We start from the raw sequence: 57671 nt of genomic DNA, 5'->3' as shown, positions 1-57671 counted from the left end.
GATTGGTAATGTGTTCCAACAGCTTGATGTCATGCTCCATACCGCCAAAATAACCACCATAGGGGAGCAAGTGGAAGACTTTTTCATCATTACCACCGAAGATGGTCAAGCGCTTGATGAAGAGCAGCAGGAACAACTAAAACAAGCGCTCATTAATGCGCTGGCCAGTAATGCTTATTCATAGTCCTGATTGGCCGCACGGGTTGCGGCCCCGTTATCGCATTATCGCTATCAATTGATTTAAAAACCCGTACACTATGATGAGTTCTATCACTAATACTATATTGCTATGAATCCAGTGTCCGAGCTTGTTCCATTAGGTATTTTTTTTCTTACTTATCAGTTTTATGATATTTACGTTGCCACTGGCTCGCTGATGGCCGCCAGCACGTTAATGCTGATCAGCCAGTGGTTGAAATTTGGCCGGGTCGATAAGGTGAACATTATCACCTTTACGATGATCATTGTGTTTGGCTCATTAACCCTATTGCTTCAAGACGACGCCTTTATCAAATGGAAGGTGACGCTGATTTACGCCTTGTTTGCAGCCATTCTTTGGCTCGGTCATTTCATTTTTGATCACTGTTTACTAAAACAACTACTTGGTTCAGAGCTTAAACTTCCCCCCGCCATTTGGCGAAGATTAACCCATGCCTGGGCTGGATTTTTTCTTTTTTGTGCTCTGCTTAATCTTTATATTGCTTTCTATTTACCTTTATCTATTTGGGTCAACTTTAAGGTGTTTGGCCTACTTCTACTCATGCTGGTATTCATTGCCGTCACGGGTTTATATATTTACAAAAGCTTACCAACTGAAGAAAAGGAATAAAAAATGTGGTACTCAATTTATGCAACCGACGTGACTGATAGCTTAAGCCTGCGAAAACAAGCTCGTCCTGCTCACTTAGCTCGCCTAGAAAAACTAAACAGCGAAGGTCGTTTACTGGTTGCAGGTCCCTCGCCCGCGATAGACAGTGAAGATCCTGGCGATGCTGGATTCACAGGATCAGTCGTGATAGCCAAGTTTGACAGCCTAGCTGCCGCCAAAGAGTGGGCTAAAACTGATCCCTATGTTGACGCAGGTATTTACGCCAACGTAGAAGTTAAACCATTTAAACTAGTACTACCTTAACCGTCTCAAGGTAATCAAACTTAACCCAAGAGGAAGCACTCGGTGAGCCTTCCTCTTAACTCTCTAGCTTCACTCTCCGGCACTTTTTACCTTCCCTTGTTAATGCTCATTTTGTCGCCACTATTGACAACGATCACAATTAAAAACATTAAATATATTATTTCCTCAATCATGACTATGGTTAAAACTCAATTAACAAAAAAGTCAATAGGAAGTAATATAATGAAAATTAAAACACTCATTGCTGCATCTCTGCTTTCTTTATCTGCTATGTCTCAAGTGGTAACGGCAGCTGAAACAGCCGAAACCCAAAAGCAAGTTGAGCAAGTTGAAAGCCAGCAAGTGGTGATAAATATCAATAGCGCTACTGAAGAAGAGCTCACTAAAATAAAAGGGGTTGGCAATAAAAAATCCAAAGCCATCATTGCCTATCGCGAAAAAATAGGCCAATTTGAATCTGTAGAGCAACTGACTGAAGTAGAGGGAATAGGCCAAGGGATATTAGACAATAATAAGGGAATGTTGGCCGTTAAATAATCTACTTAGCCTTATTGCTGGTTAATGGACCAGCCAATCAATATCGGATGAATAAGTAGCAAAACTTCGTTTTCTGAGATGAAAACGCAGAGCGTATAGGGACATATTCACCACGTTTGCGGATTATTCATCCGATATAGCTTATCCAAAGCTCAGGTTAGTTAGCCATGTTGTCACTGATGGTGAGCGTGATACCGTCAGTGACATTATTAGCCGCCGCGGCTTGAAAATGTAGCGTCATTGGCAGATTCAGTGCTTGCTCATACTGCTCATAGCGATGATCGGTTAACAACCCCAACCCTAAATCACTGTGATAATCATAGCTCGCATCTTGCATAGTTAGCTGCTTAACCTTAACCCCTGCGTTGCTGTAAATCATTTTTCTCGATGTTGAATTAATCTGTAGTTGCATTAACTGTAACGGAAATTGTAGCGACATTGCCTGACATTGCTGATTTAAATAGCTAAGCATTTGACTCGGAGATTTTAAACGATACTGTTGCTGACTAAGGTAGTGACGGTAACTGTCGTTGAGCAAACTTTTTAGCATGGCTAAACTCACCACCACATCGGGATCGAGTGGCTCTCCCCCTGCTACAAATAAGCTTAATTCGTGCTCCGATAATTCAAAATAGATCATCATCATAAATGCACTTTCACCCGAGACCATAAACTGCAAATTGCCATTACTGAACTCAGCATCACCCTTTAGCTCTTTTAATAGTAAAGTGGCCGCTTGATCATCGCGACGAAAGTAAGACATATGCGACTTAAGCTCAGCTTCAACACCTAAAGCGTAACTGTGCTGTTCGAACCCACTCTTGCGTGGTTTAAGCTCGGTCAATATGGTTTGTTCAAGTGAATGCCAACTTTGTAATGGCTTAATGAAATAATCTCTTGCGCCATTGGCAAGCGCTTCGGTGATGGCCGCCATATTAGCCGCAGCGGAAATAACAATGATGGGGGTTTGTTTTTGTAACCCTAAGATAGCCTTAATTACTTGCTGGCCATCCATGATCGGCATTTGCAAGTCACAAAGAACCAGATCAGGCGCCAAATCATTGATCAGCTTTAAGCCATCTTCACCGTTATCCGCTTGGCCAACCAAGCCGCCTCGGTGCTGCAAAAATTGTACTAATTGATGGCGAAAGACGGCCTCATCTTCGATCACAACAAAAGTAAAAGCTGCAAAACACGGCTCGCAATTACTCATCCATAAACTCTTCTAGCTCTTCGTCAGAGAGGGCTGGACCTATCGGATCGACATAGCCTTCACCATGAACACGAAAGTTCACATTTTGAATATAGGCATCACGGACAAAAATATAGGGGTCGAGTGATTGCTCAATCAGGCGATCACTGTCTAACAACTTAGAGCGTTTATAAATGGAATCAGCTCCCCACCGCAGCAACACCTCAAAATAACTTAGTTCAGTGTACGGAAAGTACAGTTTATCAACGATGTCTCCCACTAATTCACGGGTGGTGGTTGGGCCATACAAGGGCACCATCAAAAAAGCGCCATGCCCTATCCCCACGTTACTCATTACGGCTTGAAATTCGGCTCTATTGCGCTCTAGTCCACCATAACTGGCCACATCGAATAAACCAGCAAGACCAAAAGTGGAATTCACCGCGAAGCGCACTGCGCTCGCCAAAGATGATTCGAGATCCAACATTAATAAGTGGTTTACAGCGCTGGAAGGCTCGTCAAAATTGAGTACGAAATTATTTACAGCCTCACGGCCGCCATTAGGGATCGTGTTGACGTAGGCTTTGGTGACCGGTAGGTAAATACTTTGATCAACTCGATAGTTAAAGTCCCAAAACGAGCGGTTTAACCCTTCAAACGGATCACTGACGTGAAGCTCTGAGGTAGTTTTAGAAGCATAGGCAGGGTTGGCTAAGCAAAGCAAAGCCAAACCAATTAAGGTCCAAAATTTAGCGAATTTAAGCCCCATTTTTCTACCTTAAGCCATTAACGTATGAATCATATTAAATGTAGCAAAACCAATTTAATATTACATCTTTACATCAATATTGATTGGAATAAGGCTCTGCTCACCCGCTTTCACAACCTGACTTTGCCCTTCCCACTCACCGCTTGCCGCAGACACATTTTCATCGACCGAAACACGCGCTTTGATGATGAATTCACTTTGTTGACTCAGCTTAAGCTCAGGCACCATGGCGTCAGCATCGGATAAAGTTAACGAGACAGGGAAACTGCCAAGGGGTATTTTTTTCGCAGCTAAAGGCATTTTAGGCCCGTTAACCATTTGCGCAAACACAAACAAATAGCCCTTCTCAGGTAACGTTACTTGCTCACCAATGCTCACAGACACTTGATAAACTGCTGTTTGTTCTTCATTTGTTGGTGCTTGGTCATCGCCTCCAGCTAGTTGCTGCTCGGCGTAAGCTATGCTGCTTTGCACCATGTTATAACGCTCAGTATTGGGCTCAAGATGTACTAACATCTTTTGCCAGCGCGTTATCGCAGTGGCAAAGTCATTTTGTTGCAATGCCATAAATGCATAAACCGATAAGGCTTGTAAGTTATTAGGCTCCAATCCCACCGTAGCGACAATCAAGTTTTCTGCTTGTTTAACTTTTAGTGGGTCTTCGGTCTGCAACAAGGCTTGAGCGTAAGCGACTCTCACCGCACTGTCCGTTGGTGCTAAGCCATAAGCTTGACGTAGCGCATCTTCTGCCATCTGCGCATCACGTAAAGCAAAAGACAAGCGACCTAGCATTAACCAACCTTGGCTGTCGCTAGGTTGATTTGCCAAATGGGTGCGCAGAGCTAATACAAAATCATCCACTTCTTGTTTTGACGGTGGCTGACCGTTGGCCATGGTCATCTTTTGCTGTAACTCTTCATAATTGGCCATTACCGATTGCCAATGATTGACCTGCGCACTGGCACCATATTGTAAGTAAAGGCCGAAACACAAAGCAAAAAACAAAATGATGCCCGGGGCGATGATAATAGCTAAGTTGACTTGTTTGGTTTCTTGCTTGGTTTCAACAACATCCTCAAGCAGGTTTTTTTGCAGCTCAGTTAACACTTCATCTTGTTGCTGGATCAAACCTTGGTCTACGTCTTGCTCTATCTCTTTAACCCGACCTTGATATAGGGTTTTGTTTAAGCTATCTCGATCTTCTTCATCTACCTGACGATTCTTTAGCGCAGGTATGATTAAAGATAAGCTAGCTATGGCTAACAACAATATACATAACAGCCAAAATAGCAGCATTAGTCTTTATCTCCATTTAAAATACGCGCTAGCTTCGCTTTTTCAGCCGCATCCATGTCGGCAACTGAATCCGCCTTATTTGCAACTCGGGTTTTATGCCATAACACCACTAAGCCACCAAAAACAAAGAACAAAGGTCCTAACCAAAGAAAAATCGTCGCCGGCGTCATAGGGGGATCATAAGTAACAAAATTGCCAAACCGCGCCGCCATGTAATCGACGACTTGATCACGGTCTTTTCCTTCTTTAACCAGCTCATACGCTTTTTGTCGTAAGTCTTGTGCCAGTGGTGCGTTAGAATCAGCAATATTTTGGTTTTGACACTTAGGGCAGCGCAATTCCTTGGTTAACTGTTTGAATAATACCTCTTGCTCTTTGGTATCGAATTCATACACCTGAATAGCCGCTAAACTGGCGGTGCTCAGCAGTGAAGCGAACAATAAAATGACCAGACGCATTTACTTCAGCTCCTTGAACAGTGGCAATAATGTTTGTTGCCATACTTGATCGTTAACATCACCCACATGGCGATACTGGATCACGCCTTGGCTGTCGATAAGGTAGGTTTCTGGTGCACCATACACCCCCAAATCTAATCCCAACATGCCGTCTTTGTCATATAAACTGACTTGGTAAGGATCGCCAAGCTGCTCTAACCAGCGGATCGCCTTTTCACGATCATCTTTGTAGTTCAGACCTACGATATAAATGCCGTCAGCCGCTAACTTATTTAAATAAGTATGTTCGGCATAACAAGTGGGACACCAAGTTGCCCACACATTTAACAGCATGGGCTTCCCTTTAAATATGGAGGCATCATGCTGAATATCTTGCTGATAGAGATCCTGCAAGGTAAATGTCGGTACCGGTTGACCAATTAGCGCGGACTCTAATTTAGAAGGGTCGGAATAGAGCCCTTTAAACAAAAATACCACAGCAACTAAAAACGCCATTAAGGGTAACAGTAATACCCACAACTTAGACTTTTGCTGCATGTTGCGCTCCTTTTGAAGCAAAGCGATAACGTTTATCCAACATCATCAACACCCCACCAAATGACATAATCAGCGCACCGAACCAAATCCAGCGAATGAAGGGTTTGTAGTAAATGCGTAATGCCCATGCGCCATTATCTAACTGTTCACCTAACGCAGCATACAAATCACGTGTAAAGCCAGCATCAATGGCCGCCTCTGTCATCACATTACGCTGCACGCGATAGAAACGCTTTTCAGCACGCATGGTCGTCACATAACGGTCATCTTGTTCAACACGTAGCACACCGGTATGGCCGTCAAAGTTAGGGCCTTTCAGCTCTTCTACCCCTTCAAAGGTAAAGCGATAGTGCTCAAATTCAATTTGATCGCCCGGCACCATACGCACGTCACGCTCGATGCTGAAATTTTGCGTCATGGTGATACCTATCACCATCACGGCAAAGCCAATGTGACCTAATATCATCGCCCAATGGCTAACACTAAGCTTAACTAATCCAGTGATAAAAGTATTACGGTGAGTTGCTCGCAACCAAGTTTCTTGCAACGAGGTCACAATAACCCAAGCCCCTAAGAAACAGCCCAGTATAGATAACCAAGTTAGCGCGGGGGCAAAACTATATAGGTACAACGCGGTCACGCCGATGGCAACCAACAAGCTTATTAGCAATGGCTGTAGCAAATCACCAGCTTGCTGTTTCTTCCAACGCACAAGAGGCCCAATTCCGAGCAACACCATAAATGGCACGATCAACACGGTAAATATGCGATTAAAGAAAGGCTCTCCAATTGAGATACTGCCTAAACCAATTTCTTTGTGAACCAAAGGCAATAAGGTACCCAATAGCACGACAATCAATGCCGCAACCAACAAGATATTGTTACTGAGAAGGAAAGACTCTCGTGACAATAGTGTATAGGTACCGCGACTTTTAACCGCATTCGCTTTCAAAGCATACAGCAGCAACGAGCCGCCAATCACCATGATCAAAAAGCCAAGAATAAACAGGCCTCGCTCAGGATCACTGGCAAAAGCATGTACCGAAACCAGTACCCCAGAGCGCACCAAGAAAGTACCTAGCAAACTCAGTGAAAAAGCAGAGATAGCGAGTAATACCGTCCAGGCTTTAAATACGCCGCGCTTTTCAGACACCGCCAAGGAATGGATCAACGCCGTGCCCACTAACCAAGGCATAAAAGAAGCATTTTCAACCGGATCCCAAAACCACCAGCCACCCCAGCCAAGCTCGTAGTATGCCCACCAGCTACCCAGCGCAATCCCTGCGGTTAAAAACACCCAAGCGGCCATGGTCCATGGTCTTGACCAACGCGCCCAAGCCGAATCCAAGCGCCCTTGCATGAGTGAGGCAATAGCAAAAGCAAACGCAACCGAGAACCCAACATACCCCATATAAAGCATAGGAGGATGTAAGATTAAGCCAATATCTTGCAGTAATGGATTTAAATCACGACCATCGACGGGGAAATAAGGCAAGGTGCGCTCAAATGGGTTAGAAGTCATGATCACAAAGAGATAGAACCCCATCCCTAACATCCCCATAACTGCAAGAACACGAGCAACCGACTCCAGTGGCAAATTCTTACTCAGTAACGCAACCGCAGCCGTCCAACCCGCTAGGATCAGCATCCAAAGCAACAGCGACCCTTCATGGGAGCCCCACACCGCCGAAATACGATAGTGCAAAGGTAACTCTGAGTTAGAATGAGAGGCCACATAAGCCACGGAGAAATCATTAACTATGAAGGCATAGGTTAGGCAAGCATATGACAGCGCGACAAATAAAAACTGACAAACAGCTAACGTACGTGCACTATTCATTAGCCCCGAATGGCCTGTATGCGCTCCCCACAATGGGTAAAAGCTCAGTAACACCGATAAGCCAAAAGCAATGATTAAAGTAAACTGACCTAATTCAGGGATCATTTGTTACCACCTTGCAACTGAGCTTCAGTGTATTCGGGCTTAAAGTGTTCTATTCCCTTTAAGGATTCCGCAATTTCAGGTGGCATATATTCTTCATCGTGCTTGGCCAAGACTTCAGAGGCGCTAACGGTGTGAGAGTCTTTCAGTACCCCCATGGCGACAATACCTTGTCCTTCACGAAATAGATCCGGCAAAATACCGTCAAACTCTACGGTAACAAAATCACCGCCGGCATCATAAAGCTGAAAGCTCACTTTTAAACTATCTTGATCCCGTTTTACCGAGCCTGGCAGTACCATGCCACCAATTCGCAAACGCTGACCCACTTCAGGTTTGGTTAAGTTCTTACCTTTACCCTGAACTAATTCGGAGGGAGTGTAAAAAAGATCGATGTTTTGCGACAAGGCATAAAGCACTAAGCCCACCGCGCAGCCCAAACCTAAAACAATGGCTAAAATGGCGGCAAGACGTTTCTTGCGTCTCGGGTTCATAACGTATTCTCCATACTACGGGCAGCTTTTATGCGCTGGTTACGTTCAATATTGCTGCGGACTTGCGCCAATATCCGGCGGCGCTTTAATCGGGTATCCAAGATAATCCAAACTAAGCTTACTAAGCTGACACCAAATGCAAGCCACACATAAAAGCCATAGCCACCCATGGCTAGAAAATCACTCAGGCTGGTAAATTCCATTATTTCTCCTGCATTACTAGTGCTTTAACCCAAGGACGGTGGCACTCTCTTTGTAAGATTTCATTGCGAAAACGCATCAACATTAAGGCGCCAAAAAAGGCCTTAAACGCTAATAGCATAATTAGCAGAGGCCACAGCATCGACGGGTCGATAGACGGTTTGGCAAACTTGGTAATAGTGGCGCCTTGGTGCAAGGTGTTCCACCACTCAACCGAATAATGAATAATTGGAATGTTCACAACGCCAACTAAGGTCAAAATACCGGCCGCGCGTCCCGCTAATACTTTATCAGAAAAGGCGTTATATAATGCGATGACACCAAGATATAAAAACAACAGGATAAGTTCTGAGGTCAATCTTGCATCCCATACCCACCAAGCACCCCACATAGGCTTGCCCCATGCCGCTCCGGTAAACAAGGCTATAAACGTAAATACAGCGCCCACTGGCGCCATGGCGGCAACAGCCATATCGGCAAGACGAATTTGCCATACCAAGCCAATAAAGGCGGCAATGGCCATGCTGGTGTATGCCCCCATCGACATAATGGCAGCAGGTACATGAATGTAAATAATGCGAAAGCTATCCCCTTGCTGATAGTCAGCCGGCGCAAACGCCAGTCCCCACACCAAACCAATAGCAAATGAAATTGAACAAACCGCAACAAACCAAGGAACGAGTTTTCCCGCTAACTCATAGCTTGCTTGGGCTTTAGCATAAGGGTGTAACCACTTCCACATATTCAATAGTCTCTTATTATAGTATTGGGCCAACCTTGCCCATTTCTTATTAAAAACAACATACCCAGTTAGTGATATCTGCTTGGGCACTTTCCATGCTTATGATTTATGTCAAAGTATGGATTTAACTCACACTCACCCTTAGCGCAGCAGCCACTGCAAACGGCGCCAAGGTAATCGAGGCAACCGACATCGCAGCCAAAATAGCCAGCGGGCCAACATAGGATTGGTTGAAGCTGGCGGCGTCGATGGCCATCGTTGAAAATATCAATACAGGAATACACAAGGGCAGCATGATCAAACTTAAAATAATGCCCCCTTTACGCAACCCTACCGTCAGCGCCACGCCAATAGCGCCGATAAAACTGAGCACCGGCGTACCGATTAACAAGGTCAGTAACACCGCCCAATAAGTATTCAAATCCAACGACAATAAAACCGCAATTAAAGGCGAAATCAAAATAATGGGTAACCCCGTCAAAAGCCAGTGTGCGATCATTTTGGCCGTCACTAAAAGTGGCAATGGATATGGGCTCAGCATTAATTGCTCTAGCCCTCCATCGCTAAAGTCATCTTTAAATAAGCGCTCTAACGACAGCAAAGAAGCTAATAAAGCCGCCACCCAAATAATGCCCGGTGCAATTCGCATCAGTAGCTGTGGCTCAGGGCCAACTCCTAATGGGAACAAGGTGATCACTATGATGAAAAACCACAACGGATTAAACACATCAGCAATACGACGAAATGCCGTTAACAGTTCACGTCTTAATACCTGATAGAATGCATTACTCATAGCATGTCCCCAGCGTACATACGATCGAGTTCTGGTTTCACCATGGTGAGCTTAGAAAAGGCGGCCGAGCAAAGATTTAAGTCTTGGTGTGTGGTTAATAAGATCATGCCACCTTGCTTTGCATGTTCAACAAACAATTGCTCAAGTACCTTAACCCCACTTTTATCAATTGCGGTAAAAGGTTCATCCAAAATCCATAATTTAGCAGTTGATATCCACAGCCTAGCGAGAGCAACTCGACGCTGTTGCCCCGCAGAAAGCTGTGCAGCGGGAATATCTTCTAAGCCAACGAGACCAACTTGAGTCAAGACCGCGTATAAATCCCCTTGAAAATCGGGCTCAAACATTTGCTGGTAAAAATACAGATTTTCAAAGGCACTTAATTCAGGTTTAACACCACTGTGGTGACCCAGATAGAGCAGATCTTGCTGGTAAGTTTCACGATCATCAGCAATGGCTTGACCCTGCCAAAAAACCTGACCATGATAAGGTGTCATAAGGCCAACTAACAATCGGAATAAACTGGTTTTGCCTACTCCGTTAGGACCTTCTACTTGAATGATTTGGCCTGGCTCAACAGTCAGGTTTAGGCCTTCAAATAATAACCTGTCTTCTCTCACGCAACTGAGGGACTTTGCTTCCAGCATGGGTTACGCACTATGATGATAATTGGTTGCGGATAATAGCATACAATATGCAACGGATTAACCTGTGTTGGTGCTGTTTTCCTTTGGTTTTACCGAGATTTCACTTCAGGATTGATGATGGTTCAAAAAATAAACCACACAAGTAATCAGGTTAACTCCAGCCTGTCGCCATCAGCTAAAGCCGCAACATCAGCGCCTGATAAATTGTCGCTCACTGAATCAGGCCGCCCTAATGAAACCTTGCCCTTAAACCAAGCTGGGATAGCACCAATACGCCCACACTCAAGTTTGGCAGGCCAATTAAGCCATTTAATGCAACGGATTATTTCATTGGATCCCCATTCGGCGCGACAAATACAGCAGCTGTTAAGCCAATTGTTACCGACCACGCCTGCGCAAATGTTAACCTTGCTCAGCCAGCTACTTGTCCATCCTAAGCACAAGTTTCAAGGCGTAGTGCTGCTCTGGCTCAGTCTAAAAAAACAACAAAAGTTAGATCCAGATCTAAGCACTGAGCTGGGTCACTTAGTTGAAAAGATGCAGTTAAAACAAGTTGATCAAAGCAATCAACAGATTTGGCTATTACAGCTGCCTTGGTTGGTTGAGCAGCAATTAAAGCCTTTGCAGCTCAAATTAGTTAAGCCCAAAACCAAACAAGGCAAACGTAAGTGGCAATTGAAACTCAAACTACCGACCAAGCACAGCGAAATCTTAGCCGACTGCTGGCTAGATGACACCGAGATAGATTTAAAAATCTATTGTGATAACGCGCGCGACCTTGAACAAGTTGATCAGCATTCTCCCCTATTGATCAAACAATTGAATCAAGCGGGATTTAATACCTCTTGCCAACATTTTATGGGGCAAGTAACCACGGATTTAGTGGCCGAGTTTGATGATAATTCGCCGCATTTAGACATTCTAGTGTGAAAACACAAGCAAATGATGGAGCCATTGATATGATGAAAAAGTCCATTTCCATTAGCTACCGAGATAGCAAACGTGCCCCCATCATAGACCGAAAAGCATCGGGCTCAGAGGCCGAACAGCTTAATCAAGCAGCCCAAGAAGCGGGGATATTATTACACCAAGATGAACATTTATTAAGTTTGCTAGAAAGCTTAGAAGAAGGGGAAGAAATACCGGAGTCGCTCTACGTATTGATTGCCGAACTGATTAGTTTTTCATATTTGCTACAGGGAAAGTTCCCCGATCACTGGCAGTCGGATACCAAACCTATCAAGCTTGAAATATAGCAGCCCCAAACTTTGGGGCTAAATCGAGTATTATTTTGCCTTACCGTGTAGACGAATCAATAATTCGGCCTCGGCTTTTGGCAACTCACATTCATGCATTAACTCTTCAAGACCCGCACCAAGCGCCACCATTTTAACAGCTCGGCTGTATAGTTTGTTCTCGGGTGCTAAATCAACTATTTCTTGTTGCTTTTCAATTGAGTCTTTAAGTTCACGTTGCAAACCTTGAAAACGTTTGCCGAGGCCAACCGAGCCGGCATGTAATTCTACTATTTGCTTATTTAAGCTTTCTTTTGACTTATCAAGATCTTTAACAACTTTCTGCAAGGCTAAGATTTTTCTCGCTTGTTTTTTAGTTGCCAGAAAAGAGAAGGCTAATGCAATTAAAGATAACAATAAGGCAAGCCCACTAAGGCTTGCCACTACGATAGGGTCTAGCATGTCTTACAGTGCACTCATTTCGTCCCATTCTTCATCGCTTAGCAACTTATTCAGATCAACCAAAATTAATAGCTGACCATCGCGGTTGCTCACGCCTTGAATAAATTTAGCACTCTCTTCTGTGCCAACATTTGGCGCGGTATCAATTTCAGAGGCTCTGAGGTAAACCACTTCAGCCACGCTATCGACCATAATGCCGATCACTTGTTTTTCGGCTTCAATGATCACGATACGCGAGTTGTCACTCACTTCAGAAGGACATAAACCAAAGCGTGAACGTGTATCGATGACGGTAACCACATTACCACGAAGATTAATGATACCCAGTACATAATCAGGAGCGCCCGGAACCGGAGCAATTTCGGTGTAACGTAACACCTCTTGTACCTGCATTACATTAATGCCGTAAGTTTCATTCTCTAACTGAAACGTGACCCATTGTAATACTTCATCTTCAGATACACTTTCAGCTACATTTCGTTGTTCACTCATCCGCTTTCCCTCTAACCTAGAATATCGTTACCTAACATAAAATTAGCACGACACTGATAATAATGATGTAAAAACTCATCCGTTATACAAAATATTTGATAAAAAACCGTTTAGACGCCTTCTATGTTCACACCGCGCGATAATAACTTCACTAATTCACTGACATGCAGCAAAGCGCACATCTTCTTTTTAACCATGCCGGCGAGCCAAGGCCGTTTACCCTCTTGATTGCGCCACTTAACCTGATCTTTGGTTAGTTTTTCTGTGCCTATTAAATTACAGCAACTTAACCCCCACTGAGTATCCCCCAATAAGATAAGATACTTATAATCAACCTCATCCGGAGCGTTGTCGGTCATCACCCATTTTGCTGTGTCGACAACATTCAGCTTTTTCTCGCGCTGGGTCATGATCCCTGAAAACCAAGGCGGCTTACCAAAGATACTGGTGACGTTATCGATTTTGTGGATCCCTCCCAACTCCGTCAACAGCACAGCAAAAGATATGCCTGCAACTTCAAAAAATAGTGCTTGAAACTCATCTTCTGGCTCAATATTTCGCCAACCCGATTGCATGTTGGGCGGTACAGCTTCTTGAGTCGCGACTTGGGTTGCTATCTCTTCCTCTTGTACCTCAATTACCTCAGGCTCAGGCTCAGCAAAGACAAGTTCATCGGGTAATACTGCACCAATAGAAACTAAGCTACCTAGCTGGTCATCCACTTCTTCCAGTAATGAATCAACGGATAATGAAGGCAATGGCTCAGCCTGAATGAGCGGCTGCAGTTCAGGCTCAGCTGGCTTAGCCACATTATCAAGCAATCGCTGAATATGTGCTTCTGAGCGAGCTCCAGGGGCGGCATGCCTAGCAACATCGACCGGGCTAGGCGCTAGATAAGTAGTGGCAACAGTGCTAGTCGGTTCGACTTGGGATGGCAACGCCGAAGACGGAAAACCAGCCTCAGGGGCAGTATCAGAAGCGGAGTTGGATTCTGTTTTAGGCTCATCCAATAGCGCAGCAAAATAGCGCTCCATTGCATCTTCATTGGGCAAACGACTCATCTTTTTAGCCTAGTTCCTTTCATTCATAGAGCATCATCTCAATTGTTATGACAAAACGCCAGTCAAGCACTGCTAGCGCAGCAAATACTCATCCGAACTACTTTGCTTGTTCTTTGTTTTCTAATTGTTGTAAATGGTTAAGTAAGGTTTCATAGGCAAAAACCCCTCGGCAATTACGTGAATAAGCCGATGGCGGTATGTGTTTTAAACTTGCGTCTCTGAATTTAGTATCAATCGGGATCACCGAATTCCAAGCATCGGTTGGATGCTTATCTTTGATTGCTTGTAAGGTGCTTAACGACGCCTTAGTTCGCTTATCAAACATGGTCGGGATAACACAATATTTGAATGGTTTTGGTCTTGAACGCTGCATAATATTAAAGGTACGGATCATGCGTTCAAGCCCTTTCAATGCAAGAAACTCTGTTTGCACCGGCACCAAGATACGACTACACGCGGCAAGCGCATTAACCATCATCACACCTAATACGGGAGGACAATCAATTAACACATAGTCATAATCATTCTTAACCTGATCTAAGGCGCGTTTTAAAAATAACCCCATGCCTTCTCGATTCCCCAGCACCCTGTCTAAGGTAGCTAAGGCCATATTGGCGGGAATAATATCTAAACCTTCAAATGGCGTTTTTAAGGTATAACGTAGTACGGCCTCTCTGCTGGGTGAAGGTGTTTGAAATAATTCATACAGAGTGCCGTCGATTAAATCTGAGTCATAACCGAGATAACTGGTCAATGATGCATGAGGGTCGGTATCAATCAGTAATACCCTATGACCTCGCTCCGCTAGTAAACCAGCAAGTGAGATCACAGTTGTGGTTTTACCTACACCACCCTTTTGATTTGCAACTGTCCAAACGATCAAAGTGCTATTCCTGTCTTGTGGTAATTCGTAAGCCGCCGTTGGGCAGCTCAACCTCGATTATTTTACTCTCTTCGCTGTTATCGGCCGCTTCTTCTGAAAGTATAGGTTCATCAGTCGCTTCAGGAGGAGTTTCGGCTGCAAAAATCACATCTTGTGGCACTGGCTCGTAGGCATATTTTGACAAAGCGATAACCACGCGGCGATTTTTCCGGCGTCCTTCTTCCGTAGTATTGCTGGCAACGGGGTAATACTCGCCATACCCTTCCACAGCTAACCTTGCTGGATTAACCCCATCAGCTTCAAGCAAACGTAATATACTGGTGGCGCGCGATACAGACAGTTCCCAATTTGAAGTAAACACTTCGGTATTAATGCCTTGGTCGTCGGTGTAACCTCTTACTCGAAGGTAATTACTCACCGGTGTTAAGATGGCTGCAATCCGGCTGATTAACTCTCTGGATGCCAATGACACTTGTGCGCTACCACTTGGAAAAATCAAGCCACTGCTAATGTCTATGGTTAACCAATCACCATCTAAGGTGACACTCGCCTGACCATTTTCCAACTCTTTTAACAAACTCTCATTTAATTCCGTTTCAAGCGAGGTTAAAGGAGCCCCCAACTTGTTGCGGTCTAAGTTAGATAAGTCCTGTCCACCATCGACGACCGAGCCGGCATCTTCAAGTAATCCAGCGCCTTGTTCTTGGATTATTTCATCGGCTTCATTATCCAAAATACCTTCGGTATCTGAAACGTCTACATGCTTGGAAAACTCTTTAGTCGCCGTGTAGAAGTTCTCGATAACAACCTTGTACTTATCTTCATTTACCGAGGCCGCTGCATAAAGAACAACAAACAGAGCAAACATTAAGGTCATATAATCTGCATAGGAAACCAACCAACGTTCGGTATGATTGTGCTCTGGAATATGTTTTTTCTTTGCGCGCCTAGCCATGATTAATGGCTCTCAGTAGCAAAAGACTCTAGACGTCGTTCAATGACAAGGGAGTTTTCTCCATTGACGATAGCAACGAGCCCCTCAATCGTCATTTCATAATAAAGGGTTTGTTTGTAGTTAAGTGCACGCAACTTATGGCAAATAGGCAAAAAAACAAAGTTGGCAAAGCCCACACCGTAAATAGTTGCAACAAAGGCAGCGGCAATACCTCGTCCTAATACACTAGGATCATCAATATGAGACATGGCTTGAATCAATCCCAACACCGCCCCTATGATGCCTACCGTTGGGCTATAGCCGCCCATGGCTTCATAAACCTTAGCGCTGCGCTCGTAATATTCTTGTTTTAGATCGACTTCTTGCTCTAGAACACTGCGTAAGGTGATGGCGTCAACGCCATCGACTATCATCGACAATCCCTTACTGGTAAATCGATCCAGCTTTTTATCATCTATAGCAGCTTCGAGCGCCAAAAAGCCTTGGGTACGCGCGGTGCTCGCCCATTGCTTTAACTTCGCCATTTGTCCCTTTACCGGTAATACAGGCGGCGTAATTAGTTGAGGAAGCAGGCGTATCGCATGGCTAAATTGATCCGCCGTTGATTGGAACAAGACGGCGCCAATGGTTCCACCAAAAACGATCACAAAAGCAGCCAAGTTGAGGAGAAATGAAAGTGATCCGCCAGTGATCGACTCTGCGATGATAAGTGAGGCGAATGCCAAAAATAGACCAAACAACCCCAAAATATCCATTAGGTAAATTCCGTCATTATCCTAGCTGCCACCCGATCAAGAGGCAAAGATTCAGATGCAATGCCCTCTTTTGCGACCGCTTGCGGCATACCATAAACAACACAAGACTTTTCGTCCTGAGCCCAAATCGTTGCGCCCATGTTTTTCAACATGCGTCCGCCATCACGCCCGTCGGCCCCCATACCCGTTAACACAATCGCTAGTACTTTGCTTTGGTAAAGTTTTGCTAACGAGGCAAAGGTAATATCAACACAAGGCTTGTAATTCACCTTGTCATTGCCTTCCACAATGCGAATTCGTGCACTAGCACCTCGGCCTTCGACTAACATCTGCTTACCACCAGGGGCTAGATAGGCCTGCCCTTTAACGATGGGATCACCGTCTTGCGCCTCTTTGACTTTGATTTTACAAAGCGAGTTTAATCGAGCCGCAAAAGCCGCGGTAAATGTCGCAGGCATATGTTGGATCAATAAAATGGGCAAAGGGAAGTTTGCCGGTAGCTCAGTCAACACGGTCTGAAGTGCCACTGGGCCACCCGTTGACGTGCCGATAGTAAGGATATCGTAACTTTTACCGGTACGCTTAAAATGACTCGCAGGTGCAGCAGTAGGCTTAACTGGCGCGGTTGACGCTGAGGTGACAGCGCGAGCAGTCGGACTAGGGCGAACTGGAGCTCTTTCCAATGTCGGCCTTGCAGCTGATGTGCTCTGGCCCAAGGGCGCTTTCGCGATGGATGGACGCGGGCTAAAAACACGACGACGCGCAATCGCTTTAACACGTTGCTGCAACGTCTTAGTCGCTTCATCTTTGTCGCGAGCTATGTCTTCAAATTTCTTTGGTAAGAAATCCAATGCTCCCGCCTCAAGGGCTTCTAATGTTGCCGTTGCCCCTTGATGCGTTAACGAAGAGAACATTAAAATTGGCGTTGGCGTCGTAGCCATTATTTCGCGCACAGCTGAAATGCCATCTAAAACAGGCATTTCAATATCCATGGTGATCACATCGGGTCGAAGGCGCTGCGTCATTTCAACAGCTTCTTTGCCATTTTTGGCGGTATCGATTACCTCAAGTAATGGATCTTGGTTAATTATTTCACTTACTCGTCTTCGAAAGAAGCTCGAGTCATCTACCACTAAAACCTTAATTGACATCTACCTTCTCAACTTCGAAGTGTTATGCGTAATGCTTTAATAAGCTTGGAATATCTAAAATCAACGCGATACCACCATCACTGGTGATCGTTGCTCCAGCCATACCCGGTGTGCCTTGCAGTAAATCATCAAGTGCTTTGATAACCACCTCTTCTTGGCCAATTAGACTATCAACGACAAAGCCGACTTGTTTCATACCGAGTTGAACTATAACTACATGCCCCAAACCATCTCGTTTTTGCTTACTTGGCGCACCGCCACGAATCAACCAATCCTGTAGATAAAATAACGGTATCGCTTTGTCTCTGACGATCACGGTTAATTGACCATCAACAACATTAGTTTTTCTTAAATCTAGGTGGAAAATTTCATTAACATTAGTCAAAGGCAGCGCAAATGTTTGCTTGCCCACCAAGACCATCAAGGTTGGTAAAATGGCTAGGGTCAAGGGCACTTTGATCTCTAGTCGAGTACCTGTGCCTAGATTTGAATCAATATGAATAGCCCCATTTAACTGGGTTATACTGGTTTTCACCACATCCATGCCCACGCCACGACCAGAAATATCAGATATTTCGACTTTGGTTGAGAAACCCGGAGCAAAAATCAGGTTGTAGGCTTCGGTATTAGACATTCTGGCGGCAGTATCCGGATCAAGAATACCTTTATTAATGGCGATATTTTTTAACTTTTCAGCATCCATGCCCGCACCATCATCCTGAATAACTAACAGAATATGGTCACCTTCTTGCGATGCTGACAAGACGATTTGGCCAAGACGAGGCTTGCCATTTTGCTCACGCACATCAGGCATTTCAATACCATGGTCAACCGCATTTCGCACTAAGTGAACTAACGGGTCGGCCAAGGCCTCTACTAAGTTTTTATCTAAATCGGTATCTTCACCTTCAAGGGTTAGGTTGATTTCTTTTTTCAAGGTTCGCGCTAAATCACGAACCACTCGAGGGAATCGACCAAACACTTTTTTGATGGGCTGCATGCGGGTTTTCATTACCCCACCTTGCAGATCGGCAGTCACGACATCTAAATTCGCAACCGCTTTAGCCATGGCTTCGTCAGAACTATTAATGCCTAAGCTCACTAAGCGATTTCGCACTAATACCAACTCGCCGACCATATTCATGATTTCGTCTAAGGTTCGCGTATCCACACGTACCGTCGATTCAGCTTGCGCGGGGGCTGGCGCTCTACCGGCCGCGGCTTTTTCAACCGGTGCTTTTGCTGCGGCTGGAGCTGGTGCAGGGGGTGGTGTAACAGGAGTAACAGCTTTAGGCTCAGACACAGGGGCTGGCGGCGTGGGTGCTGCTGGCTTAACTTCCGCAACCGTTGGGCTCTTGCCACTGCCATGTAATTCATCGAGCAAGCGCTCAAATTCATCATCGTCTATCAAGCCATCATCGGCCGCAGGTGCTGGGCTAACCGCTTTGTGTTGCCCCTTACCATGAAGTTCATCGAGTAAAGACTCAAACTCATCATCGGTAATATCACCCGAGCTGACTGCCGGAGCTGGAGCTGCTGCGGCAGTAGGGCTTTTGGCTCCGTGCAACTCATCAAGTAAGCGCTCAAATTCATCTTCTGTAATTTCATCGATGCCCGATTCAACTGAACTTTCTGGCTCGCTAACAGCCGCAGGTTCAATGACAGGAGCAGGTTCAGGAGCGACAACTGGAGCAACAGGCTCTTCAGGAGCAGGCTCAGCACCAGCAGGAAGACTTAATTTATGCAGCGCATGGATTATTTCAGGAGGAGCAGGAGTCAGGGGCTCACGAGCTTGGACTTGAGCAAACATTTCATTAATGCTATCCAAGGCTTGTAGTATAACATCCATTAATTCAGAATCGACTGCTCGTCCACCGTTACGTAACGTGTCAAACACGTTTTCTGCACCATGACAGCAATCAACCAACTCGGTAAGAGAAAGGAAGCCCGCGCCCCCTTTTACGGTGTGGAATCCACGAAAAATCGCATTTAACAGGTTGCTATCATCAGGTTGCTTTTCCAAATCAACCAGCTGCTCAGATAGTAGCTCCAATATTTCGGCTGCTTCTACTAAAAAGTCCTGTAAAATGTCTTCATCGACCTCAAAGCCCATGCGCTACTCCTAGAATCCTAAACTCGATAACAAGTCGTCTACGTCATCTTGACCCGAAACCACATCATCCCTTGTTTCTGGGTTCATAATGGGGCCTTCAGCCTCAATTCCAGATGAACGAGGGGCTTCGGCTTGTTCTTGTTTTGGTTTGCGTTCAATTTCACCAAACATCGTTAGCATTTCGACTAACTTAACTTCCACTTCTTGTACTAGCGCTATTACCCGCCGAATCATTTGACCCGTTAAGTCTTGGAAGTCTTGGGCCATTAGAATTTCGGTTAACAACTGCCTCAACTTATCGGCATCTTGTTCCGAATCCTTAAGGATCTTGTCAAGTTTGTGACACAGCTCCTTAAACTCAACCAACTCTATCTCGCGGTTCATCAAACTATTCCAACCGGGTAGAACTTGTTGAATATTCTCATTTAATCTATCAGCAAGGGGCAAACTCTCATCCACGGCATCCATGGTTCGATTCGCCGCCTTGTCTGTCATTTCGATAACATAGCTGAGCCTGTCTTTCGCATCAGGGATTTCACTATTCGCCAATTCCGATAACCGGTTGTCATTTTGAAACTCAACCAAAGAGTTATGCAATTGACGAGTCAACAGGCCCACTTGTTCAAACAAATCACTGTTAGTAGGATCAGACAACGCACCAGAAATCAAAGAATTTGCTTGCTCAACCTCGCCAAGCTCCAGTAGTTCCACTAAATGCCGTGCTTGCTCAAGCGAAAGCAAAGCTCCGTTGGTGTCTGTCATCACGCCTCCTTATTGAAGCCGTTCAAAAATTTTATCGAGCTTCTCTTTTAAGGTTGCTGCAGTAAAAGGCTTAACGATATAGCCATTAACACCAGCTTGAGCAGCTTCAATGATCTGTTCACGCTTAGCTTCTGCGGTTACCATTAACACAGGCAAATGACGTAGGTTTTCGTCTTTGCGAACCTCTTTTAATAGGTCGATACCTTGCATTCCCGGCATATTCCAGTCAGTAACTAGAAATTCAAAGTCGCCATTTTTAAGCATCGGCAGTGCAGTACTACCATCATCTGCTTCATGGGTATTATTGAAGCCAAGATCGCGTAATAGGTTTTTGATTATTCTTCGCATCGTTGAGAAATCATCAACGATTAGAATTTTCATATTTTTATCCAACTTAATCTCCTTAAATGGCAGTTGGTTTGAACTCAACTCTTTGTGCTGAAATGTTATTTAGGCAACTAAAACCAGTATAGTTACATTTATGCCACAGTGACATGCTATCTTTGCCAATCAGTCATTCTCCCCTTAAGACGGTGGATGGCTTGACTGTGAATTTGGCTGACGCGCGATTCACTGACATCTAACACTTCACCAATTTCGCGTAAATTTAGCTCTTCATCATAATATAAAGATAATACAAGGGCTTCGCGTTCGGGTAAGGATTTTATACAAGTTGCGAGGTGATGCTGAAATTTTTCTTCATAAACACCATCAAGTGGTGAATTATCGAGCAATTCAACCGCTCCTACGCTGTCTTGTCCTGCTCCCAAGTCTTCTATGCCGATTAATTTGCCGCTGTTTACTTCACGTAGCATGGTGTGATACTCATCAAGAGACACCCCTAACCTAGCGGCAATATCGGCGTCTTTGGCGTCAATGCCTAACTCTTTTTCAACTTGATCTATCGCCTGAGCGATCATTCGGCTGTTTTTATGAACGCTACGAGGGACCCAATCTCCACGGCGCATTTCGTCTAACATCGCGCCGCGAATACGAATGCCTGCGAAGGTTTCAAAGCTAGCTCCTTTACTAGCGTCAAAGTTCTTACTGGCTTCAAGTAAACCAATCAAGCCAGCTTGAGTTAAATCTTCTACCAACACGCTAGCAGGTAAACGTGCAAGTAGGTGATGCGCAATCCGTTGCACTAGAGGTCCATAACGTTCAACCAGTTCATTCGGCTGAACTTGACTGGTGTAAGCGTGGACTTTATTCACTTATCTTCTCTCTGCTTTCGGCGCTACTATCTAATAGCTTCTCAATGAAAAACTCTAGGTGGCCACCGGGCTGATTGGGCACAGGCCATGTCACCGCTTTACTCGATAACGCTCTAAAGGCTAACGATGAAGGCGACTTTGGAAACGCTTCTACGACGAGCTTTTGCTTCCGTACCGATTGACGAACGTTGTTGTCAAAAGGAATACAAGCAACTAATTCAAGGGCAGTATCTAAAAATCTATCCGTCACACGCGTTAGTTTAGAAAATAGCTCCTGTCCTTCGCGTAAGCTACGTACCATGTTCGCTACAATTTTGAAATGAAATACGCCGTATTGGGTACTGAGTAACTTGATCAAGGCGTAGGCATCGGTGATTGAGGTTGGCTCATCACACACCACTACCACAATATCTTGCGCGGCACGGGCAAAACTAAGCACCATGTCTGAAATACCGGCTGCGGTATCAACCAACAGCACATCGATGGGAGTTTGCAGTTCACTAAACGCACGGATCAAACCTGCATGCTCGGCTGGGGTTAGCTCCACCATCGACTTAGTTCCGGAGGTAGCAGGGATAATTTTCATCCCTTGCGGCGCATCTATGATGACTTCGTCTAAGGTACATTCTCCGGATAAAACATGGGAAAGGTTTTTGGTGACACGCAAGCCAAGTAACACGTCGACATTGGCCAAACCTAAGTCAGCGTCTAATACCAAAACACGTTTTCCTTGAGCTGCCAGTGATGCGGCCAAGTTTAAGGTCACATTGGTTTTACCCACACCGCCTTTACCGCCGGTCACAGTGATCACTTTTACTTTATTATTTTTCATCATTCGCAGCCCACTCGCCTGATCAGTTAACATGGTTTTATTCATAATACTCCGAGGTGTGGCAGTCATCTGCTTCGCTATACCATTGATGTTGGTCTTTTGCCATTTCTTGTTCCATTAAACGCAAGGCACTGGATACCATGTATTTTGCGTTTGCAATTTTTATATCTTCGGGCACCCGTTGGCCATCCGTTATATATGAGATAGGTAAAGCATGTTTAATTGTAACACTTAGTATTTCCCCCAGACTCAAACTTTCATCTAGTTTCGTGAGAATACAACCAGATAACGGAATTTTTCTAAAATGTTCGATGGCTTCTTGTACAACTCGACGCTGCGATGTCGCTGGGATCACTAAAAAGCTACGGATCCTAACGCGAGAGTTTTTCATTAAGGTTTCTAATTGCTCTGAAAGCCTAACGTCTCGCTGTCCCATACCAGCGGTATCAATCAGCACTAAACGCTTAGTGCGCATTTGATACAAGATTTCTGAAAGCTCATCGGCATCTTTAGCAACGCGCACCGCACAGCCTAATATTTTACCGTAAGTGGCTAGCTGCTCGTGGGCCCCTATTCGATAGGTATCGGTGGTAATCAGACCGACTTGCTCAGCACCATGCTCCATCGCGAAACGCGCCGCTAGTTTGGCAATCGTCGTCGTTTTACCAACGCCAGTCGGACCAAGTAATGCCACCGCGCCGCCCAGTTTTAAAATTTCGTTTTCACCAATGGCGACTTGGTCTTCAAGCAGCTGGGACAAATACTGCTGCGCTTCATATGGTGTACAGCTTTCTGGAATACAGCTCGCTAATTGATCGGCAATATCATCCGAAAAGCCTGACTTATTGAGCCATTTAATTAACATAGCGCGAACCGGCTCTTTACGCTCGAGCTCCTGCCACATTAACCCTGAAACTTGATGCTCCAATAACTTGCGCAGCGAGGCCATTTCTTCACGCATGGCTTCTAACACTTTGTCATCTTTACTAACATGACTCGTGGGTGTGGCTCGCGCTCGAGTAGGCGCGGCTTTAGGTTTCGGTGCTTGCCAATTTTCTTGTTCCATTAACGTCGCTGGCTGATTGGCCTTACGCACGGGCGTTGGCTTACCTTGTTTAGCCAGTAAGGCTGATAAGGAATCCGCTAAGTGTTGACCCGATTTCGCATTAATGGTTTTTGCTTGTTGCTGAGCGGCTTGCGTCGTCGGCTGGGCTGCGCTACGAGCGCGATTTGATAATACAACGCTGTCTTCTTTTAAGTCGCTATGGCTCTTAGCCGCAGGTTTCACTTCAGATGCCGCTTGATAATCAACGGCCGCAACGATTTCAATGCCACCGGTGACTTTTTTATTTGACATAATGACGGCATCTGGCCCTAAGATTTCTTTCACCTCAGCCAGCGCAGCACGCATATCTTTTGCAAAAAAACGTTTAATTTTCATACTGCTGTCTCCTGTCGGTTATTGCCCGACAGAGTTAACTATTCTAATTTGCTTATCTTCCGGTACTTCTTGATAACTCAGTACCTGTAAGCTAGGAATGGTATTTTTAACAAACTTAGCCAAGGTTGTTCGCAACACGCCCGACGTTAGCAAAACAGCAGGTTGACCTGCAAGCTCTTGCTGTTGAGAGGCTTCAAATAATGCGTTCTGGATCCGCTCTGCGAGCCCTGGCTCAATACCTGCCCCATCGCTACCACCTGCCTGTATCGAGTTATGCAAAATTTGCTCCAACTCTGGCGAAAGCGTAATAACTGGGATTTCTGACTCGGCTCCGACAATATTTTGACTGATCATGCGTTTTAGTGCGATACGACATGCAGCGGTTAATACCTCTGCATCTTGGCTCTTCACGCCATAATCCGACAATGTTTGCACTATAGTCCGGATATCCCTGATCGGCACCCCTTCATTTAGTAAGCTTTGTAATACTTTGACCACAACCCCGAGCGGTAAAATATCCGGCACTAGCCCTTCTACTAGTTTAGGATGACTTTTGGCTAGTAAGTCGAGAAGATTTTGCACTTCTTCATGACCGAGTAATTGCGCGGCGTGATTTGTCAGTAACTGACTGAGGTGCGTGGCGACGACCGTCGCAGCATCAACCACGGTATAACCCATGGCTTGAGCATGTTCACGCTGACTTGGTGAAATCCATAAGGCGTCCAATTGGAACGCGGGCTCAATAGTGGGGGTTCCCTCTACTGTACCAAACACTTGCCCAGGATTTATCGCCATTTCCTTGTCATGAAACACTTCGGCTTGACCACTGGTCACACCCATTAACGAAATACTGTAATAGCTAGGTGGTAAGTCTAAGTTGTCGCGAATATGTACAGGTGGCACTAAAAAACCAAGCTCTTGCGATAACTTTTTCCGCACCCCTTTGATCCGCTCAAGTAATTCACCACCTTGGCTTTTATCAACCAAAGGAATAAGGCGATAGCCTACTTCAAGGCCAATGGTATCAACTGGTTGTACATCATCCCAGCCCAGCTCCTTGGTCTGCACCGCGGGATTGCTATTGGCTATATTTTTCTCGGATTCTGCCAGCGCTGTAGCCGCTTGCGATTTTTGCTTCTTCATTATCCAATAGGTGCCACCAGCAGCACATAAGCCCAAGGATAAAAATGCAAAATGAGGCATGCCGGGCACCAACCCCATTACAATTAAAATACCGGAAGTAATCATCAAGGCTTTAGGATTACTAAACATTTGCCCTATCACCTGCTCACCCATATCCTCAGAGCGGTTTTCACGGGTTACGGTGATAGCAGCAGCAATCGATAATAACAGTGATGGAATTTGCGCAACCAAGCCATCACCTATGGTTAATAAGGTATATATTTCCGCAGCGTCTCTAAAGCTCAAACCATGTTGCGCCATGCCTATGATGAAGCCGCCGATGATATTAATAAACAAGATCAATATACCGGCAATTGCATCCCCTTTTACGAACTTACTTGCACCGTCCATGGAGCCGTAAAAGTCTGCTTCACGGGTTACTTCTTCACGTCTTAATCTTGCTTGTTCTTGATCTATCATGCCGGCATTTAAATCGGCATCAATCGCCATTTGTTTACCCGGCATCGCATCTAAGGTAAACCGTGCACTTACTTCAGAAATACGCCCAGCACCCTTAGTGACAACCACGAAGTTAATGATCATTAAGATCAAAAATACAATTAAACCTACCGCATAGTTGCCGCCGATGACTACCGAGCCAAAGGCCGCAATCACATTACCCGCGGCGTCTCCTCCTTGATGGCCTTCAAGTAATACCACGCGCGTTGATGCCACGTTAAGTGCTAAACGTAATAAGGTTGCAATCAGCAACACGGCGGGGAATGAAGCGAAATCTAACGGGCGTTTGGTGTAGATAGCCACCAACAGCACAACCAAAGCAAGGGCAATATTAAACGAAAACAGGATGTCGAGTAAGAAGGCAGGCATAGGCAATACAACCATGCCAAGGGTAGCAAGCACCATGACAGGCGCACCAACCCCTTTGATCAGTTTATCTCGTTGTTGCCAGAAGCCGGCTAAATTGGACTTTAAATTCATTCACATAATTCGACAAAAAAATGACGCTTTAACCCTATGCAATAACCGCGCCTATTGCAATACGCCGTCACGCAAAGTTAGCGGAGCAATCAACGAAACTTGGTCAGCGGTCAAATAATTAGATCAGGCTAGCAATTGAGGCTAGTAATTAAAGCCTTCAGGCATATCAAATTCTTTAGGCAATGCTGTCGGTCGTTTACCGCGTCCTTTACGGTATTGCTCTAATTGGAATATATAAGCCAGAATTTGCGCAACGGCAACAAACAGCTCATGGGGGATTTCTTGTTCCAGTTCCGTGGTGTGGTATATAGCGCGACAAAGCTGCGGCGAGCTCATGACGGGCACTTCATATTCACGGGCGATTTCACGAATTTTCAAGGCTATTTGATCCACCCCTTTAGCAACCACTCGCGGTGCGCCGCCATTGGCAGGATCATATTTTAGCGCAACCGAGAAATGGGTTGGGTTAGTAACAATAACATCGGCGTTAGGCACCTCTCCCATCATACGACGCTGCGCTGCTTCCATTTGTAAACGGCGAATGCGTCCTTTTACTTCAGGTTTACCCTCTTGATCTTTATGCTCGTCCTTCACTTCTTGCTTGGTCATTTTAAGTTGCTCTTTGTGATGCCAAAGTTGATAAGGCACATCAACAACCACGATCACTAATAAGGAAACGCATAAAATCAAGAACATCCAAAGCAACATATCCAATGCAGCTTCAACACTCGAGCCTAAGGGGGTTGAACTGAGTACCAAGATATCAGCAAAGCTATAAGTTAAAATGCCCCAAACACCACAGCCTACCACGCTCACTTTTAAGATAGACTTCAGTAATTCAATCCAACCTTGGCTGCCAAACATGCGTTTAAAGCCTGCAAGGGGGCTCATTTTGCTTAGTTTAGGCAACATTACTTCACTGCTGTAATTTATACCACCAATCGCAATCGTGCCCACCACACCGGCAAGAAATAACGCCACTAGAATAGCTAATGTAGGTAAGATCATTTCGCCAATGCCGTTAGCAAACACCACCATCATCTGACCAGGATCAAACACCACGTCACGCTCAAACGTAAAGGCTTTTGTCATCATGGTCACAAAGGCATGGCCAAGGTGGTCACCTAACATCATCAAAGCAAAAGCAGCCATGATTAAAATAGCCGCCGTGCCAAGCTCTTTAGAGCGCACCACTTGCCCTTTATTGCGGGCGTCACTGAGTTTTTTCCCCGTGGGGTCTTCGGTTTTTTCTTGGCCGTCAGCTTCTGCCATTTAAATTCTCCTGGCGTGCTGTAAAAACTAAGGCTTGCACTAGGTTAAGGTCTGCAAGCGCCATTGAGCAAATCACACATGAGCTCTGCACCTCGCTGCCAATGGCCATCAAAATGCAGTACCACGTTGCCGATAGTGAGCCACAAAATAAATAGACCAAACAACATGCTGATTGAGAAACCTAAGGTAAAAATATTCAGCTGTGGTGCGGCTCGCGTCATAATACCAAAGGAAAAGTTCACTAATAGCATAGCCACAATCGAAGACATAGACATAGCCAGTGCTGCGGTAAACATCACCCCCAGCCAACCAGCAAGCTTTTCATATTGCAACGGGGCTAACCCCTGCATCGAAATCGGTAACGTGGTAAAGCTTTCCACTATCATGTAAATCATCACCAGATGCCCATCCACGGCAAAAAACAGCAAGGTAACCAGCATCAAATAAAATTGACCAACCACAGGGGATGTTTGGCCATTTAAGGGATCGGCCATGGATGCAAACCCTAAACTGGTCTGCATGGCAATTATCTGGCCTGCAATAACAAACGTTTGCATCACAAACACAGAGACAGTGCCCACCGCTGTACCGATTAAAATCTGCTGCAATACAATTAAAAAGCTTTCCCCCGAAAACAAAGGAATTGGAGGCGGATCAGGTAATACAGGCACCACCATAAAGGTAATGGCAAGTGACAACAGTAAACGGATACGTTTTGGCGTGGTTTTCGCGCCAATCCCCGTCATTACCATTAACATGGCAGAAATTCGGCACAGAGCCCAGAGGTAACTGGACAGCCAAGTGATCACAATATCCGCAGGGTAGCTCATCAGCCAATAACGCTTGGGATTTGTTCAATCATGGTATAGAAAAATTCCATCAGCATTCTAAACCCCCAGTGGGCACCAAACATCAATGCCAAAATAGTGATAATCAAACGAGGTAAAAAGCTTAAGGTCTGCTCGTTAATGGATGTAGCAGCTTGAAACACCGCCACCACTAACCCGACAATCAGGCTGGGGATAATACAGGCAGAGACCAGAATAAGCACCAGCCACAAGGCATGCTTAAAAATATCAACAAAGACTTCAGGTGACATATTCGCTCCTTAGTCTGATCACAGACCAAAACTGCTGGCTAAGCTACCTATGATTAAATTCCAACCATCAACCAACACAAACAGCATCAGCTTAAATGGTAGCGACACTATCATTGGCGACAGCATCATCATACCCATGGCCATCAAGATACTGGCAACAACCAAGTCAATGATCAAAAAGGGAATAAAGATCATAAAACCGATTTGAAATGCAGTTTTGAGCTCACTGGTGACAAAAGCTGGTATCAGCACATGAATAGGCACTTCTTGCGGAGAAGCCACTTGAATGTCGGCCATTTCAACAAACGTTTGTAAGTCGGTGACTCGGGTTTGCGCTAGCATAAAATCTTTGAGTGGGCCTTGGCCCTTATTGATGGCTTCGGCAAAGGGAATGTCTTCCGCGAGATACGGTTGAATAGCTTGATCATTAACCCTTTCAAAAACCGGCGCCATAATGAAAAAAGTCATAAACAAGGTAATACCAATGATGACCTGATTCGAGGGAGTTTGCTGTAATCCCAGCGCTTGGCGCAAAATACTCATCACAATCACAATCCGAGTGAAGGACGTCATCATGATAACCATGGCGGGTAAAAAGCTTAATGCCGTCATCAAGCCTAACACTTGCAAGGTTAAGCTGTATTCTTGCGCCCCATCAGGCCCAGTCGTCACCGTTATCGCAGGTAATCCGGTTTGCGCCGCCACAGGCTGACACAAAAACAACAAAACCAGCCAAGCAAAAAACCAATTATTCTTTCTTTTCATCTTTTTTTATTACCTTGGCTAATTGCTCAGCAAAAGCCCCAGCCAAGGGCACAGTTTGTGTTGGCTGAGGTTGTAGTGGCTGTTCCAGCTTATCTATCAGATTAATTTGCTGTGCGGTTGCCGCCAATAAATACTGCTGCTCGCCTAACTGCACCACCATGAGTTTTTCTTTTCTACCTAGCGGCGTAGTGGCAATCACTTTTATGCCATTTTGGCCAAAGTAGCGGCTAAGCTTGGTTTGATGAAATAACCAAGCGAGCCCCACAATTAACAGTAAAACAAACACTAACACCGAAAGGACAGACAAAAAGTCTAAATTGGGCGGCTGCGTAGGCGGCTGCGCTGCCGACCAAGTCGGCAGTGAGATCAGTAAAGCGAAAAACGCCAATCCATGTTTCATTATTTGAGTTTCTTAATCCGCTCGGTCTGGCTAATAACGTCTGTTAGGCGAATACCAAATTTATCGTTCACAACAACCACTTCGCCATGTGCAATCAAGGTGCCATTAACCAGTACGTCAAGCGGCTCACCGGCGACACGATCAAGTTCGACAACCGAGCCTTGGTTTAACTGCAATAAGTTACGAATGCTGATATGGCTGCGCCCTACTTCCATCGAGATGGTCACGGGAATATCCATGATCGCATCTAAACGGCGCTTTTCTTCCGAAGAAATAGACGGGCTATCGTCACTGTCAAATTGCTCTAGCTCAGCAGGTTGTGCCGCTTCTGCCTCTTCAAGTGCAGCAGCCCACTCGTCAGCCATTTGTTGATCATCACTCATCAATTTCGTCCTCTAATACTTCTAAACTAGCTACGTCACTGTTGATGCGCTTGCCTTGTCGAGTCACTAACTCTAATTCGGTTTTAACCGAATCTGGGCGCTTCAATTTCTCAGTGATCTTCACTGCATAATTCTCTTTAGTTCGACCCATCTTACCGCGATAAGTCGGTAAATCTTCGATAAATACGGTCATGGCATCAGGCATATCAACCGGAATAATATCACCCGGTTTCAACTCCATGATTTGCCGTAAACTGAGCTCGGTTTCCAATAATCGAGTGCTAAGCTCAACAGGCACGTCCATAATTTCGTCTTTAAGCGCTTTACTCCAACGAAAATCGGTATCTTCCTTATCACTTTGGACACCCGCATCCAGTAATTCACGGATCGGCTCAAGCATGGAGTAAGGCATCGCGATATGAAAATCGCCGCCACCGCCATCAAGTTCAATATGAAAAGAGTTAACCACTATCACTTCAGTAGGACTCACAATGTTAGCCATTGCCGGGTTAACTTCAGAATCAAGGTATTCAAATTCGGCATCCATCACCGGCGCCCAAGCATCATGGTAATCTTCAAATACAATTTTAAGTAGCATTTGAATAATGCGGCGCTCGGTAGGGGTAAACTCACGGCCTTCTATCTTAGCGTGATAGCGGCCATCACCGCCAAAGAAGTTCTCCACTAAGATAAACACCAAGCGTGCTTCCATGGTGATCAAACCGGTTCCCTTGAGCGGGCGAAAACGCACCATGTTTAGACTGGTCGGTACAAACAGCGTATGTACATATTCGCCAAACTTAAGCATTTGCACACCATTGATGGAAACCTCAGCGGTTCGTCGCATCATGTTGAACAAACTGATCCTTAGATGACGAGCAAAGCGTTCGTTAACCAACTCAAGGGTTGGCATCCGACCGCGAACAATACGATCTTGAGAGGAGAAGTCATAATGCACCGCATTGCTATTATCAACGGGGGAGTCGTCATCTTCCTCGACATCATCAACCCCGTGAAGTAGCGCATCAATTTCGTCTTGTGATAAAAGATCGCTCATTATTAATCCATTACACCTTCAGTGGACTACTGTAAAACAAAGCCGGTAAATAACACGGCCTCAACTACGGGGACTGATGCCACCTCGTTCATGGCTTTTTGTACAGCTTGTAATGACTTTTTACGCAACTCGGTTTTGCCGACTTCGGTGCGCAGTTCATCTTCGGTTGCCGAGCTGAACACACTTAACAGGGTTCCCTCAATCAAGGGCAAATGGGCTTTGGCATGATTTTCGTTATCAGCCCCTCGCACCATAAGCTGTACCTTTATTTGCACTAAACGATCGCGTACATCGCCTGCAACATTAAACACAAATGGCCTTGGCATACCCACATAAATGGCCTTTTGGGTTGAAGTGTCAATCTGAGGGGCCGCTGCGGTTTCAGCCGCTGCGGTTGGCTCTGGCTCATCTGAGCCCATCAGGAAAAATGCAGCACCGCCACCACCAGCCAGTAAAACCACAACCGCTACAATGATAATAATGAGTTTACTTTTACCGCCTTTGGTTTCGTTTAACTCTAAATTCTCATTTTCTGCTTCAGCCATGACATCATCCGTAAATAAATTGAAAACAGTGTTAATTATTACATAACAATGGCTTTAGGCCATAGTTAGACTAAGCATAATAATCAATTGCTGAGTTTGACCGCACATAATTTTGTGTTGGCTTTAACTCAACCTCGTTTGCATTGGCCAATTGTTGTTCAGTTTGGGCACTCCCGCTGCCTTGTTGCAAAGATTGGTTGGTTTCTTTTGAGCCCGATTGCTGCTGCCCAACATGGCTTTCACCGAGATTAATTCCTTGCTGAGATAATAACTCACGTAATCTTGGCATGTGCTGTTCGACCAGCTCTTTACTTTGGGGTTGGGTTGTTTGAACATTGATACTCAATTGATCATTTTGCATCGACAATTTCACATGCATGCTGCCTAGCTCCGCAGGATCTAATTTGATTTCAGCTTGCGTTACCCCTTTATTGATCATCATGGTAATGCGCTCTCGCAGCACGCTAGGAGCTTCTTTCGCTGCCAATTCAAACTTTTGGCTCACTTCAAAAGCATTAAGAGAAGTGGCCGCCGCCCCCTGTGTTTGGCTAGCGCCAGTTGCATTTATGGAAGCAGCAAAGACTTGATGCTGCCCCAGCCCTCCCACATTCTGTGCTTGAGCCTGAACTTGATTGGCGGGCATAGGTTGTGGGGCTGTCGCCATCGGTGATGGCTGCATGCTTGTGTCTCGAGGAGTGCCCTGCCCTTTTAACCCGGCTTGAGTTTGCTCTTTAACTAAGCTTTCACGGGCATTTGAATCCTGTAGCTCAGCTTGAGCAGCCAATTCCTTGCCTTGTTGTTTTAACACGGCTTTTGTATCTACTTTATCACCCAATGAGCCCTCTTTATTAGCTGAGTTGTCAACTGGGAGTTCAGCGGATAACTTTGGTCTTGTTTGGGTTGACTCTGAACTAACATCACTCGCGCTTAACGGCTCCTGCTTAATGGCGCTATTGTGAGAGCTGGTTAACGTTTGGCCAACATTGTCACTTGGAACAAGTTTAACCACTTGGCTAGCATTCCCAGCCAAAGCCTCTTCCTTTGTTTTTAGCGCGCTAGTTTCATTTTTTGCTTGAACCACTTTATCAGGCTCTTGAGACACCTTAATTGAAGATGCGAGCTTAACCTGATTATTAGTATCGGCTCCTATCAATGACGCATTTTTCTGTTTCTCTAGCGCCTGTTTTCCTTGTTCCGCTTGCTCTTGTGATAGGGATTTCTTAGCATCTTCGGTCTCATTCATCGCGGTTGAAGGCATTGCTGAAACTTGCCCTTGCGCTTGTTTCAATTCTTTATTAGCGCTAACAGATGAGGGTTCACCATCTTGGTTCGATTTAGCATTGGCTATTTGCTGCTCGATAAATTTAGATTCTGGTTTAGGGTTTGTGTTAGCGGAGTCCGCCACTAGTTTGTCAAATGAACGCGCATTACTGGCTTGCTCCTCATTTGCTAGCGGTTTTTTGTCTTGAGATTTTTGGTCTTTCGCTTCTTCGACTTTAGCTTCTTGAGTCAACGCTGATAATTGAGCTTGAACCGATACCAGCTTTTCTGTGCTGCTTTGTTGTGCTTTTTCATTACTCGCGGCCAGATTATCTTTTTGAGGCTCACTCACTTCGGCTTTGCTAGTGTTGATCTGCTCTACAGCAATGACCTTAGTACTTTTATCTGCTAAGGTTTTGGACTGAATTTTATCGCTTTGATCTGTTAGCTCGGGCGTCAATTGCGACAAGCTAGACAAGGGATTCGATTTGCCATCAGTCGGGTTTTGTTCTCCCTCACTGTTCTCCGTCATGGTTTTTAAATCGGCCAGTAATTGGCTAATAGGGTTCAGGGGCGTGTTTATAGCGCTATGCGCTTGGTTAGTTGGCACAGGCTTACTTGAATTATCTGATTGCTCGAGCGTTATGGTCTCTGAGGCAGTCTCTTTGCTATTCTCGCTATCAGAATCCTTATCAACAGCTTGCTGTTTGGGTCTGATCTGTTGCTGCGCGGCTTGGATCTGAGCCAATATATCTTTGCCCGTCGATTTTTCATCCTGAATTTGCTGAGTAAGCTCTGCATCTTGCTCAATTGCCATTGCCTGCTCAGGCTCTGACGAAAGAGAAACATCATCCTTTACTTCAGAGTCAGTCTGGTTGTCATTTTTTTGGCGCTCCGCTTTTAAGGCTTCGGCCTTATCTTGCCAGGCCCGTTTAACGCTTTGCTGTTGCATCTCTTGCTGCTGATGCTCGGATTTTTTATTAATAGCAGCTTGGTATGTTTCTTTGAAATCAAGCTGTTTTTCTTGCTCAAGATTTGAGTCGGCGATCGCACTCACCGATTCTGAAACAGGCGCTTTGCTGCCATTCAATTGCACTGATTGTGTCATAGACTGCATCGTAGACTGCATCATACTTACATCCGTATTCTAGGCGGCAAAGGATTGCCGAAATTGCAACTTAGATATCGCTTTAAACGCGTTTTTCGTATTATTAAAAATGACTGCAAAAACTATTCCACAACTTCAAAAACGACCATAACAAGTTATTTATTTTCAATCGACAAGCAGGCAATGAAGCGGTTTATTGCAGTTAGAAAGAAGGGTTTTGTTTTTGATAGAATTGAAAGTTAGCAAATTCATCGAGCATTTTTTGCTCAAGTTTATCCGCTTTTTTCTGAGCGGCGTGTGCACGTTTAGCTAGTAAGGTTTCGACCGCTTTGCGTTTGCTTTGCATTTCTACCCAATGGCGTTTTTTTAGTTCAACCTGATGCATCACTTTGGGTAAGGCCGCTTGCTGCTGTAGCATGGCTTCTTCTAGCTTTACGATAAACTTTTGATAATACGAGTAACTATCAGCATATAAACCTGACGCCCCTTTCTCATGCATCTGCTTAACGTATTGATTTCGATAATTTTGCAAATTTGCAAACTGTTGGCGAAAGGCAACTAACTGCTGCTGTGCTTGCGCCAGTTCTTGCACCGCTTGCTGTTCATGTTTCTTGTGCTGCTCTAAAACCAGTATAAGTGCTTTATCTGACATGCCTTTCCCTACTCAGCTAGCATCAAGCCAGCCTAATTTCTACGGCCACCATTGACGAACTCTTGTGCTAATCCCGCTAATTGACTCAAACTATTTTCGTAATTAACAGATTCTTTCATAGGTTGCTGCAAAAAATGATCCAATCTCGGCTTAATATTGATGGCTTGATCGATTCTAGGGTCACTTCCGCGTGAATATGCGCCGATGGTAATGAGATCTTTATTTTCCTGATACAAGGAATAGGCTTGTTTTATGGCTCGCGCTAACATTTGGTGTTCATCACTCGTCACCATTGGCATCACTCGGCTGATTGACTTAGCCACATCAATAGCAGGGAAATGCCCAGCGTCTGCCAGTTCACGAGACAACACAATATGGCCATCTAAAATAGCCCGAGCAGCATCGGCTATGGGATCTTGTAAGTCGTCCCCTTCGGTTAGAACGGTGAAAAATGCGGTGATCCCGCCTTGGCCTTTGCTGCCATTACCAGCTCGCTCAACCAAGGCCGGCAGCTTCGCAAAGACCGATGGTGGATAACCCTTAGTGGCTGGCGGCTCACCGATCGCCAACGCAATTTCACGTTGCGCTTGAGCAAAACGCGTCAACGAATCCATCAGCAATAGCACATTAAGGCCTTGGTCGCGAAAATACTCCGCCACGGTTAATGCCGTCTCACAGCCTTTTAATCGCATTAAAGGGGAAGCATCGGCTGGCGCGGCAATCACCACCGACCGGGCACGCCCCTCATCGCCTAAAATATCATCGATAAATTCTTTTACTTCGCGACCACGCTCACCAATCAGTCCCACTACCACCACATCGGCGCTACTGCCGCGTGTCATCATGCCAAGCAGCACACTTTTACCCACCCCGGAGCCGGCAAAAAGACCCATACGTTGGCCTTTCCCAACCGTGATCATGGCATTAATCGCTCTCACCCCCACATCCATAGGTTGGCGAATAGGCTCCCTGGCTAACGGATTAATGCGGGCACTGCCATATTTTACGTGATCGGGACTCATTATATCGCCTAGCCCATCGAGAGGGTTACCGACACCGTCAATCACGCGACCAAGTAATTCCATCCCCACCGGAATACCTTGAACCTCACTCATAGGAATGACTCTAGCGCCAGGTAATACACCAGAAAGACGCTCACTGGGCATTAAGAATAACTTATCACCCGAAAAGCCAACCACTTCAGCCTCAATAAGCCCATCTAAGGTTTCAACCTGACATAAGCTACCTAATGGCGCACTACAGCCAATGGCCTCGAGCGTTAAACCAACGACGCGAGTCAATTTTCCGGCGGCAATCGGCTTAGGCGCCAAATTTTGGCTGCGATAGCTGGCTAAACGTTGGCTAAGGTAAGTCATCGCTATCACGAGTTGGATTGTCATCAGGAGAAACAGCATCATGCTCAGCGGCTTCACTTTCCTGTGCAAGCATATCTTCGGTCAGATTAGCTGCTTGCTCGTCAGCGCTTATTGCCTGTGCAGTTGAGTTGTCGGGTGCCAAAGTTTGAGTTTGCGGCGCAATAGGCTCTGGAAGTTGTTCGCTAACCGCGAGCTCGGCAGCTTCGCTGGCCTCTTTCATCTGTTGATTATTGGCGGTTAAAAATTGCTTCAGCACTTGATTGATCCGCGTTTCAAGCGGGTAATCAACACTCGATAATTCGGTTTTCACCTGACAATCCCCGCGCTGCAAACTCGGCTCTGAAATTAAAACCCAGCCGCGTTTATCACATTCTTCTGGTGAATAAACTTGCGTGATCATCTCAATATCGTCCGGGTGAAAATGCAGATGCATGCTTTGGTTAGCAAAAGGCAAGACATCAATGGCTTGCTTTAAGGCGGTTAATACAACTTGGGGGTTTGTGGTTACTTCGGTGCGCACAATTTGTTGGCTAAGTTGCAACGCTAATTGTACCAGTTGCAATTCAACATCTTGAGTTAACTGAGCCAGAGGGTTAACCAATTGCGTCATTAATTGCTGCCAGATGGCGGTTTGCTCATTAATTTGCTGCTCGCCTTGAACTAAGCCTTGAGCAATACCTTGGGCTAAGCCTTCACTATGGCCTCGCTCTAATCCTTCGTTATAACCCCGTTGTTCACCTTGTGCATAACCTTCCGCTTGGCCTTGCTCAAATCCTTCTTGATGAGCCGCTAGACGTATGGCTTCAATTTCTTCTAACGACGGCGGAGCCGGTGGGGCTTGCTCTTCTTCTGGCTCAACATCTGGCCGATGAAACCAGTCATGAGGCATATTCAGCGCATTGGTAACTTCTTCACTGGGCGCAACTTCAACCTCAGGAATTTGCCAAAGCTCGGGCTTGTCATCATGATCAGAAGCAGTTGTCATTATAAGAACTCATCTCCACCGCCACCGCCAAGCATAATTTCACCTGCGTCAGCAAGTCGGCGCGCCACCGATAGAATTTCTTTTTGCGCCGCTTCAACTTCACTCACCCGAACAGGGCCCATGGCTTCTAAATCATCTGCCAACATTTCAGCGGCACGTTTAGACATGTTGCGCATAATTTTATCTTTAAGCTGATCATCAGCGCCTTTCAATGCACGTTGCAGTATGTCTTGCTGAACATCACGCAACAGCGCCTGAATCCCCCGGTCGTCAACATCAATAAGGTTATCAAATACAAACATAAGATCTTGAATTTGTTGACTCATTTCTTCATCAGACTCACGAATAGAGTCCATCAATGGACCTTCAATGCTGGTATCTAAGTAGTTCATGATATTGGCAGCTGCTTTCAAGCCACCCATTTTCGCCGCTTGTGCACCCGCTTGACCCGCAAATTGTTTTTCCATGATCTCGTTGAGTTCTTGTAATGCAGCAGGTTGAACTTCTTCTAAATTAGCAATACGCATCATCAAATCAAGGCGCACCCGTTCAGGGAATTGGCTCATGATCTCAGCGGACTGCTCTGGCTCAAGGTAAGACAATACAATGGTTTGAATTTGTGGATGTTCGTTTTGGATAATGCTGGCCACTTGACGGGCATCCATCCATTTCAGTGAGTCCAAACCGCGAGCACCGCTCCCCATAACAATCTGTTCAACGAGGTTACCGGCTTTATCTGCACCAAGGGCCTGAGTTAGGGCATTACGAACAAAGTCTTCGCTGCCGATACCGATATTGGTGAACTTCTGAATATCTTCGACAAAGCCGCGGTGCACTGCGGTCACTTTCTCTTGGGAAAAATCTTTCATCGATGCCATCGCCATACCTAAGCGTTGCACCTGTTTTGGCTCAAGGTGGCGAAAAATTTGTGCGGCATCTTCCTCGGTTAAACTCAGCATCAGGATGGCCGATTTTTCGAGTCCCGTCAGCGATGAAATATCAAACTTTTCTGGGGCTTTTTTTTCGTTAGGCATCTTCGTTTAACCAATCTTTGATTACTTGGGCTGAAAGATCTGGCTCATTGGCCACTAAGGCACGCACAGCTTTCACTAAATCTTCATCTTTGTGTAGATCAGGTAGAATGAATTGACCATCCTTAATTCCAAAATCTAACTCATCGGCATCGGCTGCCACCAGTTTAAGATCGTCATCCCCAGCGAGTGATCCTACTGCGCCACCCATATCGAAATCTTCTTTGTCCACGGCTTCTGGGTAGAGTAGCTTTTTCAGCATAGGTCTGATGATGGCAAACACCACAATCAAGATAACCAGCATCGAGCCGCCAAAGCGCAGCATTTGATAAAACTGATCCGATTGCCAAAATGGCGGTGCTTCGACGTTTTCAAGCTCAGGGCGGTTAAAGGGTACGGTTACCACTTCCAAAATATCACCGCGATTAACATCAAAGCCTAAGCCACCTTGTAATAACCGGCGAATACTGGCTAATTGCTCAGGCGTTCTTGGAGTGCGAGTAAGCGCACCTTCTTCGTTAGTTTGTGCTTGATAATCAACAGCAACCGATACCGTTAGCCTGCGCACAAAACCCGATTGTTGGCGTGAATGACTAATGGTGGTATCCAGTTCATAATTACGGGTTGCTTCTTTATGGCTGCTGCCCACTGCGCCAGCACTCGCTCCCTCTGTCGCATCTTCAGGGATCTCGGCGTCCATTGGTGGCTGATTGGTTAGCGCCCCCGGTACGTCAGCGCCGTCGCCGCCCATGGTTGAGTTTTCAACCGTCATTTCACTGCGCAGCGCGGGCAAATCTGGGTTGTAGCGTTTTTGGGTCTGCTCTACCGCGGTGAAGTCCATGGTGACATCCACTTCGGCGGTATAGTTATCAAAACCAACCACGGGGATTAAAATAGAATCAATCTTGTTTTTGTATTCTTCTTCGCGCTTACGCTCTAATTCGAATTCTTTTCGGCTTTTGGCCGCAAGCGGGTCTTGGCTGCCGGAATTAAGCAAACGACCTCGTTGGTCTGTTACCGTAACGCGAGATGGCTCTAAATTTTGCACTGCAGAAGAAACCATATCGACAATCGAATCGACTTCTTCTTGGCTTAAGCTATTGGCTCGGCTTACTGTCACAACAACCGTCGCACTGGCTTTTTGTTCACGGCGGGTAAACACATTTTCTTTAGGAATGGCCAACAGCACTTGCGCTTTTTGCACATTTTTCATCGCTTGGATGGCTAAAGCGAGTTGGCGCTCACGGCTGAGTTTTAAGCGTTCACTTTCAAGTCGCTGACTGACCCCAAATCCCATGTCTTGCATTAGGATCTCATCACCTTGCTCATCAACGGGAGCAACGCCATTGCGAGTCATACGCATTTTAATTTGTTGATAATCGTCAGCAATCACCATGATGGTGTTGCCTTCTAACTCGTATGGAATTTTTTCTTGGTCAAGAAAATCTAGGGTGGTAATTAGCTCTTCCGTGTTAAAAGAGCCTAACGGGCGGTAATCCGGCGCTTTACCCCACAGCCATAAAATCACCACAATAGCGAGAACGATGGCTAAACCTATGATGATGGTGACTTGTCGCAGCACATCAACATTACCGAGCACAGACAGCGCGGAGCTTTTTTGCTCACCTTGCTCAAGTTGATCGCTTTGACTCATGGCGGTGCTGTTAGCGCCAACCATTAAGTCTGTATTTGGGTTCGTATCAGCCACGTAAAATATCCTTTAACTACACCGGCATACTCATAATTTCTTTGTATGCTTCTACTACTTTGTTGCGCACTTGTACGGTTGCTTCAAATGCCACACCCGATTTGCTCGATGCAATCATCACATCACCTAAGCTTACACTACGATCGCCCATTTCAAAGCGGTTGCGCAACTCACTGGTATTCTGCTGTAAGCCATTTACATTGTCGATAGCTTGTTTCAGAAGTTGTGAGAACTCCCCATGTGTAGACGAAGTTGCAGGCAATTGAGATTCAAGCCCTTTTGCTTGAAGCGACAAGGCTTGCATTTCATTAAATAACATTGATGAGTCGGTTACGTTCATTGTTGCCTCCAAAACACTGTCAATTTGTTGACCTAAATTCGTTAAACATGCTTATTAACAGTTATGAATGGAAGAATGCAATTTGTAGGCCAAAAGTAAAAAAGGCGGGGAATCCGCCTTTTTTACTTGAATAACAATGACTTTTTAAACGGTTAAACCTGACTCTTTCATACGAGCCAATTTATACCTTAAGGTTCTTGGACTGATCCCTAGTTTTTCTGCAACATCTTTACGCTTGCCACCACAAGCTCTTAATGCATCCAATATAATTTGGTGCTCTTGCTGTTTTAGCTCATCACCTAACTTTTCCTCAGGAATTGAGTCGACATTTTGAACTCTTGCTTCTGAATAAGGCGCACTGGACAGCGGTTGTACGCTTTGTCCCGCAGCTATCAGCTCGTCTTCTAAGATCAAGTGGTCTAGCTCAATCGTCGTTCCGCCAGCCAAAATAAGCGCGCGTTGCACTACATTTTCCAGTTCACGGACATTGCCGGGCCAAGGATAGTCAATTAATCGACGCTTGGCATCATCAGACAAAGTGAATGGTTGCTCACTATGGCGCGTGATTAAGTGCTCGGCGAGTGGGATAATATCCCCAGGTCGCTGCTGCAGCGGCAGCCATTGCAAGGGGAATACATTGAGTCGATAGTATAAATCCTCTCTGAATTTACCCTCACTGACGGCTTGTTTCAGATCGCGGTTACTGGTCGCTAATACTCGCACATCTAATTTCACGGTTTTACGACCGCCCAGACGCTCAACTTCTTTTTCTTGCAACACCCGTAATAACTTAGATTGCAGGCTTAACGCCATTTCGGTGATTTCATCAAGTAAAATAGTGCCGCCTTGGGCTTGTTCAAATTTCCCCGGACACGCTTGTACCGCACCGGTAAACGCCCCTTTTTCATAACCAAACAAGGTAGCTTCGAGCATATTTTCTGGAATAGCCGCGCAGTTAATCGCGACAAACGGCTGCTCGCTACGAGGCGACATGTCATGAATATAGCGCGCCATGATTTCCTTACCCGCGCCACTTGGCCCTGTCACCATGACTGAGGCATCGCTTTTTGCGACCTTAGCTGCCAAATGAAGCAGGGCTTCGGTACTCGGGTCGCCATAAACGGGTTTACCCGATTCACATTTTTGCGCAGGCGCATAACGGCTGACTTGGTTGAGCAGCACTTCGGGTGCAAACGGCTTGGCCAAATAATCAATCGCCCCTTCACGCATCGCCTTAACAGCATCGTCAATGGTGGCATAGGCTGTCATTAGCAACACAGGGATATCAGGATATTTGGCTTTGATGTTTTGCAATAAGGTCAACCCCGACATGCCGCCCATTTGAATATCGCTGATCACCAAATCAAAGCTGCGACGACTGAGTGACAATAAAGCCGCCTCACCGCTGTCGGCTTCGGTGCATTCATAATTGGCCAACATTAAGGTATCAACCAAGGCTTCACGTAGGCCGGCATCATCTTCGACCACTAAAATCTGCGCTGTAGACATAAGGCTAACCTCCTACTACCTGCGCTGGCATCGACGCCACCGCATGCAATGGTAAACATAAAGTGAAACAACTGCCCTTACCCACCACAGAAGTCACGTGCATCTCTCCCTCATGGGCTTTAGCAACAGACTGCACGACGGCTAATCCTAACCCCGAGCCTTGCGGTTTAGTGGTGTAAAACGGCTGAACGATTTCAGGTAACAATTCTGCGGGGATCCCAGGACCATTATCCAACACACTGATTTCCACCATGGAGTCAGCATTACAACTGGCGCGCAAGTGAATTTTGGCGCCTTCACCACAGGCTTGCAGCGCGTTGTGAATCAGGTTACCTATCGCACTGGCAAGGGCATTTTTATTAGCGAGCAGATATAAATCAGGATCAGGCAGCGCAATACTTAAACTAGCATTGGCGCGCTGCATCATGGCGTCACTGCCTTGCTTCACTTCTTGCAGCAAACATTGCAATGACACTTCGCTAACCACTTGTTTTTCACCGCTACGAGCAAATAGCAACATATCGGTCACTTGAGTTTCTAAGTCTTGTAACCGGCTCATCAGTTTTGCCTGAAAGCTAGTGCGAGAAACCTCAGGTAAATTGTGACTACCTAGGTTAGCGGCATAAAGCATGGCAGCCGACAAGGGCGTGCGAATTTGATGGGCCAGTGAGGCCACCATATTACCCAATGCCGATAAGCGCTTCATTTGCGCCATTTTATCCTGTAGCTCACGGGTATGGGTTAAATCTGTTAATGAGATCAACTGACCAGAAAATCCCTCTAAAGGCGAAATAGACAGTTGGATCTTTTTGCCATTGGCAAGGGAGACTTCGTGACCATCATCGGCTTGTGGCGCAAAGGCACGGCGAATGATATTAAACCAAAGCTCGCCCACCAGCGGATCACCCAGCAATTCAATTGCGACCGGGTTAGCTTGCGTTACTCGGCCATAGTTATCGAGTAAGATCACCCCTGACGGTAATAAGTCAAACACGCTAGCTAATGAGCAATGCTGCGCTCTTAGCATGGCTAACTCACCGGGAAATTGTTCTTTTTCTAATTGCAGCTCAGTCACAGTCATAGACACAGTCAAAACCCTGGCACTTAATAACATATGTTAGCCATATGCTATATCCGTGCCAAAATTTTATTCCTTTTACTGCAATGAGTTAGCTGGTGTTTTGCGAGAGTTATTCTTTTGACGAGAGCCCGTACTTTTTCATTTTTTCGACTAAAGTCGTGCGACGCATGCCCAATTGATCGGCGGCTCTGGCCACTACACCACCTTGTTGATCCAGTGCTTGACGGATCATATCCACTTCAAATTCCGCCAGCATGTCTTTCAGATTGACACCCTCTTCAGGTAATGCCGAGCTGTTAGCGTGGCTGGTAGAATGCATATTAGCGGAGCTAAACACATCCTGAAGCGCATCTTGTTCATCGCCTTGTTGTTGACTTTGGCTGCCAGCATCGGGATTAGCAAAATCTTCGTTAAAAATACTCAGCAAGGCCTCGCGCTCAGCAAACTCGCTGGGCAGCTCCATTTTTTCATCTTCGGTTTCAAGATGGCGATATTTAGCTGGCAGCTCGCCCACATCAACAATTTTGTTAGGGTGAAGGATCAGTAAACGCTCGACCAAGTTGGATAATTCACGTACGTTGCCCGGCCAAGAATGTAACATAAGCGATTCAATGGCACGCTGAGTAAAACGTAACGTCGCATTGTGCATGGTTTCATGACGCGCTAATAGCTCCTGCAATAATAGCGGCACATCATCTTGGCGCTCACGCAGTGCGGGAGTTTCAATCGGAAAAACGTTTAAGCGATAAAACAAGTCTTCACGAAACTTACCTTGGGCAATCATGTCTTCTAGCCCTTGATGAGTGGCCGCGATCACGCGCACATTGGCTTTCAGTGATTTAGCCCCGCCTACGCGCTCAAAGGTGCGCTCTTGTAGCACCCGCAATAATTTCACTTGCATCGGCATTGGCATATCACCAATTTCATCCAAGAATAATGTGCCACCTTCGGCTAATTCAAAACGCCCCTTACGCGCAGCAAAAGCGCCAGTGAACGCGCCTTTTTCATGACCAAACAATTCACTTTCTAATAAATCGGGCGGAATAGCACCACAGTTAACCGGTACAAATGGGCCGTCTTTGCGATCAGAAATTTCATGAACCGCTCGCGCCACCACTTCTTTACCTGTGCCCGACTCACCTAAAATCAACACACTGGCCGCCGTGCCGGCAACTTGCTCAATTAAATGACGCACTTCTTGGATCGCATCACCCTTACCGACCAACATTTTCAGTAAGTAAGAATTTTGACTTTGCTCTTTAAATTGGCCAATTCGACTTAAATAAGACTGACATTGATGCAAAAGTCGCGTTAACTCATCATAACTAAATGGCTGGCTTAATTGCCCTAGATAGTTAGGCTCGTCCACTTCAAGGCTTGCGCACACACCGACAAAAGGCAGCTGAGGATGCTGTTTAACGATTTCAAGCGCTTTTGAAGGCGGAACCTCACCTAGCAGGACCCCTTTATACGGCAGCTCAATGTTCACATCCGAAATATCTTCCAGATGCTGCGACTCTTCACCAATAAAAGATAGAATCGTTTGTAAAAGGCATTGATTTTCTTCACTGCTATCAATTATTAGCACCGGCAAGGGACTAGCCATTCGCATTCCTCATAAGTTAAACCGCTGGAAAATTGACTAAAGGCGGTTTATTGACGCTTCCATTTTAGAGGATCTTAAGCAGACTACAAGTTCAGAACAAAACGAGTGTCACAAATTTGACGCATGATATATATTAAGTCGCATCAGGGATGATACATCCCCTTATTTTCCAAACAATAACCGCCTATACTCAAGATCTTGGTATAAATCATGCAATTCTTGCCAACACTGCTGTTGCAACGCACATTCACTGAAATAAGCGACATTAAATATGTTTAACAACAAAAATATTTTAATAACGGGTGGCACGGGATCTTTTGGTAAACAGTTTATCGAAATCCTATTGAGTAAATACCAACCTAAAAAAGTTATTGTCTATTCCAGAGACGAATTAAAACAATTCGAGATGCAACAAGATTTCAATCAACCCTGTATGCGTTATTTCATTGGCGATGTTAGAGACGCCGAACGCTTAAAACGAGCCATGAAAGGCGTTGACTATGTCATTCATGCTGCTGCACTAAAGCAAGTGCCAGCTGCCGAATACAACCCAATGGAGTGCATTAAGACCAACATTAATGGAGCTGAAAATGTCATCAATGCCGCCCTTGATAATGAGGTCTGTAAGGTCATCGCATTATCCACCGACAAGGCTGCTAACCCTGTTAACCTTTATGGTGCCACCAAACTGGCATCCGACAAATTGTTCGTTGCAGCCAACAACATGGCGGGAGGGCACAAAACCATATTCTCAGTTGTTCGTTATGGTAATGTGGTCTGCTCTCGCGGCTCAGTTGTACCGTTTTTTCAAAAGTTAATTGATGACGGAGCGGCTGAACTGCCGATTACCCATGAAGAGATGACCCGCTTTTGGATCACGTTGCCACAAGGGGTCGATTTAGTGCTAAAAAGCTTTGAGCGCATGCTTGGCGGTGAGATTTTTGTACCTAAAATTCCTTCTGTGAAGATTACCGATCTCGCCAAAGCCATGGCCCCCCATTTACCACAGAAAATCATTGGTATTCGACCAGGAGAAAAACTCCATGAAGTGATGTGCCCTGCCGATGATTCGTATCATACCTTCGAATTTGGAACCTACTTCGTTATTGCCCCTAGCATCAGCTTCAGCTCTCGCAGTAATGACTTCAGTCGAAATGCTTTGAATGAACAAGGGCAGGTAGTGGCAGAAGGGTTTGAATATAATTCAAAAAACAACACTCACTTTCTCAAACCAGAAGAAATATTGGATTACAACCGATAATGGCTGAGTTTATCCCATATGGTAGACAATGTATTACTCAAGCCGATATTGATGCGGTTGTTGATGTTCTTAAATCAGATAATTTAACCCAAGGCCCCCTAGTTCCAGCCTTTGAGCAAGCGGTAGCCAAGTACTGCCAAGCCAAGTATGCCCTTGCTTGTAATAGTGCTACCTCGGCGCTGCATTTAGCCTGTTTAGCGCTCGGTGTGGGTCAAGGCGATCGCGTTTGGACCAGCGTTAATTCTTTCGTTGCATCGAGTAATTGCGCTTTATATTGTGGTGCCCAAATAGATTTTATTGATATCGACATCGCTACTGGTAACTTATCTATAGCCGCCTTAATTAAAAAGTTAAAACAGGCAGCAACTAATAACACCTTGCCTAAAGTCCTGATCCCAGTTCACTTTGCAGGGCAAAGCTGTGATATGCAAGCAATCTCAAACCTAGCAACAGAGTATGGCTTTCGGGTTATAGAAGATGCATCTCATGCCATTGGCGGGCAATATTTATCCCAACCAATTGGTCGCTGCCAATATAGTGATATTTGTATATTTAGCTTCCACCCAGTTAAAATTATCACCAGTGGTGAAGGAGGCATGGCCTTAACTAACCAAGCCGCGTTGTGGAAAAAAATGCAATTATTGCGCAGCCATGGCATCACTCGAGAATCAGCCGAAATGCGAGAGCCATCCCATGGGGATTGGTATTACCAGCAAATTGAATTGGGTTATAACTACCGAATGACAGATATTCATGCTGCATTAGGTTTACGCCAACTTAACGAATTGGATACCTGGGTGGCGAAGCGTCATCAATTAGCAAAGCGCTACATAGAAGCCTTTCAAGGTACTCATATCGTACCTTTAGACCAAACACCGTTAAACTACAGTGCTTATCATTTATTCGTAGTGCGCCTTGCAGGTTTGAGCTTCAGAAGCAAACAACACATTTTTAATGAGCTTCGCAAAAAAAATATTGGGGTTAATTTACACTATATTCCCATTCACCTTCATCCTTACTACCAACAACTCGGTTTTAAGCAGGGCGACTTCCCTGTGGCAGAGCAATACTATCACCAAGCATTAACCTTGCCGTTGCATCCTGGCCTCAATGAGCAACAACAAGATTATGTTATTGAACGACTCAAGCGACTTTACCTAAAGGAAGCATCGTGAAGCTGGCCTTAGGTTGTGTTCAATTTGGGCTGGATTATGGGATAACGAATCAGCAAGGTCAGGTAGCAAATGAACAAGTGCGGGCTATCCTTGCGCGCGCCGCCTACCATGGCATCAAAACATTAGATACCGCAGCGCTGTATGGCGACAGTGAAACCGTGTTGGGCCAATATGCTCCACTTCTACCGTCCGCCGAGGTGATCACAAAATTAGGAGACATCACCTCACCAGAGCAAGTGCGCCAAGGGCTCGAAACTAGCCTAACTAAACTCAACCGCAAGGCAATCCACGGCCTATTACTACATCGTCCAGACATATTGCTCACCCCCCAAGGCGCAGCCATCGCATCCCAGCTCAATGCCCTTAAGGAAGAACAGAAAATAAGTTTATGGGGCGTTTCTGTTTACCATCCAGAGCAACTGATACAGCTATGTAATCGAGTTAACTTTGATTTAGTGCAGCTACCCTTGAATATCTTTGACCAGCGTTTTTTACAGCAAGACCTGCTTAAGCGGCTAAATCAGCAAGGTATAAGTATTCATGCCCGTTCACTATTATTGCAAGGATTACTATGCCAAGGACAGTGGCCAGCAGCTTTCAACCGCTGGCAGCCTCAATTACAACATTTAAAAAACCTTGCCAAAGAGCACAATATTAACTTGTTACCACTCGCATTAAGTTTTTGCCACCAAGTGAAATATGTGGAACGATTTGTGCTTGGTTGTCAAAGTGTATCCCAACTGGATGAGATTGTGACAGCATATAAAACGACCCAAGGTCTTGAGATCGACTTCTCAAAGCTTGCTTGTAACGATCTAGACTTTATCTTGCCATCCAATTGGCCACCACAGAGTAACTAATTTCCTGGCTTCACTTAGCCATATTCAAGAGGCAGGTATGATCCTAGCAATTTTACAGGCAAGAGTTTCTTCAGCGCGGTTACCCAACAAGGTGCTAAGGCCCATTTTAGGCCAGCCGATGTTGAGCCATCAAATTGCGCGCATCAAACAAAGCAAACGTATTGATAAACTGGTTTTGGCCACCAGCAATGAAGACAGCGATAAGCCTCTAGTTACACTAGCAAGCGCTTTACACATCGAATCGTTTCAGGGTAGCTTAAATGATGTACTCTCTCGATTTTATCACTGTGCCAAACAGCATCAAGCGAGCCATATTGTTAGGCTAACGGGTGACTGCCCCCTTGCCGATGCGCAAATCATCGACCAAGTAATAGACAGTCACCTTTCTAACCATAGCGACTATAGCTCGAATTGCCATCCCGCCACATTTGCCGATGGTTTTGATGTTGAAGTGATGACATTTGCGGCCTTAGAGCAAGCCTATCAATTGGCACATGAGCCAGAAATGCGTGAACATGTCACATTATACTTAGCAAAGCACAATAACCTAGCGAAATCCAATGTGACCACATGCCCCGACACTTCAGAGTTTAGAGTAACAGTGGACAATCTAGCTGATTTTGAGCTTGTAGAGCAGATTTTTTTAGATATGGTTAAACACAAAAAAGAATACCACTATCAAGATATTATTGACTGGCTGCAAGCTAATCCAAAGGCCAGTCGCGCCAACAGGCAATATACCCGAAATGAGACTTTGCCATCATGTTACAAATAGATCCTAAATACCAAGCAAGTCATACCTTGTATCAAAAGGTAAAACAAATCATTCCGTTGGCTTCGCAAACTTTCAGTAAAAGCAAACTGAGTCTACCCTATGGCGTCAGCCCATTATTTTTAGAGCGAGGTAAAGATTGCCATGTTTGGGACGTTGACAACAACAAATACCTTGATTTTATCAATGGTCTACTTTGCGTTAGCTTAGGCTATCAAGATCCTGATGTAGATGAAGCGGTAGTAGCACAAATAAAACAAGGCGTCAGTTTTTCTCTTCCGCATCGGCTTGAATATGAAGTTGCCACGCGCTTAGTAGAACTTATCCCTTGTGCAGAAATGGTGCGGTTTGGTAAGAATGGCAGCGATGTTACCGCTGCAGCGATTAGGCTGGCTAGAGCTTATACAGGAAAAGAACACATCGCCGTTTGCGGTTATCATGGCTGGCAAGATTGGTATATCGGTGCCACCAGCCGAAATGCAGGGGTCCCACAATCCACCATAGCACTTACCCATCCCTTTCCATACAATGATCTTAGCGCATTAGAAACGCTATTAAGTCAGTATGAGTTTGCCGCCGTGATCATGGAGCCGATGAATATCAAGACACCGGAGGCTGGCTACCTACAAGGGGTAAAAAAACTGTGTGAAAAATACCAATGTGTACTGGTGTTTGATGAGATAATTACCGGATTTCGTTTTGATTTACGCGGCGCTCAGCACCTGTTTGACGTCACTCCCGATCTCACCACCTTAGGAAAAGGCATGGCCAATGGCCATCCTATTTCAGCAATTGTCGGAAAAAAAGAAATCATGTCGCTCATGGAAGATATTTTTTTCTCAGGCACCTTTGGCGGCGAAGCATTATCACTGGCCGCAGCGAAAGCCTGCATTGATAAAATGCAGCGACTTGATGTCCCTGATAAGCTCAACCAGTTAGGTTCACGGCTACAAAACGGACTTGCCCCTATCCTCGCCCAAAGCGAGCATTTTTTCTTGGGAGGGCACCCAAGCTGGACGATCCTTAGTGTTCAAAACGACCCCCATCAATTAATTAAAAGTGTTTTCTTGCAAGAAATGTATCAAAGAGGAATCTTAACCTTAGGGACACATAATTTAAGTTTCGCTCATCAAGAAGAGCACATTGATGCATTAATTTCTGCCTACCAAGAGGTGATTCCTTTCATTGAAACTCACCTTAAAAACCAAACCTTAGATAAGGCGCTCAGAGGGCAAGCGATTGAGCCTGTGTTTAAGGTGAGATAATGAATTGTTTGTTCCGAGTCGATGCAAGTAACGAGATTGGCTTTGGTCATCTCATGCGGTGCTTAACGCTTGCTAAGCAGCTAGCTAAGTATCAAATTGAATCTCATTTCTACTGCAAGCAAAGCGATAGCTTTGATACTAACATGCTAAGTAATGCTGGCTTCACTGTACACTTAATCCAAGAAGGTGATCAACTTGACGAAAGGCAGGATGCGCTAAACACGCTCGCGCTAATAAAAAGAATCACCCCCATATGGGTGATTTTAGATAACTATCAACTTGGCTCTATATGGCAAGCAGCTCTTGGTTCTGAATTACCTGCAATCAATTGTAAATTATTGGTTATTGATGACTTATGCCGCCCTATTGCATATGCAGATTTGCTACTAGACCAAAGCTTAGGTCGACAACAACAAGACTATACCTCTTCGGTAAAAGGCTGTGACTTCGCAGTAGGCATCAACTACGCCCTACTTAGGGAGCAATTTTTACAGCGGGTCGCCAGCGCTAAACAAAAACGTAAATCCCTCACTAGTCGGCATTTACTTGTTTCCATAGGCGCCACAGATCCGTTGCAGTTGACACTTAAAGTGCTTGCTAGTTTGAATCAACTGCCTGCTTCCTTGTTCCCTAAAGTGACAGTCATTCTGTCACGCCACGCACCCCATTACCAACAAGTTGACCAACTAATCACCAGTCAAAAATTGCGCAATATCTCTCTCCTAAGTGAGGTAGAAGAGATGGCTGAGTATATGCTTCAGGCTGACTTTGCTATTGGAGCATGTGGCACCAGCAGCTGGGAGCGAGCCTGCTTAGGGTTACCCAGCATTTGTTTTGTTGTTGCCGACAACCAACGCTACTTGAGTAAAGCGCTAATGCAATATGGATTGTGCTACATCGCCGATGCAGGTATCACGGCTCAAGCTCTTACATCTCAGATCCAACAAGTGGCCAATAGTCCCGAGCGATTGATGATGAGCCAACACGGCTTTGAACTCGTGGATGGTAAGGGAACCCAGCGATTAGCGATAATGATGCTAAAGCAAAGTGCCCCAGGTTTAGTATCGCTGCGTCCTTTTTGTAGCGCCGACATGGAAGTAGTTTACCAATGGCAGCAAGTCCCAGAAATACGACAGTTTGCCAGAACTCCCCGAGCGCCAAGTTGGGAAGAGCATCAAGCTTGGTTTAAGAACATGCTTGAAAATCAAGATAATAACTATATTATCGAATGGAATCGCCAAGCTTGTGGAGTCATTAGATTGAGTGCCACAGCACAACCAAGCCAATGGGAAGTATCCATTCTTGTGGCCCTTGATTTTCACGGACTTGGCGTAGCGTCAAAAGCCCTGGCGGCCTTACAAACCAAGCACAACGTTACCATGATTGCAGAAATATCCCCTAACAACCAAGCCTCTATCCGATTATTTACCCGTGCTGGATTCACTCAAACCTCATCACGGATCTATCAATACAATGGAGCTGATAAGCATGTTTAACTCTGATCCTACGCCATCAATCGCTCCTATAACCATTCAAGGGCGAGCCATAGGGAATGGCTTAAAACCGTATGTGATTGCAGAAATTTCGGCCAATCACAATGGTAGCTTAGAGCGGGCATTGCAATTGATTGAACGGGCTAAAGAAGCCGGCGCAGATGCCGTAAAAATTCAATCTTATACTGCCGACACAATGACACTTAACAGCAACAAATCAGATTTTACAATCACCGCAGGACCTTGGCAGGGAAATACTTTATACGAGTTATACCAACAAGCGCACACCCCATGGGATTGGCACCCAGCTCTCTTTGCCAAAGCAAAACAAGTGGGCATAACCCTTTTTAGCTCCCCTTTTGATGAAAGTGCTGTCGATATGCTTGAGTCATTAGATGCGCCAGCTTATAAAATCGCATCGTTTGAAGCCTTAGACTTCCCCTTGATTGAATATGCAGCCAAAACCAAAAAGCCACTGATCATATCTACTGGACTGGCGACTTTAGAAGAAATTACCGAGTTGCAACAATTTTTGGCGGGCATTGGGCATCAGGCCTACTGCTTATTACATTGTGTCAGTGGCTACCCTACGCCGGTTGAGCAATCTAATGTAATGACCCTGAAAGATCTTCAGCTACGCTTTGGATGTCATTCAGGACTGAGCGACCATAGTCTAAGCCATGGCGCAGCACTTGCGGCCAGCGCGTTAGGGGCGGCAATGATAGAAAAGCATTTTACCCATCATCGTGATGACGGCGGACCAGATGCTGCTTTTTCCTTAGAGCCGGCTGAGCTAACGACCCTATGCCAGCTTATTGAACAGGTGCATCTAGCCAAAGGAAGCGTCAATTACGATCGCAAACCCGCAGAGCAAGCCAACCTACAATTTCGTCGCTCTATCTATGCCGTAAAAGACATAGCAAAAGGTGAAGCTCTCACCCCTGAAAATATAAAACGCATTCGTCCCGGTCATGGCCTTGCACCTAAATATTACCATGATGTGATTGGCGCAACCGCCAAATGCCATATTAGCGCAGCGCAGCCTTTATCCCTTGATGATATTATTTTAACCAATCCAGCTCCCTCATGTTAAAGCTTAACTCAGAACAGCTCATCGCAATTTGGTCACAATTGTCTGGCCATGATTCCAATTTGGCTCTTCAGCTCGCGTCAGCTGAGCAATGGCAATCAGTCACAGCCCCCATACCCTCGATGCCGGTTGATTATTTATGGCCTGTCACTCAGTATTACCATCAATATAATTTGTCTTATGCCAATGAAGCCATTTTTTTACCTATAGTGCTCACTCAACAACAACAAGTGATCGCCATTTGGCCAGTAAATCTGGTTTTGACATACAATGGCTGGCAGCTGCAGAGTAATTCAGGTCCCCTGTTATGCCCGCTGTTTCTATCAAGCCATCTATCGCTCTCCTCGCGTAAAAAAATCATCAAGCGTTGTATCACTTGGCTCATTGAAATTGCCCATGGATGTCATATAAAGCAAGTACAAGCCTGCCAATTGTCCTATTTTGATAGTGACCCCAATTGGGCACTGACATGGATGAGCCATGGCGCTTCACTTGATAGCCAGTATGAAAGCTTGGTTGATTTAACCATGTCGCCTAACCAATATAAAAAGCACATCACTAAGGGTGCTTTGGCGGATATAAAAAAGGCTTTAAACCTATGGCGATATGAATATGTCACTCACATGAGTGAAACCCAGCGTGATAAATTTGCCGCTCTTCACCTTAACGCAGCAGGCAAGGTGACTCGCTCAAAGGAAAGCTGGGAAAGTCAGCGTCAGTTGATTAACCAAGGCGTCTCATTCGCCATTTTTGCCTATGATGAGCTTGATTCATTAATTGGTGCTGCGCAGTTTATCTATGGTCACGGCTTTTCGACATACGCATTCGCCGCTTATGATCGCAGTTTATTTAAATTGCCTATCGCCCATGGAGCACAACAGCTGGCCATGGACTTCTTAAAGCAGCGAGGAATGAGTTGCTACTTATTAGGGCAACGTTGTTTCGCAGGTGAATCGCCACCCCCTACGCCGAAAGAGCGCAGCATTGGCGATTTTAAATCCAGTTTTGCTACTGACTATCAGCTCAAGCACATTTTTTCGCTTGCGATAATGAAGGACCATTAGCATGAATAAACTAACAAAGTCACTGGCTATTATTGCCAAGCGTTGGCCAAAACTATATCAGCCCATCATATCTTCACCCGCTCTGACGCCCATGGTTATCCACGAGCCAGAGCCCACATACGTCATAAATGATATCCAGTTAACCAGTTGTTATAACCGCCAAGCAGAAGCAAGGCTTCAAGCCGATACTATCCCCCTAACTTGCTCTGACGTGCATGTTTACGGCATTGCGCTCGGTGATGCCATCGCCGCCCTGCTGACTCGGCCTCAAATTCAATCGGTGACAGTCTATATATTAAACTTTGCTATTTTTAAGCTGGCACTGAGTGATTTAGCCGATTTAACTTGGTTGGATGATCCACGGGTTTCACTCACTTTTGCTGGGGACTATCGCCATGTGCACTCACCATTTATTGCCATGCCTGCCGAGTTAGTTCTTGCTGAAAGCGCATGCTCAAGACTTAGAGATAAGCTATATCTGGCTTTGGATAATAGCTACATAGAGGCCAGTCACAAAAACAATGCACAAGCCAAGCAGCATATCATCGCTACCCAACACGCATTATCGCAAGATTTAGACGCAACGGAACTACTGACAACCAAAGCAAAGCGTGCTTATATCATCGCCACCGGGCCAACCCTAGAACAAAGCTATGAACAAATACGAGCGCGGCAGGCTGGCGACTTGATCATTGCCGTTGATGCCTCGCTACGGGCCCTTGACCAGCAGCAGATAATGCCAGACATAGTGATTACGGTTGATCCCAAGCCAGAAGTTTGTTTTGAAAATATTGATTTTAATAAATATCAAGATGTTAGCTTAGTGTATTTTCCTAGGATGTCTATCGGTACCCTGAGCCAATGGCAAGGCCCTCGACTACAAGCTTATTCTACGAGTAGTCTGTATGATGAGGTTGATAAAGCACAACCTCGACTAAGACTGTATTCCGGTGGCAGCGTGATCCATCCCGCCATCGATCTTGCCGTCAAAATGGGGATAAAAGAGCTTGTCTTGTTTGGCGCCGATTTTGGCTACCCCAAAGATAAAACCCACGCTTTTTGGCCATCAAATTTCGCCATTCCCGATGTCAATGCAGCCAGCAGTCACAGTGTCCTCGATTGGCGGGATCAAAAGATCACGACGCTGCCTAACCTTAGAGGTTACTTGCGTGATTTAGAAGATTATATAGAGCAACACCCCACAGTCACCTTTTACAGTGCGAGCCCACAGAGTGCGAAAATAGATGGAGCCGTTTTATGGAACCCACCACACTAGAACAGTTAATCGATGAAGTATGCCAACACTTTCGACTTGGCCATGAAGCGAGAGCTAACCAACGCTATGGCCAGTTGCTGGAGATATTGACTACTCAACACGATCAACTTGAGGCCAACCAAGCATCTCACTTAAATCAAATATTGCCACCCATGTTGGCGGCACAAAGCCGCCGAGATAATCTGTTCTTGGCTGATATCTTAGAGTATGAAATTAAACCGCTATTTAATACTAAGTAATAACTGTGCCAGCGCTGACCCCATCGGTAATTCACTGTGAATAGGCAGCGCCAAACAGGGGCGATAGTCCGTTTTTAGCGGATGGCCAGAGAAATTAAAATTGTAGATCGCGGTTTCAATGCCCATGTCAGCCAATTTGGCTTGTAATTCAAGGCGTTTACTGTCGCTAGCATTGGCATACAAAGGGGCAATACCTGGCGCGCCTTTACCTTGTTCAATGACCGCATGCATCCATGTCGGCCAGTCATCAGCAACGCCTAAATTAGCTAGCCATAATAGCCTGTCTTGACGCGCTTGGGCTTCTGCACTTAGCATCGCCTCAATATCACAATCAAGGAAAGGGCTAATCAGCTCTACATTGTTACTATAGGTCTTGTTAATATCGGCACACTTAGCTGGATCCGCTTCATAGACAATAGCGGGCTCTCGAGCAATAACGCTGTTTTGCCAACCGGTAGCCGCGTAGAGCAGTCCACCAGCTTTTAGTCCTAGGCATTTAGACAAACTGATAACCAACTGAACTTGATGATGCTCCGGCTGGTTGAGCCACTGGCCATAGCGCTTGATCGCGTCAGGCGAATCCACGCAATCCAAAATGATCTGACATTGGCACAATTCGAGTACTTGCTCAATCACGTCATTCGTATACGGCCAGCCCCATTGTTCATAGATGATCACCGTATCCACTTTAATTCCAAAACGCATAACATCGGTAAAAGGAATGGGACTGGCGACACGCGCAATGCAAGAAACGACACACGCCGAGCTGTATTCAGGGTAAGCAACGCGATTAACCCTCGATAGTCCAAGGCGCTGCATACCATGCTGTAACGCCTGACGGCCACTGGCAAAAATACAATTGGGCGGCAAAGTTTTGCCACCTTTAATCGCGACTGGCTGGGCTCGCCAAAGACCCGTCATCAGGAATATTTCCTAATCAAGATATCTTCCCGAGTGTGACCAAAAGGCAATTCACAGGGCTGAGCCATCAGGTAAGCTTGAGCCCCTTTTGTACGGATCCCTTGAACTAAAGCTAGGATTTTATCATCGTTAAACTCACAGCTAGGTAGACCCGCTTCAAAAGGTACTTCAGCAATGGTTGCGCGCTCAACTTGCTGCGCCCATTGTTGAGAAAAAAGTTGCCCTTCTTGACTAGCGAGAAAGCGCTGTTTGGTATCTGTGTTCGGTATATCCCCTAGTAACATCATTCCACCTGGCGCTAACAGCTCAAATGCTTTATCAATGAACTCAATCACAGCCGCATCATCTGGTAAACAGTGCAGCACGCTGTAAATAACCACCTTGTTAAAGCTGCCAAGTTCGCTATTGGGCAAAGTTAAAAAATCACCCGGCAACAAGTGTATATTGTCGATGGTTGATCGCTGACTAAACTTTTTCAAACAATCTTGATGATCAATGCCAACGCAACTAGAAACGGAAAAAGAAAGCGGAATGAGCAAGTTCCCCGTACCGCAACCAATTTCAAGTAGATGATCACACGCGTTTAAATCGAGTTTGGCAACAATATCTTTAACGATATTTTTTTCAGCATCTTGTTGGATCCCATAACGCCCAGCAATTTGGGTATGATTATCAAGGGAAAATGCACGCTCCCCGTAAGCTTGGAAATAACTACTCATAACCCTCTCACTTCATTGGCGCTCTGATAGGCTTTTTGTAATAAGTCAGCCATAAAGAAGCCTTTACAATTACCTCGTCCCAACAAGCTTAAATTCGCATAGTCTTTTAAAATCGCGTCATTAAACAGTGCCATTTGCTGTTGAGTCTGCGCCGTAATGACAGGAAAACCTTGTTTGATCGGCTGACAGGTTTGATACAAACACCGATGATGCTCATCTATCAGACCCATCTTAAGCAACTCATCTAATACCTTCGATGTTGCAGCAGAAAAATCAAAATCAGCACCATTTAACGCTTCCACCGTAACTTTAAAGCTATCGGTCGAATCAGGGCAGAGATTTTGATAAAGGGTTAGACGACCAGCGATCATGTCGGGATCGGGCACGTTAATATAATAAGATTCACTGTGCAGCGGTTTATCAAACGCAAAATGGTACAATGCTGTTGGTCGATACTCTGGCTTGCTTACACTTTGGGATACGGCCACATAACGTGACAAAATGGGGCTAGGAACCGCCCAAAATAAAGCATCGATGTTAAAGCGGCCGTGGGAAGTATCCACGCTGCAAAAGCGATTTTCTTTGGTTTCAACATCCTTTATTGAGCATCCGGGAATAAAGCTAACCCCGGCATCAATCGCCTTGTGCAATAAGGCTTGATACCAAGCACCAATCCCCCCGCTTTTCGGGTAACACTTCATCGCCCCTCGACTGGCGCCATGAAAGCCAAGTTTATCGTTATAAAGAGGAAGCTGTTTTAAGTAACTTGACGTTGGGGCATCGAACGCGATGATACGATTTAAATCAAAAAACGGAAAGCAGCCAGCGCTTAATACACTTGCATCAGCGCCAAAATACTTTTTGACGACACCACTTAACACCTTTTCGTAAATCACAGAGCCATAGTGCTGTTGATACTTTTCCTTCAAATTCGCTGGTTCATCCTGGTCCGTTACTGCCAATAATGAACCAGCATAATCTGAATGTTGTAAAGATGAGGCATTATTAATGTTTAAAAATGGGCTCACTGAGCTCATTTTTTGATAAAAGCTGCTGGAATGCCCGACATCAAATGTATGCATTTCAATGCCTAAGTCATCAAATAAAAACGCATCAAGAGATGGCTCTCCAGTATGGCAAGC

62 protein-coding genes (2 of these 62 cut by a window edge) are annotated in these 57671 nt (G+C 45.4%); 16 read left to right on the top strand and 46 right to left on the bottom strand.

Annotated features, from left to right (window positions below; all coding sequences use genetic code 11):
• The 4 genes from glnD to ACK8OT_RS00580 all read left to right on the top strand — a co-directional run.
• Positions 1-184: the final stretch of a bifunctional uridylyltransferase/uridylyl-removing protein GlnD gene (glnD, locus tag ACK8OT_RS00595; protein WP_410194568.1), read on the top strand. Its footprint begins 2429 nt before the window's first position; 184 of the gene's 2613 nt are visible here — the last part of the coding sequence; its start codon lies off the left edge, out of view; the stop codon is at positions 182-184.
• Between the two features lie 105 nt (positions 185-289).
• The gene (locus tag ACK8OT_RS00590) at positions 290-829 is read left to right on the top strand and encodes a septation protein A (RefSeq protein ID WP_410194567.1); all 540 of its coding nucleotides are present in this window, start codon (positions 290-292) and stop codon (positions 827-829) included.
• A 3-nt stretch (positions 830-832) separates the two neighbouring features.
• Positions 833-1132 carry a YciI family protein gene (locus tag ACK8OT_RS00585; protein WP_410194566.1) on the top strand — a complete coding sequence of 100 codons (300 nt, stop codon included), beginning with the start codon at positions 833-835 and terminating at the stop codon, positions 1130-1132.
• Between the two features lie 42 nt (positions 1133-1174).
• Positions 1175-1669, top strand: coding sequence for a ComEA family DNA-binding protein (locus ACK8OT_RS00580; RefSeq protein ID WP_410194565.1), 495 nt, complete (start codon positions 1175-1177; stop codon positions 1667-1669).
• Positions 1670-1826: 157 nt separating this feature from the next.
• On the opposite strand, the gene ACK8OT_RS00575 is transcribed toward ACK8OT_RS00580, so the two are convergent.
• From ACK8OT_RS00575 to ccmA, 11 genes are all read right to left on the bottom strand, one after another.
• Positions 1827-2882, bottom strand: a complete 1056-nt coding sequence (locus tag ACK8OT_RS00575) for a response regulator (protein ID WP_410194564.1) — start codon at positions 2880-2882, stop codon at positions 1827-1829.
• The gene (locus ACK8OT_RS00570) at positions 2875-3630 is read right to left on the bottom strand and encodes an MlaA family lipoprotein (RefSeq protein ID WP_410194563.1); all 756 of its coding nucleotides are present in this window, start codon (positions 3628-3630) and stop codon (positions 2875-2877) included. Before ACK8OT_RS00570 ends, ACK8OT_RS00575 begins: the two co-directional genes overlap by 8 nt.
• Before the next feature lie 60 nt (positions 3631-3690).
• On the bottom strand, positions 3691-4926 hold the full coding sequence (gene ccmI, locus ACK8OT_RS00565; RefSeq protein WP_410194562.1) for a c-type cytochrome biogenesis protein CcmI: 1236 nt from the start codon (positions 4924-4926) through the stop codon (positions 3691-3693).
• Positions 4926-5384, bottom strand: coding sequence for a cytochrome c-type biogenesis protein (locus ACK8OT_RS00560; protein WP_410194561.1), 459 nt, complete (start codon positions 5382-5384; stop codon positions 4926-4928). Before ACK8OT_RS00560 ends, ccmI begins: the two co-directional genes overlap by 1 nt.
• Positions 5385-5921 (bottom strand): DsbE family thiol:disulfide interchange protein, encoded by a 537-nt coding sequence (locus ACK8OT_RS00555; RefSeq protein WP_410194560.1) that lies wholly within the window; start codon positions 5919-5921, stop codon positions 5385-5387.
• Positions 5905-7866 (bottom strand): heme lyase CcmF/NrfE family subunit, encoded by a 1962-nt coding sequence (locus ACK8OT_RS00550; protein WP_410194559.1) that lies wholly within the window; start codon positions 7864-7866, stop codon positions 5905-5907. Before ACK8OT_RS00550 ends, ACK8OT_RS00555 begins: the two co-directional genes overlap by 17 nt.
• The gene (ccmE, locus tag ACK8OT_RS00545; protein ID WP_410194558.1) at positions 7863-8357 is read right to left on the bottom strand and encodes a cytochrome c maturation protein CcmE; all 495 of its coding nucleotides are present in this window, start codon (positions 8355-8357) and stop codon (positions 7863-7865) included. The genes ACK8OT_RS00550 and ccmE overlap by 4 nt, the downstream gene beginning before the upstream one ends.
• Positions 8354-8560 (bottom strand): heme exporter protein CcmD, encoded by a 207-nt coding sequence (gene ccmD / locus ACK8OT_RS00540; RefSeq protein WP_410194557.1) that lies wholly within the window; start codon positions 8558-8560, stop codon positions 8354-8356. Before ccmD ends, ccmE begins: the two co-directional genes overlap by 4 nt.
• On the bottom strand, positions 8560-9300 hold the full coding sequence (locus ACK8OT_RS00535) for a heme ABC transporter permease (protein ID WP_410194556.1): 741 nt from the start codon (positions 9298-9300) through the stop codon (positions 8560-8562). The genes ccmD and ACK8OT_RS00535 overlap by 1 nt, the downstream gene beginning before the upstream one ends.
• Positions 9301-9424: 124 nt before the next feature.
• Complete coding sequence (gene ccmB, locus ACK8OT_RS00530; RefSeq protein WP_410194555.1) at positions 9425-10093, bottom strand: heme exporter protein CcmB; 669 nt, start codon at positions 10091-10093, stop codon at positions 9425-9427.
• Positions 10090-10740 carry a cytochrome c biogenesis heme-transporting ATPase CcmA gene (ccmA, locus tag ACK8OT_RS00525; protein ID WP_410194554.1) on the bottom strand — a complete coding sequence of 217 codons (651 nt, stop codon included), beginning with the start codon at positions 10738-10740 and terminating at the stop codon, positions 10090-10092. Before ccmA ends, ccmB begins: the two co-directional genes overlap by 4 nt.
• A 117-nt stretch (positions 10741-10857) precedes the next feature.
• On the opposite strand from ccmA, the gene ACK8OT_RS00520 reads away from it, so the two are divergent.
• Entirely contained in the window at positions 10858-11670 is an 813-nt protein-coding gene (locus tag ACK8OT_RS00520) for a hypothetical protein (protein ID WP_410194553.1), read from the top strand.
• A gap of 29 nt (positions 11671-11699) precedes the next feature.
• Positions 11700-11996, top strand: a complete 297-nt coding sequence (locus ACK8OT_RS00515; RefSeq protein WP_410194552.1) for an EscU/YscU/HrcU family type III secretion system export apparatus switch protein — start codon at positions 11700-11702, stop codon at positions 11994-11996.
• 30 nt (positions 11997-12026) lie between these two features.
• On the opposite strand, the gene ACK8OT_RS00510 is transcribed toward ACK8OT_RS00515, so the two are convergent.
• From ACK8OT_RS00510 to ACK8OT_RS00355, 32 genes are all read right to left on the bottom strand, one after another.
• Positions 12027-12437, bottom strand: coding sequence for a DUF2802 domain-containing protein (locus tag ACK8OT_RS00510; protein ID WP_410194551.1), 411 nt, complete (start codon positions 12435-12437; stop codon positions 12027-12029).
• A 3-nt stretch (positions 12438-12440) separates the two neighbouring features.
• Positions 12441-12929: a chemotaxis protein CheW gene (locus tag ACK8OT_RS00505; protein WP_410194550.1), complete on the bottom strand. Its 489-nt coding sequence runs from the start codon at positions 12927-12929 to the stop codon at positions 12441-12443.
• 110 nt (positions 12930-13039) lie between these two features.
• On the bottom strand, positions 13040-13990 hold the full coding sequence (locus ACK8OT_RS00500) for a chemotaxis protein CheW (RefSeq protein ID WP_410194549.1): 951 nt from the start codon (positions 13988-13990) through the stop codon (positions 13040-13042).
• Positions 13991-14087: 97 nt separating this feature from the next.
• A complete protein-coding gene (locus tag ACK8OT_RS00495) occupies positions 14088-14873 on the bottom strand; it encodes a ParA family protein (RefSeq protein WP_410194548.1) in 786 nt (261 codons plus the stop codon).
• Between the two features lie 4 nt (positions 14874-14877).
• Complete coding sequence (locus tag ACK8OT_RS00490; protein WP_410194547.1) at positions 14878-15828, bottom strand: flagellar motor protein MotB; 951 nt, start codon at positions 15826-15828, stop codon at positions 14878-14880.
• A 2-nt stretch (positions 15829-15830) separates the two neighbouring features.
• Positions 15831-16583 (bottom strand): flagellar motor protein, encoded by a 753-nt coding sequence (locus ACK8OT_RS00485; RefSeq protein WP_410194546.1) that lies wholly within the window; start codon positions 16581-16583, stop codon positions 15831-15833.
• Positions 16583-17734, bottom strand: coding sequence for a protein-glutamate methylesterase/protein-glutamine glutaminase (locus tag ACK8OT_RS00480; protein WP_410194545.1), 1152 nt, complete (start codon positions 17732-17734; stop codon positions 16583-16585). Before ACK8OT_RS00480 ends, ACK8OT_RS00485 begins: the two co-directional genes overlap by 1 nt.
• Before the next feature lie 22 nt (positions 17735-17756).
• Positions 17757-19847, bottom strand: coding sequence for a chemotaxis protein CheA (locus tag ACK8OT_RS00475; RefSeq protein WP_410194544.1), 2091 nt, complete (start codon positions 19845-19847; stop codon positions 17757-17759).
• Positions 19848-19856: 9 nt separating this feature from the next.
• Positions 19857-20609, bottom strand: coding sequence for a protein phosphatase CheZ (locus ACK8OT_RS00470; protein WP_410194543.1), 753 nt, complete (start codon positions 20607-20609; stop codon positions 19857-19859).
• 9 nt (positions 20610-20618) lie between these two features.
• Positions 20619-21002 carry a chemotaxis response regulator CheY gene (gene cheY / locus ACK8OT_RS00465; protein ID WP_233071410.1) on the bottom strand — a complete coding sequence of 128 codons (384 nt, stop codon included), beginning with the start codon at positions 21000-21002 and terminating at the stop codon, positions 20619-20621.
• 104 nt (positions 21003-21106) lie between these two features.
• A complete protein-coding gene (locus tag ACK8OT_RS00460; protein ID WP_410194542.1) occupies positions 21107-21823 on the bottom strand; it encodes an RNA polymerase sigma factor FliA in 717 nt (238 codons plus the stop codon).
• Positions 21816-22688: a MinD/ParA family ATP-binding protein gene (locus ACK8OT_RS00455; protein ID WP_410194857.1), complete on the bottom strand. Its 873-nt coding sequence runs from the start codon at positions 22686-22688 to the stop codon at positions 21816-21818. The genes ACK8OT_RS00460 and ACK8OT_RS00455 overlap by 8 nt, the downstream gene beginning before the upstream one ends.
• 4 nt (positions 22689-22692) lie before the next feature.
• Positions 22693-24096: a flagellar biosynthesis GTPase FlhF gene (flhF, locus tag ACK8OT_RS00450; protein WP_410194541.1), complete on the bottom strand. Its 1404-nt coding sequence runs from the start codon at positions 24094-24096 to the stop codon at positions 22693-22695.
• An 18-nt stretch (positions 24097-24114) separates the two neighbouring features.
• On the bottom strand, positions 24115-26217 hold the full coding sequence (gene flhA, locus ACK8OT_RS00445; RefSeq protein ID WP_410194540.1) for a flagellar biosynthesis protein FlhA: 2103 nt from the start codon (positions 26215-26217) through the stop codon (positions 24115-24117).
• Between the two features lie 141 nt (positions 26218-26358).
• On the bottom strand, positions 26359-27489 hold the full coding sequence (gene flhB / locus ACK8OT_RS00440) for a flagellar biosynthesis protein FlhB (protein ID WP_410194539.1): 1131 nt from the start codon (positions 27487-27489) through the stop codon (positions 26359-26361).
• Positions 27490-27533: 44 nt separating this feature from the next.
• Positions 27534-28319: a flagellar biosynthetic protein FliR gene (gene fliR / locus ACK8OT_RS00435; RefSeq protein ID WP_410194538.1), complete on the bottom strand. Its 786-nt coding sequence runs from the start codon at positions 28317-28319 to the stop codon at positions 27534-27536.
• Positions 28319-28588 (bottom strand): flagellar biosynthesis protein FliQ, encoded by a 270-nt coding sequence (gene fliQ, locus ACK8OT_RS00430; protein WP_410194537.1) that lies wholly within the window; start codon positions 28586-28588, stop codon positions 28319-28321. Before fliQ ends, fliR begins: the two co-directional genes overlap by 1 nt.
• Before the next feature lie 18 nt (positions 28589-28606).
• Positions 28607-29353 carry a flagellar type III secretion system pore protein FliP gene (fliP, locus tag ACK8OT_RS00425; protein WP_410194536.1) on the bottom strand — a complete coding sequence of 249 codons (747 nt, stop codon included), beginning with the start codon at positions 29351-29353 and terminating at the stop codon, positions 28607-28609.
• Positions 29337-29753, bottom strand: coding sequence for a flagellar biosynthetic protein FliO (gene fliO, locus ACK8OT_RS00420; protein ID WP_410194535.1), 417 nt, complete (start codon positions 29751-29753; stop codon positions 29337-29339). Before fliO ends, fliP begins: the two co-directional genes overlap by 17 nt.
• A complete protein-coding gene (gene fliN, locus ACK8OT_RS00415; RefSeq protein ID WP_410194534.1) occupies positions 29753-30136 on the bottom strand; it encodes a flagellar motor switch protein FliN in 384 nt (127 codons plus the stop codon). The genes fliO and fliN overlap by 1 nt, the downstream gene beginning before the upstream one ends.
• Complete coding sequence (gene fliM, locus ACK8OT_RS00410; RefSeq protein ID WP_410194533.1) at positions 30129-31193, bottom strand: flagellar motor switch protein FliM; 1065 nt, start codon at positions 31191-31193, stop codon at positions 30129-30131. The genes fliN and fliM overlap by 8 nt, the downstream gene beginning before the upstream one ends.
• A 26-nt stretch (positions 31194-31219) precedes the next feature.
• Positions 31220-31738, bottom strand: coding sequence for a flagellar basal body-associated protein FliL (fliL, locus tag ACK8OT_RS00405; protein WP_410194532.1), 519 nt, complete (start codon positions 31736-31738; stop codon positions 31220-31222).
• 70 nt (positions 31739-31808) lie between these two features.
• Positions 31809-34130, bottom strand: a complete 2322-nt coding sequence (locus ACK8OT_RS00400; RefSeq protein ID WP_410194531.1) for a flagellar hook-length control protein FliK — start codon at positions 34128-34130, stop codon at positions 31809-31811.
• A 178-nt stretch (positions 34131-34308) separates the two neighbouring features.
• Positions 34309-34758: a flagellar export protein FliJ gene (gene fliJ / locus ACK8OT_RS00395; protein WP_410194530.1), complete on the bottom strand. Its 450-nt coding sequence runs from the start codon at positions 34756-34758 to the stop codon at positions 34309-34311.
• A gap of 32 nt (positions 34759-34790) precedes the next feature.
• A complete protein-coding gene (fliI, locus tag ACK8OT_RS00390; RefSeq protein ID WP_410194856.1) occupies positions 34791-36134 on the bottom strand; it encodes a flagellar protein export ATPase FliI in 1344 nt (447 codons plus the stop codon).
• Entirely contained in the window at positions 36121-37119 is a 999-nt protein-coding gene (fliH, locus tag ACK8OT_RS00385) for a flagellar assembly protein FliH (protein ID WP_410194529.1), read from the bottom strand. Before fliH ends, fliI begins: the two co-directional genes overlap by 14 nt.
• A complete protein-coding gene (gene fliG / locus ACK8OT_RS00380; protein WP_410194528.1) occupies positions 37119-38153 on the bottom strand; it encodes a flagellar motor switch protein FliG in 1035 nt (344 codons plus the stop codon). The genes fliH and fliG overlap by 1 nt, the downstream gene beginning before the upstream one ends.
• Positions 38146-39858 carry a flagellar basal-body MS-ring/collar protein FliF gene (gene fliF, locus ACK8OT_RS00375; RefSeq protein ID WP_410194527.1) on the bottom strand — a complete coding sequence of 571 codons (1713 nt, stop codon included), beginning with the start codon at positions 39856-39858 and terminating at the stop codon, positions 38146-38148. Before fliF ends, fliG begins: the two co-directional genes overlap by 8 nt.
• A gap of 16 nt (positions 39859-39874) precedes the next feature.
• On the bottom strand, positions 39875-40198 hold the full coding sequence (gene fliE, locus ACK8OT_RS00370; protein ID WP_410194526.1) for a flagellar hook-basal body complex protein FliE: 324 nt from the start codon (positions 40196-40198) through the stop codon (positions 39875-39877).
• Positions 40199-40342: 144 nt separating this feature from the next.
• Positions 40343-41707 (bottom strand): sigma-54-dependent transcriptional regulator, encoded by a 1365-nt coding sequence (locus ACK8OT_RS00365; RefSeq protein ID WP_410194525.1) that lies wholly within the window; start codon positions 41705-41707, stop codon positions 40343-40345.
• A 4-nt stretch (positions 41708-41711) separates the two neighbouring features.
• Complete coding sequence (locus ACK8OT_RS00360) at positions 41712-42788, bottom strand: sensor histidine kinase (protein ID WP_410194855.1); 1077 nt, start codon at positions 42786-42788, stop codon at positions 41712-41714.
• Positions 42789-42897: 109 nt separating this feature from the next.
• Entirely contained in the window at positions 42898-44394 is a 1497-nt protein-coding gene (locus ACK8OT_RS00355; protein ID WP_410194524.1) for a sigma-54 dependent transcriptional regulator, read from the bottom strand.
• A 271-nt stretch (positions 44395-44665) separates the two neighbouring features.
• Here ACK8OT_RS00355 and pseB point away from each other — a divergent pair, with 271 nt between their 5' ends.
• The 10 genes from pseB to ACK8OT_RS00305 are packed head-to-tail and all read left to right on the top strand — an operon-like array spanning position 44666 to position 54889.
• The gene (gene pseB / locus ACK8OT_RS00350; protein WP_410194523.1) at positions 44666-45655 is read left to right on the top strand and encodes a UDP-N-acetylglucosamine 4,6-dehydratase (inverting); all 990 of its coding nucleotides are present in this window, start codon (positions 44666-44668) and stop codon (positions 45653-45655) included.
• Positions 45655-46830, top strand: a complete 1176-nt coding sequence (pseC, locus tag ACK8OT_RS00345; protein ID WP_410194522.1) for a UDP-4-amino-4,6-dideoxy-N-acetyl-beta-L-altrosamine transaminase — start codon at positions 45655-45657, stop codon at positions 46828-46830. The genes pseB and pseC overlap by 1 nt, the downstream gene beginning before the upstream one ends.
• The gene (locus ACK8OT_RS00340; protein WP_410194521.1) at positions 46827-47690 is read left to right on the top strand and encodes an aldo/keto reductase; all 864 of its coding nucleotides are present in this window, start codon (positions 46827-46829) and stop codon (positions 47688-47690) included. Before pseC ends, ACK8OT_RS00340 begins: the two co-directional genes overlap by 4 nt.
• Positions 47691-47727: 37 nt before the next feature.
• Positions 47728-48465 (top strand): cytidylyltransferase domain-containing protein, encoded by a 738-nt coding sequence (locus ACK8OT_RS00335; RefSeq protein ID WP_410194520.1) that lies wholly within the window; start codon positions 47728-47730, stop codon positions 48463-48465.
• The gene (locus tag ACK8OT_RS00330) at positions 48453-49727 is read left to right on the top strand and encodes an aminotransferase class III-fold pyridoxal phosphate-dependent enzyme (RefSeq protein WP_410194519.1); all 1275 of its coding nucleotides are present in this window, start codon (positions 48453-48455) and stop codon (positions 49725-49727) included. The genes ACK8OT_RS00335 and ACK8OT_RS00330 overlap by 13 nt, the downstream gene beginning before the upstream one ends.
• Positions 49727-51223: a UDP-2,4-diacetamido-2,4,6-trideoxy-beta-L-altropyranose hydrolase gene (pseG, locus tag ACK8OT_RS00325; RefSeq protein ID WP_410194518.1), complete on the top strand. Its 1497-nt coding sequence runs from the start codon at positions 49727-49729 to the stop codon at positions 51221-51223. The genes ACK8OT_RS00330 and pseG overlap by 1 nt, the downstream gene beginning before the upstream one ends.
• Positions 51216-52313 (top strand): pseudaminic acid synthase, encoded by a 1098-nt coding sequence (pseI, locus tag ACK8OT_RS00320; RefSeq protein WP_410194517.1) that lies wholly within the window; start codon positions 51216-51218, stop codon positions 52311-52313. Before pseG ends, pseI begins: the two co-directional genes overlap by 8 nt.
• Positions 52307-53374, top strand: a complete 1068-nt coding sequence (locus ACK8OT_RS00315; RefSeq protein WP_410194516.1) for a hypothetical protein — start codon at positions 52307-52309, stop codon at positions 53372-53374. Before pseI ends, ACK8OT_RS00315 begins: the two co-directional genes overlap by 7 nt.
• Position 53375: 1 nt before the next feature.
• The gene (locus ACK8OT_RS00310) at positions 53376-54650 is read left to right on the top strand and encodes a motility associated factor glycosyltransferase family protein (RefSeq protein ID WP_410194515.1); all 1275 of its coding nucleotides are present in this window, start codon (positions 53376-53378) and stop codon (positions 54648-54650) included.
• A complete protein-coding gene (locus tag ACK8OT_RS00305) occupies positions 54632-54889 on the top strand; it encodes a hypothetical protein (protein WP_410194514.1) in 258 nt (85 codons plus the stop codon). Before ACK8OT_RS00310 ends, ACK8OT_RS00305 begins: the two co-directional genes overlap by 19 nt.
• Here ACK8OT_RS00305 and ACK8OT_RS00300 read toward each other — a convergent pair.
• The 3 genes in view from ACK8OT_RS00300 to ACK8OT_RS00290 are tightly spaced (each overlapping or abutting the next) and all read right to left on the bottom strand, a layout consistent with a single transcriptional unit that may run on beyond the window.
• On the bottom strand, positions 54872-55810 hold the full coding sequence (locus ACK8OT_RS00300) for a hypothetical protein (protein ID WP_410194513.1): 939 nt from the start codon (positions 55808-55810) through the stop codon (positions 54872-54874). The genes ACK8OT_RS00305 and ACK8OT_RS00300 overlap by 18 nt on opposite strands.
• The gene (locus ACK8OT_RS00295) at positions 55810-56529 is read right to left on the bottom strand and encodes a class I SAM-dependent methyltransferase (protein ID WP_410194512.1); all 720 of its coding nucleotides are present in this window, start codon (positions 56527-56529) and stop codon (positions 55810-55812) included. The genes ACK8OT_RS00300 and ACK8OT_RS00295 overlap by 1 nt, the downstream gene beginning before the upstream one ends.
• Positions 56526-57671, bottom strand: the 3' portion of a protein-coding gene (locus ACK8OT_RS00290; protein ID WP_410194511.1) for an FAD-dependent oxidoreductase. Its footprint extends 171 nt past the window's final position; only the last 1146 of its 1317 coding nucleotides appear in the window; the start codon falls outside the window, past its right edge; it ends in the stop codon at positions 56526-56528. The genes ACK8OT_RS00295 and ACK8OT_RS00290 overlap by 4 nt, the downstream gene beginning before the upstream one ends.

Source organism: Motilimonas thetidivivens (assembly GCF_046452435.1).
Lineage (GTDB): Bacteria > Pseudomonadota > Gammaproteobacteria > Enterobacterales > CBDFNC01 > Motilimonas.
The sequence above is the reverse complement of the archived record's forward strand: the minus strand, read 5'-3'. Positions and strand labels throughout refer to the sequence as shown.

Coding starts and splice junctions, on each gene's coding strand:
- flhA (WP_410194540.1), bottom strand. CDS start 26,217: ATGAATTTAAAGTCCAATTTAGCCGGCTTCTGGCAACAACGAGATAAA.
- fliP (WP_410194536.1), bottom strand. CDS start 29,353: ATGAAAAGAAAGAATAATTGGTTTTTTGCTTGGCTGGTTTTGTTGTTT.
- ACK8OT_RS00470 (WP_410194543.1), bottom strand. CDS start 20,609: ATGACAGACACCAACGGAGCTTTGCTTTCGCTTGAGCAAGCACGGCAT.
- ACK8OT_RS00485 (WP_410194546.1), bottom strand. CDS start 16,583: ATGGATATTTTGGGGTTGTTTGGTCTATTTTTGGCATTCGCCTCACTT.
- ACK8OT_RS00510 (WP_410194551.1), bottom strand. CDS start 12,437: ATGCTAGACCCTATCGTAGTGGCAAGCCTTAGTGGGCTTGCCTTATTG.
- ACK8OT_RS00515 (WP_410194552.1), top strand. CDS start 11,700: ATGATGAAAAAGTCCATTTCCATTAGCTACCGAGATAGCAAACGTGCC.
- ACK8OT_RS00570 (WP_410194563.1), bottom strand. CDS start 3,630: ATGGGGCTTAAATTCGCTAAATTTTGGACCTTAATTGGTTTGGCTTTG.
- ccmE (WP_410194558.1), bottom strand. CDS start 8,357: ATGAACCCGAGACGCAAGAAACGTCTTGCCGCCATTTTAGCCATTGTT.
- ccmI (WP_410194562.1), bottom strand. CDS start 4,926: ATGCTGCTATTTTGGCTGTTATGTATATTGTTGTTAGCCATAGCTAGC.
- pseI (WP_410194517.1), top strand. CDS start 51,216: ATGTTTAACTCTGATCCTACGCCATCAATCGCTCCTATAACCATTCAA.
- ACK8OT_RS00555 (WP_410194560.1), bottom strand. CDS start 5,921: ATGCAGCAAAAGTCTAAGTTGTGGGTATTACTGTTACCCTTAATGGCG.
- ACK8OT_RS00505 (WP_410194550.1), bottom strand. CDS start 12,929: ATGAGTGAACAACGAAATGTAGCTGAAAGTGTATCTGAAGATGAAGTA.
- ACK8OT_RS00315 (WP_410194516.1), top strand. CDS start 52,307: ATGTTAAAGCTTAACTCAGAACAGCTCATCGCAATTTGGTCACAATTG.
- fliG (WP_410194528.1), bottom strand. CDS start 38,153: ATGCCTAACGAAAAAAAAGCCCCAGAAAAGTTTGATATTTCATCGCTG.
- ACK8OT_RS00590 (WP_410194567.1), top strand. CDS start 290: ATGAATCCAGTGTCCGAGCTTGTTCCATTAGGTATTTTTTTTCTTACT.
- ACK8OT_RS00480 (WP_410194545.1), bottom strand. CDS start 17,734: ATGTCAATTAAGGTTTTAGTGGTAGATGACTCGAGCTTCTTTCGAAGA.
- fliI (WP_410194856.1), bottom strand. CDS start 36,134: ATGACTTACCTTAGCCAACGTTTAGCCAGCTATCGCAGCCAAAATTTG.
- ACK8OT_RS00365 (WP_410194525.1), bottom strand. CDS start 41,707: ATGTCTACAGCGCAGATTTTAGTGGTCGAAGATGATGCCGGCCTACGT.
- ACK8OT_RS00310 (WP_410194515.1), top strand. CDS start 53,376: ATGAATAAACTAACAAAGTCACTGGCTATTATTGCCAAGCGTTGGCCA.
- pseB (WP_410194523.1), top strand. CDS start 44,666: ATGTTTAACAACAAAAATATTTTAATAACGGGTGGCACGGGATCTTTT.
- fliN (WP_410194534.1), bottom strand. CDS start 30,136: ATGAGTGATGATCAACAAATGGCTGACGAGTGGGCTGCTGCACTTGAA.
- ACK8OT_RS00560 (WP_410194561.1), bottom strand. CDS start 5,384: ATGCGTCTGGTCATTTTATTGTTCGCTTCACTGCTGAGCACCGCCAGT.
- ACK8OT_RS00520 (WP_410194553.1), top strand. CDS start 10,858: ATGGTTCAAAAAATAAACCACACAAGTAATCAGGTTAACTCCAGCCTG.
- flhF (WP_410194541.1), bottom strand. CDS start 24,096: ATGAAAATTAAACGTTTTTTTGCAAAAGATATGCGTGCTGCGCTGGCT.
- fliJ (WP_410194530.1), bottom strand. CDS start 34,758: ATGTCAGATAAAGCACTTATACTGGTTTTAGAGCAGCACAAGAAACAT.
- ccmD (WP_410194557.1), bottom strand. CDS start 8,560: ATGGAATTTACCAGCCTGAGTGATTTTCTAGCCATGGGTGGCTATGGC.
- fliH (WP_410194529.1), bottom strand. CDS start 37,119: ATGACAACTGCTTCTGATCATGATGACAAGCCCGAGCTTTGGCAAATT.
- ACK8OT_RS00585 (WP_410194566.1), top strand. CDS start 833: ATGTGGTACTCAATTTATGCAACCGACGTGACTGATAGCTTAAGCCTG.
- pseG (WP_410194518.1), top strand. CDS start 49,727: ATGAATTGTTTGTTCCGAGTCGATGCAAGTAACGAGATTGGCTTTGGT.
- ACK8OT_RS00300 (WP_410194513.1), bottom strand. CDS start 55,810: ATGACGGGTCTTTGGCGAGCCCAGCCAGTCGCGATTAAAGGTGGCAAA.
- ACK8OT_RS00550 (WP_410194559.1), bottom strand. CDS start 7,866: ATGATCCCTGAATTAGGTCAGTTTACTTTAATCATTGCTTTTGGCTTA.
- ACK8OT_RS00455 (WP_410194857.1), bottom strand. CDS start 22,688: ATGTTAACTGATCAGGCGAGTGGGCTGCGAATGATGAAAAATAATAAA.
- ACK8OT_RS00500 (WP_410194549.1), bottom strand. CDS start 13,990: ATGAGTCGTTTGCCCAATGAAGATGCAATGGAGCGCTATTTTGCTGCG.
- fliR (WP_410194538.1), bottom strand. CDS start 28,319: ATGAGCTACCCTGCGGATATTGTGATCACTTGGCTGTCCAGTTACCTC.
- ACK8OT_RS00330 (WP_410194519.1), top strand. CDS start 48,453: ATGTTACAAATAGATCCTAAATACCAAGCAAGTCATACCTTGTATCAA.
- ACK8OT_RS00305 (WP_410194514.1), top strand. CDS start 54,632: ATGGAACCCACCACACTAGAACAGTTAATCGATGAAGTATGCCAACAC.
- flhB (WP_410194539.1), bottom strand. CDS start 27,489: ATGGCAGAAGCTGACGGCCAAGAAAAAACCGAAGACCCCACGGGGAAA.
- ccmA (WP_410194554.1), bottom strand. CDS start 10,740: ATGCTGGAAGCAAAGTCCCTCAGTTGCGTGAGAGAAGACAGGTTATTA.
- fliM (WP_410194533.1), bottom strand. CDS start 31,193: ATGAGCGATCTTTTATCACAAGACGAAATTGATGCGCTACTTCACGGG.
- ACK8OT_RS00475 (WP_410194544.1), bottom strand. CDS start 19,847: ATGGGCTTTGAGGTCGATGAAGACATTTTACAGGACTTTTTAGTAGAA.
- ACK8OT_RS00360 (WP_410194855.1), bottom strand. CDS start 42,788: ATGACTGTGACTGAGCTGCAATTAGAAAAAGAACAATTTCCCGGTGAG.
- fliL (WP_410194532.1), bottom strand. CDS start 31,738: ATGGCTGAAGCAGAAAATGAGAATTTAGAGTTAAACGAAACCAAAGGC.
- ccmB (WP_410194555.1), bottom strand. CDS start 10,093: ATGAGTAATGCATTCTATCAGGTATTAAGACGTGAACTGTTAACGGCA.
- ACK8OT_RS00400 (WP_410194531.1), bottom strand. CDS start 34,130: ATGATGCAGTCTACGATGCAGTCTATGACACAATCAGTGCAATTGAAT.
- fliQ (WP_410194537.1), bottom strand. CDS start 28,588: ATGTCACCTGAAGTCTTTGTTGATATTTTTAAGCATGCCTTGTGGCTG.
- ACK8OT_RS00535 (WP_410194556.1), bottom strand. CDS start 9,300: ATGTGGAAGTGGTTACACCCTTATGCTAAAGCCCAAGCAAGCTATGAG.
- fliO (WP_410194535.1), bottom strand. CDS start 29,753: ATGAAACATGGATTGGCGTTTTTCGCTTTACTGATCTCACTGCCGACT.
- ACK8OT_RS00490 (WP_410194547.1), bottom strand. CDS start 15,828: ATGGCTAGGCGCGCAAAGAAAAAACATATTCCAGAGCACAATCATACC.
- fliE (WP_410194526.1), bottom strand. CDS start 40,198: ATGAACGTAACCGACTCATCAATGTTATTTAATGAAATGCAAGCCTTG.
- pseC (WP_410194522.1), top strand. CDS start 45,655: ATGGCTGAGTTTATCCCATATGGTAGACAATGTATTACTCAAGCCGAT.
- ACK8OT_RS00355 (WP_410194524.1), bottom strand. CDS start 44,394: ATGGCTAGTCCCTTGCCGGTGCTAATAATTGATAGCAGTGAAGAAAAT.
- ACK8OT_RS00295 (WP_410194512.1), bottom strand. CDS start 56,529: ATGAGTAGTTATTTCCAAGCTTACGGGGAGCGTGCATTTTCCCTTGAT.
- ACK8OT_RS00335 (WP_410194520.1), top strand. CDS start 47,728: ATGATCCTAGCAATTTTACAGGCAAGAGTTTCTTCAGCGCGGTTACCC.
- ACK8OT_RS00575 (WP_410194564.1), bottom strand. CDS start 2,882: ATGAGTAATTGCGAGCCGTGTTTTGCAGCTTTTACTTTTGTTGTGATC.